The 56607-nt window shown below is 71.9% G+C and carries 54 protein-coding genes and 2 pseudogenes (1 of these 56 only partly in view); 19 read left to right on the forward strand and 37 right to left on the reverse strand.

Annotated elements, in window-relative coordinates; all coding sequences use genetic code 11:
• Window positions 1-2184, forward strand: a 2184-nt coding sequence (purL, locus tag P4R38_RS15450) for a phosphoribosylformylglycinamidine synthase (RefSeq protein ID WP_277192952.1), incomplete at its 5' end; no start/stop codon positions are given.
• A gap of 3 nt (window positions 2185-2187) precedes the next feature.
• Window positions 2188-3030, forward strand: a complete 843-nt coding sequence (locus P4R38_RS15455; RefSeq protein ID WP_277192953.1) for an Fpg/Nei family DNA glycosylase — start codon at window positions 2188-2190, stop codon at window positions 3028-3030.
• 8 nt (window positions 3031-3038) lie between these two features.
• On the opposite strand, the gene P4R38_RS15460 is transcribed toward P4R38_RS15455, so the two are convergent.
• Complete coding sequence (locus P4R38_RS15460) at window positions 3039-4589, reverse strand: SDR family NAD(P)-dependent oxidoreductase (protein ID WP_409201273.1); 1551 nt, start codon at window positions 4587-4589, stop codon at window positions 3039-3041.
• A gap of 171 nt (window positions 4590-4760) precedes the next feature.
• Between P4R38_RS15460 and P4R38_RS15465 the strand changes: the two genes are divergently transcribed.
• Window positions 4761-6086, forward strand: coding sequence for a family 4 glycosyl hydrolase (locus P4R38_RS15465; protein WP_277192954.1), 1326 nt, complete (start codon window positions 4761-4763; stop codon window positions 6084-6086).
• A gap of 153 nt (window positions 6087-6239) precedes the next feature.
• Here the strand turns inward: P4R38_RS15465 and P4R38_RS15470 are convergent, their stop codons facing one another.
• Window positions 6240-7127 carry a phosphoribosylaminoimidazolesuccinocarboxamide synthase gene (locus P4R38_RS15470; RefSeq protein ID WP_277192955.1) on the reverse strand — a complete coding sequence of 296 codons (888 nt, stop codon included), beginning with the start codon at window positions 7125-7127 and terminating at the stop codon, window positions 6240-6242.
• 80 nt (window positions 7128-7207) lie between these two features.
• Between P4R38_RS15470 and P4R38_RS15475 the strand changes: the two genes are divergently transcribed.
• On the forward strand, window positions 7208-8611 hold the full coding sequence (locus tag P4R38_RS15475; protein ID WP_277192956.1) for an MFS transporter: 1404 nt from the start codon (window positions 7208-7210) through the stop codon (window positions 8609-8611).
• On the opposite strand, the gene purD is transcribed toward P4R38_RS15475, so the two are convergent.
• Complete coding sequence (purD, locus tag P4R38_RS15480; protein ID WP_277192957.1) at window positions 8601-9869, reverse strand: phosphoribosylamine--glycine ligase; 1269 nt, start codon at window positions 9867-9869, stop codon at window positions 8601-8603. The genes P4R38_RS15475 and purD overlap by 11 nt on opposite strands.
• Before the next feature lie 437 nt (window positions 9870-10306).
• Here purD and P4R38_RS15485 point away from each other — a divergent pair, with 437 nt between their 5' ends.
• The 6 genes from P4R38_RS15485 to P4R38_RS15510 all read left to right on the forward strand — a co-directional run bounded on the left by P4R38_RS15485 (window position 10307) and on the right by P4R38_RS15510 (window position 16556).
• Window positions 10307-11350 (forward strand): helix-turn-helix transcriptional regulator, encoded by a 1044-nt coding sequence (locus P4R38_RS15485; protein WP_277192958.1) that lies wholly within the window; start codon window positions 10307-10309, stop codon window positions 11348-11350.
• 170 nt (window positions 11351-11520) lie between these two features.
• Window positions 11521-13740 carry a HelD family protein gene (locus P4R38_RS15490; protein ID WP_277192959.1) on the forward strand — a complete coding sequence of 740 codons (2220 nt, stop codon included), beginning with the start codon at window positions 11521-11523 and terminating at the stop codon, window positions 13738-13740.
• A 23-nt stretch (window positions 13741-13763) separates the two neighbouring features.
• Window positions 13764-14075, forward strand: a complete 312-nt coding sequence (locus tag P4R38_RS15495) for a chorismate mutase (protein ID WP_275238469.1) — start codon at window positions 13764-13766, stop codon at window positions 14073-14075.
• Window positions 14076-14145: 70 nt separating this feature from the next.
• Window positions 14146-14541, forward strand: coding sequence for a VOC family protein (locus P4R38_RS15500; RefSeq protein WP_277192960.1), 396 nt, complete (start codon window positions 14146-14148; stop codon window positions 14539-14541).
• Between the two features lie 39 nt (window positions 14542-14580).
• Window positions 14581-15366, forward strand: coding sequence for a helix-turn-helix domain-containing protein (locus P4R38_RS15505; RefSeq protein ID WP_277192961.1), 786 nt, complete (start codon window positions 14581-14583; stop codon window positions 15364-15366).
• Window positions 15367-15392: 26 nt separating this feature from the next.
• Window positions 15393-16556, forward strand: coding sequence for a winged helix-turn-helix domain-containing protein (locus P4R38_RS15510; RefSeq protein WP_277192962.1), 1164 nt, complete (start codon window positions 15393-15395; stop codon window positions 16554-16556).
• Window positions 16557-16620: 64 nt separating this feature from the next.
• On the opposite strand, the gene P4R38_RS15515 is transcribed toward P4R38_RS15510, so the two are convergent.
• From P4R38_RS15515 to P4R38_RS15545, 7 genes are all read right to left on the reverse strand, one after another.
• Complete coding sequence (locus P4R38_RS15515) at window positions 16621-17307, reverse strand: snapalysin family zinc-dependent metalloprotease (protein WP_277192963.1); 687 nt, start codon at window positions 17305-17307, stop codon at window positions 16621-16623.
• Between the two features lie 139 nt (window positions 17308-17446).
• A complete protein-coding gene (locus tag P4R38_RS15520) occupies window positions 17447-17644 on the reverse strand; it encodes a hypothetical protein (protein ID WP_277192964.1) in 198 nt (65 codons plus the stop codon).
• A 12-nt stretch (window positions 17645-17656) separates the two neighbouring features.
• Window positions 17657-19423 (reverse strand): lysine--tRNA ligase, encoded by a 1767-nt coding sequence (gene lysS / locus P4R38_RS15525; protein ID WP_277192965.1) that lies wholly within the window; start codon window positions 19421-19423, stop codon window positions 17657-17659.
• 126 nt (window positions 19424-19549) lie between these two features.
• Window positions 19550-19981 carry a DUF3592 domain-containing protein gene (locus P4R38_RS15530; protein ID WP_277192966.1) on the reverse strand — a complete coding sequence of 144 codons (432 nt, stop codon included), beginning with the start codon at window positions 19979-19981 and terminating at the stop codon, window positions 19550-19552.
• 76 nt (window positions 19982-20057) lie between these two features.
• Window positions 20058-20600 carry a dihydrofolate reductase family protein gene (locus P4R38_RS15535; RefSeq protein ID WP_277192967.1) on the reverse strand — a complete coding sequence of 181 codons (543 nt, stop codon included), beginning with the start codon at window positions 20598-20600 and terminating at the stop codon, window positions 20058-20060.
• Window positions 20601-20918: 318 nt separating this feature from the next.
• Window positions 20919-21401, reverse strand: a complete 483-nt coding sequence (locus P4R38_RS15540) for a DUF3592 domain-containing protein (RefSeq protein WP_277192968.1) — start codon at window positions 21399-21401, stop codon at window positions 20919-20921.
• Between the two features lie 4 nt (window positions 21402-21405).
• Window positions 21406-22695: an adenylosuccinate synthase gene (locus P4R38_RS15545; protein ID WP_277192969.1), complete on the reverse strand. Its 1290-nt coding sequence runs from the start codon at window positions 22693-22695 to the stop codon at window positions 21406-21408.
• 212 nt (window positions 22696-22907) lie between these two features.
• On the opposite strand from P4R38_RS15545, the gene P4R38_RS15550 reads away from it, so the two are divergent.
• Window positions 22908-23669, forward strand: a complete 762-nt coding sequence (locus P4R38_RS15550) for an aminoglycoside adenylyltransferase family protein (RefSeq protein ID WP_277192970.1) — start codon at window positions 22908-22910, stop codon at window positions 23667-23669.
• Here P4R38_RS15550 and P4R38_RS15555 read toward each other — a convergent pair.
• From P4R38_RS15555 to P4R38_RS15600, 11 genes and pseudogenes are all read right to left on the reverse strand, one after another.
• Window positions 23666-24667, reverse strand: a complete 1002-nt coding sequence (locus P4R38_RS15555; protein WP_277192971.1) for a helix-turn-helix domain-containing protein — start codon at window positions 24665-24667, stop codon at window positions 23666-23668. The genes P4R38_RS15550 and P4R38_RS15555 overlap by 4 nt on opposite strands.
• A gap of 235 nt (window positions 24668-24902) precedes the next feature.
• Window positions 24903-25307: a DUF3151 domain-containing protein gene (locus tag P4R38_RS15560; RefSeq protein WP_275238059.1), complete on the reverse strand. Its 405-nt coding sequence runs from the start codon at window positions 25305-25307 to the stop codon at window positions 24903-24905.
• Between the two features lie 7 nt (window positions 25308-25314).
• Window positions 25315-25560 (reverse strand): annotated as a pseudogene (locus P4R38_RS20130) (VOC family protein); the annotation flags it as partial.
• A gap of 215 nt (window positions 25561-25775) precedes the next feature.
• Window positions 25776-25988 (reverse strand): annotated as a pseudogene (locus tag P4R38_RS20135) (4a-hydroxytetrahydrobiopterin dehydratase); the annotation flags it as partial.
• Between the two features lie 95 nt (window positions 25989-26083).
• Window positions 26084-27109, reverse strand: a complete 1026-nt coding sequence (fbaA, locus tag P4R38_RS15570; protein ID WP_275238063.1) for a class II fructose-bisphosphate aldolase — start codon at window positions 27107-27109, stop codon at window positions 26084-26086.
• A gap of 108 nt (window positions 27110-27217) precedes the next feature.
• A complete protein-coding gene (locus P4R38_RS15575) occupies window positions 27218-28474 on the reverse strand; it encodes an RNA polymerase sigma factor (RefSeq protein ID WP_277192973.1) in 1257 nt (418 codons plus the stop codon).
• Window positions 28471-28899, reverse strand: coding sequence for a YciI family protein (locus tag P4R38_RS15580; protein WP_277192974.1), 429 nt, complete (start codon window positions 28897-28899; stop codon window positions 28471-28473). The genes P4R38_RS15575 and P4R38_RS15580 overlap by 4 nt, the downstream gene beginning before the upstream one ends.
• Window positions 28896-29261: a YciI family protein gene (locus P4R38_RS15585; protein ID WP_275238067.1), complete on the reverse strand. Its 366-nt coding sequence runs from the start codon at window positions 29259-29261 to the stop codon at window positions 28896-28898. The genes P4R38_RS15580 and P4R38_RS15585 overlap by 4 nt, the downstream gene beginning before the upstream one ends.
• A 39-nt stretch (window positions 29262-29300) precedes the next feature.
• On the reverse strand, window positions 29301-29963 hold the full coding sequence (locus P4R38_RS15590) for a TrmH family RNA methyltransferase (protein WP_277192975.1): 663 nt from the start codon (window positions 29961-29963) through the stop codon (window positions 29301-29303).
• 9 nt (window positions 29964-29972) lie between these two features.
• A complete protein-coding gene (locus tag P4R38_RS15595) occupies window positions 29973-30926 on the reverse strand; it encodes a helix-turn-helix transcriptional regulator (RefSeq protein WP_277192976.1) in 954 nt (317 codons plus the stop codon).
• A gap of 51 nt (window positions 30927-30977) precedes the next feature.
• The gene (locus P4R38_RS15600) at window positions 30978-31844 is read right to left on the reverse strand and encodes an ABC transporter substrate-binding protein (RefSeq protein ID WP_277192977.1); all 867 of its coding nucleotides are present in this window, start codon (window positions 31842-31844) and stop codon (window positions 30978-30980) included.
• Between the two features lie 85 nt (window positions 31845-31929).
• On the opposite strand from P4R38_RS15600, the gene P4R38_RS15605 reads away from it, so the two are divergent.
• Complete coding sequence (locus tag P4R38_RS15605) at window positions 31930-32619, forward strand: DedA family protein (protein WP_277193033.1); 690 nt, start codon at window positions 31930-31932, stop codon at window positions 32617-32619.
• A gap of 41 nt (window positions 32620-32660) precedes the next feature.
• Here the strand turns inward: P4R38_RS15605 and P4R38_RS15610 are convergent, their stop codons facing one another.
• The 8 genes from P4R38_RS15610 to P4R38_RS15645 all read right to left on the reverse strand — a co-directional run bounded on the left by P4R38_RS15610 (window position 32661) and on the right by P4R38_RS15645 (window position 40250).
• A complete protein-coding gene (locus P4R38_RS15610; RefSeq protein ID WP_277192978.1) occupies window positions 32661-33329 on the reverse strand; it encodes a response regulator transcription factor in 669 nt (222 codons plus the stop codon).
• Between the two features lie 16 nt (window positions 33330-33345).
• A complete protein-coding gene (gene macS, locus P4R38_RS15615; RefSeq protein WP_277192979.1) occupies window positions 33346-34482 on the reverse strand; it encodes a MacS family sensor histidine kinase in 1137 nt (378 codons plus the stop codon).
• 234 nt (window positions 34483-34716) lie between these two features.
• The gene (locus tag P4R38_RS15620) at window positions 34717-35469 is read right to left on the reverse strand and encodes a transglycosylase family protein (RefSeq protein WP_277192980.1); all 753 of its coding nucleotides are present in this window, start codon (window positions 35467-35469) and stop codon (window positions 34717-34719) included.
• 354 nt (window positions 35470-35823) lie between these two features.
• Window positions 35824-36690, reverse strand: a complete 867-nt coding sequence (locus tag P4R38_RS15625) for a LemA family protein (protein WP_277192981.1) — start codon at window positions 36688-36690, stop codon at window positions 35824-35826.
• Between the two features lie 106 nt (window positions 36691-36796).
• Entirely contained in the window at window positions 36797-37465 is a 669-nt protein-coding gene (locus tag P4R38_RS15630) for a sirohydrochlorin chelatase (RefSeq protein ID WP_277192982.1), read from the reverse strand.
• A 19-nt stretch (window positions 37466-37484) separates the two neighbouring features.
• Window positions 37485-38645, reverse strand: coding sequence for a uroporphyrinogen-III C-methyltransferase (gene cobA, locus P4R38_RS15635; RefSeq protein ID WP_277192983.1), 1161 nt, complete (start codon window positions 38643-38645; stop codon window positions 37485-37487).
• Window positions 38646-38853: 208 nt separating this feature from the next.
• Window positions 38854-39408, reverse strand: a complete 555-nt coding sequence (pyrE, locus tag P4R38_RS15640) for an orotate phosphoribosyltransferase (RefSeq protein WP_277192984.1) — start codon at window positions 39406-39408, stop codon at window positions 38854-38856.
• A gap of 71 nt (window positions 39409-39479) precedes the next feature.
• Complete coding sequence (locus tag P4R38_RS15645; RefSeq protein ID WP_277192985.1) at window positions 39480-40250, reverse strand: SDR family NAD(P)-dependent oxidoreductase; 771 nt, start codon at window positions 40248-40250, stop codon at window positions 39480-39482.
• A 128-nt stretch (window positions 40251-40378) separates the two neighbouring features.
• Between P4R38_RS15645 and P4R38_RS15650 the strand changes: the two genes are divergently transcribed.
• The gene (locus P4R38_RS15650) at window positions 40379-40801 is read left to right on the forward strand and encodes a hypothetical protein (RefSeq protein ID WP_277192986.1); all 423 of its coding nucleotides are present in this window, start codon (window positions 40379-40381) and stop codon (window positions 40799-40801) included.
• A gap of 13 nt (window positions 40802-40814) precedes the next feature.
• Here the strand turns inward: P4R38_RS15650 and P4R38_RS15655 are convergent, their stop codons facing one another.
• A complete protein-coding gene (locus P4R38_RS15655; protein WP_277192987.1) occupies window positions 40815-42458 on the reverse strand; it encodes a hypothetical protein in 1644 nt (547 codons plus the stop codon).
• A 55-nt stretch (window positions 42459-42513) separates the two neighbouring features.
• On the opposite strand from P4R38_RS15655, the gene P4R38_RS15660 reads away from it, so the two are divergent.
• Window positions 42514-43305 (forward strand): exodeoxyribonuclease III, encoded by a 792-nt coding sequence (locus P4R38_RS15660; RefSeq protein WP_277192988.1) that lies wholly within the window; start codon window positions 42514-42516, stop codon window positions 43303-43305.
• Between the two features lie 93 nt (window positions 43306-43398).
• Here the strand turns inward: P4R38_RS15660 and P4R38_RS15665 are convergent, their stop codons facing one another.
• The gene (locus P4R38_RS15665; RefSeq protein ID WP_277192989.1) at window positions 43399-44931 is read right to left on the reverse strand and encodes an AMP-binding protein; all 1533 of its coding nucleotides are present in this window, start codon (window positions 44929-44931) and stop codon (window positions 43399-43401) included.
• A gap of 134 nt (window positions 44932-45065) precedes the next feature.
• On the opposite strand from P4R38_RS15665, the gene P4R38_RS15670 reads away from it, so the two are divergent.
• The 4 genes from P4R38_RS15670 (at window position 45066) to P4R38_RS15685 (ending at window position 48337) form a co-directional block, all read left to right on the forward strand.
• Window positions 45066-45275 (forward strand): type II toxin-antitoxin system VapB family antitoxin, encoded by a 210-nt coding sequence (locus P4R38_RS15670; protein ID WP_275238083.1) that lies wholly within the window; start codon window positions 45066-45068, stop codon window positions 45273-45275.
• Complete coding sequence (gene vapC, locus P4R38_RS15675) at window positions 45272-45685, forward strand: type II toxin-antitoxin system VapC family toxin (protein WP_277192990.1); 414 nt, start codon at window positions 45272-45274, stop codon at window positions 45683-45685. Before P4R38_RS15670 ends, vapC begins: the two co-directional genes overlap by 4 nt.
• A 99-nt stretch (window positions 45686-45784) precedes the next feature.
• Complete coding sequence (locus tag P4R38_RS15680; RefSeq protein ID WP_277192991.1) at window positions 45785-46813, forward strand: hypothetical protein; 1029 nt, start codon at window positions 45785-45787, stop codon at window positions 46811-46813.
• A gap of 189 nt (window positions 46814-47002) precedes the next feature.
• Complete coding sequence (locus tag P4R38_RS15685; RefSeq protein ID WP_277192992.1) at window positions 47003-48337, forward strand: serine/threonine-protein kinase; 1335 nt, start codon at window positions 47003-47005, stop codon at window positions 48335-48337.
• A 24-nt stretch (window positions 48338-48361) separates the two neighbouring features.
• Here P4R38_RS15685 and pntB read toward each other — a convergent pair whose 3' ends face one another.
• The 3 genes from pntB to P4R38_RS15700 are packed head-to-tail and all read right to left on the reverse strand — an operon-like array spanning window position 48362 to window position 51834.
• Window positions 48362-49753: a Re/Si-specific NAD(P)(+) transhydrogenase subunit beta gene (gene pntB, locus P4R38_RS15690; protein WP_277192993.1), complete on the reverse strand. Its 1392-nt coding sequence runs from the start codon at window positions 49751-49753 to the stop codon at window positions 48362-48364.
• Window positions 49750-51303, reverse strand: coding sequence for a Re/Si-specific NAD(P)(+) transhydrogenase subunit alpha (locus P4R38_RS15695; protein WP_277192994.1), 1554 nt, complete (start codon window positions 51301-51303; stop codon window positions 49750-49752). The genes pntB and P4R38_RS15695 overlap by 4 nt, the downstream gene beginning before the upstream one ends.
• Before the next feature lie 36 nt (window positions 51304-51339).
• Complete coding sequence (locus P4R38_RS15700) at window positions 51340-51834, reverse strand: hypothetical protein (RefSeq protein WP_277192995.1); 495 nt, start codon at window positions 51832-51834, stop codon at window positions 51340-51342.
• A gap of 132 nt (window positions 51835-51966) precedes the next feature.
• Between P4R38_RS15700 and P4R38_RS15705 the strand changes: the two genes are divergently transcribed.
• Window positions 51967-53439, forward strand: a complete 1473-nt coding sequence (locus P4R38_RS15705; protein WP_277192996.1) for a flavin-containing monooxygenase — start codon at window positions 51967-51969, stop codon at window positions 53437-53439.
• Between the two features lie 84 nt (window positions 53440-53523).
• Here the strand turns inward: P4R38_RS15705 and P4R38_RS15710 are convergent, their stop codons facing one another.
• The 3 genes from P4R38_RS15710 to P4R38_RS15720 form a co-directional block, all read right to left on the reverse strand.
• On the reverse strand, window positions 53524-55245 hold the full coding sequence (locus P4R38_RS15710) for an MFS transporter (RefSeq protein WP_277192997.1): 1722 nt from the start codon (window positions 55243-55245) through the stop codon (window positions 53524-53526).
• On the reverse strand, window positions 55223-55951 hold the full coding sequence (locus P4R38_RS15715) for an LppX_LprAFG lipoprotein (protein ID WP_277192998.1): 729 nt from the start codon (window positions 55949-55951) through the stop codon (window positions 55223-55225). The genes P4R38_RS15710 and P4R38_RS15715 overlap by 23 nt, the downstream gene beginning before the upstream one ends.
• 167 nt (window positions 55952-56118) lie before the next feature.
• Window positions 56119-56607, reverse strand: partial view of a YdeI/OmpD-associated family protein gene (locus P4R38_RS15720; protein ID WP_277192999.1) — the 3' portion only. 180 nt of this gene lie beyond the right edge of the window; the window shows 489 of its 669 coding nt (coding positions 181-669); its start codon lies off the right edge, out of view — the gene reads right to left on this strand; its stop codon occupies window positions 56119-56121.

Raw genomic sequence — 56607 nt, forward strand, 5'->3', positions numbered from 1 at the left:
GGTGAGGCGCCGGGAGAGTCTCCCTCGACGTCACCCGGTTTCGACACGGGCTCGGCTGGCGCCTCGCCCGGCTCAACCAGCGATGCATCCGGCGGAGTCGTGGAGATGCCGATGGAGGTGCTGCTGGGGAAGCCGCCGCGGATGACGCGCGACGTCACCCGCGTCGACCGGTCCGCGGGCGAGCTCGACCTGGACGGCATCGACCTGCGGCAGGCTGCGTACGACGTGCTGCGTCACCCGACCGTCGCGAGCAAGCGGTTCCTGATCACCATCGGCGACCGGACGGTCGGCGGTCTCACCCACCGCGACCAGATGGTCGGCCCGTGGCAGGTTCCGGTCGCCGACGTCGCCGTGACGCTCTCGGATCTGCACGGCCTCGCCGGTCAGGCGATGGCCACCGGCGAACGGATGCCGCTGGCGTCGGTGGACGGCCCGGCGTCCGGTCGGATGGCCGTCGGCGAGGCCATCACCAACCTGCTCGCCGCCCCGATCACGCTGCGCGGCGTCAAGCTGTCGTGCAACTGGATGGCCGCGTGCGGAGAGCCCGGCGAGGACGCCGCGCTGTACGACACCGTCAGCGCCGTCGCGATGGAGCTGTGCCCGGCCCTCGGCATCAGCGTCCCGGTCGGCAAGGACTCCATGTCCATGCGCACCAAGTGGGAGGCCGACGGCGAGGCGAAGCAGGTGACCTCGCCCGTGTCGCTGGTGGTCACGGCGTTCGCGTCGCTGCCCGACGTCCGCCGCACCCTCACCCCGCAGCTGCGCGGTGGCGGTGGCGACCGGCCCGACACCTCACTCGTCCTGATCGACCTCGGCGCCGAGCACCACCGGCTCGGCGGGTCCGTACTGGCCCAGGTGGCAGGCGAGTTCGGCGGCCAGGTGCCCGACCTCGACGAGCCGGCCCATCTCGTACGCCTGGTCGACGCGGTCAACGCGCTGCGCGCCGACGGACTCGTCACCGCCTACCACGACCGCTCGGACGGCGGCCTGTGGGCGGCCGCATGCGAGATGGCGTTCGCCGGCGGGTGCGGCGTCGAGCTGCTCGGGCTGAGCTCGGTGGCGGAGCTGTTCGCCGAGGAGCTCGGAGCGCTCATCGAGGTCGCCGACGAGCACCTGGAACACGTCCTGGACCGCCTGGAGGCGGCCGGCCTCGGCTACGGGATCAGCAGCGTCGTCGGCGGCCCGGTCGCCGACCGTCGGGTGCGCGTGCAGATCGCCGGCGAGACCGTCATCGACGAGCCGCTGCGGGACCTGGCGCAGGCGTGGGACGAGGTGTCCTGGCGCATCAGCCGGCTGCGGGACAACCCCGAGGCCGCCGACCAGGAGCACGCGGCGTTCGGCGCCGACGAGCCCGGCCTGCACGTCGAGCCGAAGTACGAGCCCACCGACGACGTCGCCGTGCCGTACCTGAACCTCGGCGCCCGTCCGAAGGTCGCCGTCCTGCGCGAGCAGGGCGTGAACTCCCACGTCGAGACGGCGTACGCGTTCGACCGCGCCGGGTTCGACACCTACGACGTGCACATGACCGACCTGCAGCACGGCCGCACGTCACTGGCCGACTACACCGGGCTGGTCGCCTGCGGCGGGTTCTCGTACGGCGACACGCTCGGCGCCGGCGAGGGGTGGGCCCGGTCGGTGCTGTACGACGCCCGCCTGACCGACCAGTTCCACGAGTTCTTCCACCGCACAGGCACATTCGGCCTCGGCATCTGCAACGGCTGCCAGATGTTCGCTGCGCTCGCCGACCACATCCCGGGTGCCGAGGCGTGGCCGCGCTTCACCCGCAACGTGTCCGAGCAGTACGAGGCCCGGCTGTCCCAGGTGGAGGTGCTCGACAGCCCGTCGATCTTCTTCTCCGGCATGGCCGGCAGCCGGCTGCCGATCGCGGTCGCGCACGGTGAGGGCTTCGCGGACTTCTCCGCGCGTGGCGACCTTGCCGCGGTGCACCGGGCCGTGCGCTACGTCGACGGCCACGGGAAGGTCGCGGAGGCGTACCCGGCGAACCCCAACGGCTCTCCTGACGGCCTGACCGCGGTCACGACGCCGGACGGCCGCTTCACCGCGATGATGCCGCACCCCGAGCGGGTGCAGCGCAACGTCCAGATGTCGTGGACCAGCGGGCCGGTCGAGCAGGAGAGCCCCTGGCTTCGGATGTTCCGCAACGCCCGGGTGCACGTCGGCTGACCGATGCCCGAGGGACACGTCACGCACCGGATCGCCGGTGAGATCACGCGCTCGTTCGGAGGGCGGCCGGTGCGCTCGACGAGTCCGCAGGGCCGGTTCGCCGACGACGCAGCGCTGTTCGACGGGCGCGTCCTCGACCGGGCGGACGCCTGGGGCAAGCAGATGTTCGTCGCCTTCGAGGGTGTCGAACGGCAGGTCAACATCCACCTGGGGCTGATCGGCAAGTTCTCCTTCACCGCGGACGCCGAGCCGCCGGTGGTCGGTGAGGTGCGGTGGCGCTTGTCGACGGACGAGTCCCCGATGACCATGGACCTGCGCGGCGCGACCGTCGTGGCCGCCCGTACGCCGGAGGAGATCTCGGCGATCATCGCCCGGCTCGGGCCGGACCCGCTCCGTCCGGACTCCGACCCCGAGGTCGGCTGGACGCGAATCCGCAAGTCCGGCAAGGCGATCGGCGCGCTGATGATGGAGCAGACCATCTTCGCCGGCGTCGGCAACATCTACCGCGCCGAGGTGCTCTTCCGGCACCGCATCGACCCGTTCATGCAGGGTCGGTTCCTGCGGCGCCCGGAGTTCGAGTCGATGTGGGACGACCTCGTCGAGCTCATGCCGCTCGGCGTGCGGGACGGCCGGATCGACACCGTCCACACCGAGCACACCCCTGAGGTGATGGGGCGCCCGCCGCGGGTCGACAAGCACGGCGGCGAGGTCTACGTCTACCGGCGCGAGGGACTGCCCTGCCTGGCCTGCGGCACTCCCGTCTCACGCACCGAGCTCGCCGGTCGCAACCTGTTCTGGTGCCGCCACTGCCAGCCGCGCTCGCGCCGCCGCAAGGCGAGCACGTAGCGCCGCGCTCACCACGGGCTGGGTTCGTAGTCCTTCACGAAGCAGCCGTAGAGGTCCTCACCGAGCTCGCCCCGCACGATCGGGTCGTACACGCGGGCCGCGCCGTCCACCAGGTCCAGCGGCGCGTGCCACCCCTCGGCCGCGATGCGCAGCTTTTCCTCGTGCGGGCGCTCGTCGGTGATCCAGCCGGTGTCGACGGCGGTCATCAGGATCCGGTCGGTCTCGAACATCTCGCCCGCGGACGTGCGGGTGAGCATGTTGAGCGCCGCCTTCGCCATGTTGGTGTGCGGGTGTCCGGGACCCTTGTAACGACGGGAGAACTGGCCCTCCATCGCCGAGACGTTGACGACGTACGCCCGGCGCGCGCCTGCCTCGACCGCGGCGCGCAGCGAGGGCCGCAGCCGCGAGATCAGGATGAACGGCGCGGTCGAGTTGCACAGCTGGACCTCGAGCAGCTCCAGCGGGTCGACCTCCTGCACGCGCTGGGTCCAGGAGTTGTTGCGCTGGGTGTCGGGCAGCAGGCCGCCCGCGTCGACGGCGGTGCCGGCCAGGTGCGCCTCCAGACTGGCGTGACCCGCGCTGAGCGCGAGCGCCGTCATCGACGCCGCGTCCTGCGCGGCGAGGTGACGGGCCTGCGCCTCCTCGGCGCTCTCGTCCTCGTGGTGGGCGACTGCGTGCTGGCGGAACGTGCCGATCAGCGCGGCCGGGTGCGCCTCACTGATGCGGTCGAACGTCACGACGTCCGGAAGGGCGAGACCCGTTGGCAGCGGGGCTGATTCGAGCTCGACGAGACGGCTGTACGCGCCCGGCGACCGGCGTACGGTCTGAGCTGCGTTGTTGATGAGGATGTCGAGCGGACCCGCGGCGGCGACCTCGTCGGCGAGCGCGACCACCTGGGTCGGGTCGCGCAGGTCGATGCCGACGACCTTGAGGCGGTCGATCCAGTCGGCCGAGTCCTCCTGGGCCGCGAACCGGCGCACGGCGTCCCTGGGGAAGCGTGTCGTGATGGTGAGGTGGGCGCCGTCGCGCAGCAGCCGCAGCGCGATGTACATGCCGATCTTCGCGCGGCCGCCGGTGAGCAGCGCGCGGCGGCCGGTGAGATCGGTGCCCTGGTCGCGCTTGCCGTGCGACTTCTCGGCGCAGTCGGGGCACAGCCAGTGGTAGAACGCGTCGACCAGCGTGTAGTCGGCCTTGCAGATGTAGCAGCCCCGCGGGTTGAGGAGCTCCCCGGCGTACGCCTCGCGCGTGCGCGGCGCGAGCCGGATGCCGTGCGTCTCGTCGTCGATGCGCAGGGGCGAGCCGGTGGCGGTGGCCTCCAGGATCGCCTGGTCGTGCTCGAGCGCCGGCCGCTTGGCCTCACGGCGTCGGGCCTTGCGGATCTGCTTGTACATCCGCGCGGAGGCCCGCTTGACCGCCTGGATGTCCGGGTGGTCCGGCGGCAGGGTCGGCAGCTGCTCCAGCACCCGTAGGGCGGTCGCGAGGTCGTCGGGCGCGATGCCGTCGGTGATGGCGACGTCGGCGTCCGGCCGCGCTTCCGGAAGGGTGGTCTGTGCAGTCACGCCGGGATCGTAGATGCCAACGGCGCTCACGGCGAAAGACGGGCTTCCTGAGCATCTGCTGGAACCCCCGTCATGGTCCGGATCGGCCTGGGAGACTTTCGGTGATCACAAGAGAGAAGCAGAGGCCGGGCATCGCCCCGCTGACCTCGGCGGTGGACGACGAAGGCACGTATGAAGCTCTGCATCATCGGCGGCGGCAGCTTCCGCACCCCTGAGCTGTACCGCCGACTGCAGGAGTCGCCGCTGTCGGGCATCGTCACCGAGGTCGTCCTGCACGACCCGGACGTCAAGCGCCTGCTCGTGACGGACCTCGTGCTCTCTCAGCTGCGGGTGTCCGCGAACGGTCCGGCGGTGCGCACCACCACCAGCCTCGAGGACGCCGTGGTGGGTTCGTCGCTGATCGTGGTGACGATGCGCGTGGGCGACCTCGACGGTCGTACGGCCGACGAGCGCATCGCCCTCGACGCCGGGCTCCTCGGCCACGAGAGCATCGGCGCGGGGGGCATCGCCAGCGCGCTGCGTACGGTCCCGGTCGCCGTCCAGGTCGCCGCGACGATCGAGGCGCTCGCCCCGAACGCCTGGGTCGCCAACCTGACCAATCCGGTCGGCATCGTGACCGAGGCGATGCAGTCGGTGCTCGGCGACCGGGTGATCGGCGTGTGCAACGCGCCGTCCGAGCTCGGCCGCCGCGCCGCCCGCGCCCTCGGGATCCGCACGAACGAGTTCGAGTACGTCGGGCTCAACCACCTCGGCTGGCTGCGCACCTTGCCGCTGGGCCGCACCGACGTCCTGCCGGCGCTTCTCGCGGACTCCAGCCGGCTCGGTCGCACGGTCGAGGGACGCACGTTCGGCGTCGACTTCCTGCAGGACCTCGGCATGATCCCGAACGCCCAGCTCTTCCCCTTCTACTTCGCCCGTGAGTCCGTCGCCGCCCTGCGCGGCGCCATCGAGACGCGCGGTGAGTGGATGCAGTACCAGCAGCAGCGCTTCTACCAGCGCGTGTACGACAACCCGCGGCACGCGCTGCGGCAGTGGGAGCTCGTCCGCAACGAGATCGACACGTCGTACGCGCGCGAGGCCGACAAGGACGGCCGGGTGGTGCCGATGGGCGAGACCGCGATCGGGTACGCGGACGTCACCGTCGCACTGCTGTCGGCGCTGGTCACGGGCTCGCCGGCGCGCGTGGTGCTAGACGTCCGCAACGCCGGCACGCTGCCGTGGCTGCCCGACGACGCCGTCGTCGAGGTGCCCTGCACGGTCGACGGTCGTGGCCCGAGGACGGTACGCGTCGCGCCGCTGACCGGGCACGCCGCCGGGATGGTGCACCAGGTGAAGGCGGTCGAGCAGCTGACCATCCGCGCCGCGCGCGAGGGCTCCGAACGGTTGGCCCGCCAGGCGCTGGCGCTGCACCCGCTGGTCGACTCGGTCAGCGTTGCCCGCCGGCTGCTCGACGCCTACCGCGCGCGCATCCCGTCCCTGAACGCCGTCTTCGCCTGACCGACCCGCCGCCCGGCAAAAGCTGACGGCGAGCACACGCATACCTGTGACGACGACGAACTTTCGCCGGCCTCCCGGCAAAAAGTGGCAGCGAGCACACGCATACCTGTGCCGACGACCAGCTTTTGCCGCTGTGGCTCGGCGGCGGGTGGGTCAGAAGGTCTGACCGGTGAGTGCCTCGTAGGCCTCGATGTACTTGGCGCGCGTCCGCTCGACGACCTCGTCCGGCAGAGCGGGCGGCTCCTCGCCCGACCCCTTGTCCCAGCCGCTCGCGTCGGAGGTCAGCCAGTCACGGACGTACTGCTTGTCGTACGACGGCTGGGCGCGACCCGGCTCCCAGCCGGCCGCGGGCCAGAACCGCGACGAGTCGGGCGTCAGCACCTCGTCGGCGAGCACGACCGTGCCGTCGGCGCGGTAGCCGAACTCGACCTTGGTGTCGGCGATGAGGATGCCGCGCTCAGCGGCGATCTCGTTGCCGCGCGCCAGGATTCGGCAGGTCAGGTCGCTCAGCACCGCGGCCCGGTCCGCGCCGACGAGGGCGACGACGTCGTCGTAGGAGATGGGCTCGTCGTGCTGGCCGGCCGGTGCCTTGGACGACGGCGTGAAGATCGGCGCCGGCAGCCGGGACCCGTCGACCAGGCCACCCGGCAGGCTGAGCCCGGAGACGGTGCCACTCGCGCGGTACTCGTTCAGGCCGCCACCGGTGAGGTAGGCGCGAGCCACGCATTCGACCGGAGCCATGTCGAGACGCTCGACCAGCACGGCGCGGCGCGCGACCGCCTCGGGCACATCGGTGGAGACGACGTGGTGGGGCACGAGATCGGCGAGCCGGTCGAACCACCACAGTGACATCTGGGTGAGCACCGCGCCCTTGTCCGGGATCTCCGAGGTGAGCACGTGGTCGTACGCGGAGATGCGGTCCGAGGCGACCAGGAGCAGCTGGTCCTCGCGCGGGCGGCCGTCGGCGTCGAGGGGCGCGTACAGGTCGCGCACCTTCCCGGAGTAGACGTGGGCGTATCCAGGGAGCTCCAACGGCGTCATGGCGGGATTCTTCCAGCCCGTCCGGCGCCCCGGTCACCGCCCTTGACCTCAAGTCGGCTTGAGCATCCAGAGTGGCGCGGGTGACCGCCACCGAGACGCCGCCGTCCGCATCCGCCGCAGGTGAACCCGCCCGCCTGCTCTCGGCGACGTACCTGCCGTTCGCGGTGGGCGCGGTCTCGCTGGTCACCCTCGGTGCGTTCGCAAACCGCGCGACGGGCACCGTGCTCCCGGTCGTCGCCGAGGACCTGGACGGCCTCGCGCTGTTCGGCGCCGCGAGCGCCGCTCCCCTCATCACCTACGTCGTCTCGACCGCGGTCGCCGGCGCCCTGAGCGACCGGGGCGGTCCGACCCGGGTGCTTCGCATCGGCGCGGCAGTGTTCGCGGTGGGTCAGCTGCTCGCCGGACTGGCGCCGACGATGCTCGTCCTCGTCCTGGGACGGCTGCTGTCCGGCTTCGCCGAGGCGTTCCTGGACATCGGCCTCACCGTCCTGATGGCTCGGGCACTGCCGGAGTCGTTGCGGGCCAAGGTGTTCGCGACGTTCGCAGCCGCCTGGGTCCTCCCGTCTCTGGTCGGCCCGGCCCTCGCCGGCACCATCGCCGATCACGTCGGCTGGCGGGCGGTCTTCCTGCTCGCCGTGGCTCTGCTGGTGCCGGTGTTCGTCCTGCTGCTGCCGTCGATGCGCCGTACGCCCGTCGAACCACTCGGCGCCTGGTCCGGCCGGCAGCGCACGGTGGCGCGCAACGCGGCCGGCGCAGCGGTCCTGCTCGCCGTCCTGACCGCCGCCGGGTCCGCGTCGGGGACGCGCTGGGCTGCTGCGGCCGTGATCGGCATGGCCGCGGCGCTGGCCGGTCTCGTCCGGCTCGTGCGGCGGGTGCTCCCGGACGGCACGCTGACGGGGACGGCCGGCATCCCGGCGGTCACGGCGTCCCGCGGTCTGGCCGCCGCGGCGTTCAGCACGGCGGGCTCGTTCCTCCCGCTCATGCTGACCAAGAGTCAGGGTCTCCGCCCGGCGCTCGCCGGCATCACCCTGACCCTCACCGGGGTCTGCTGGGCGACCGGATCGGCCCTGCACAGTCTCGACGTCGTCCAGCGGCGGGTCAGCCCCACCACCCGGCTACGGATCGGGTTCGGTGCGATCACGACCGGCCTGGCCGGGCCTGCCCTGATCGCCGCCGACGTGCTCCCGCTCGTGCCGGGACTCGCGCTCTGGGCGCTGGCCGGTCTCGGCATGGGTGTCGCATCTCCGACACTGTCCACCCAGATGCTCGCGCTGTCCGAGCGCGGTGAGGAGGGCGCCAACAGCGCCGCGTCCAACATGGCCGCCTCGCTGGCGGGCGCCGTCGGCGCAGCGCTCGGTGGTGCTCTCGTCGCCACGCGGGCCGATCACCTCAGCGGTGGGGTCTTCACCGTGATCATCGCCGTCGCGATCGTGTTCGCAGCGCTCGGCCTCCGCCTCGCCCCGCTGACCGGCGTCAGACGGTGACCTCGCCCCGCTCGGCCTTCAGCGCGATGTCGCGGCGGTGGTGGGAGCCGCGCAGCTCGATGCGGTCGACCGCGGCGTACGCCCGTTCGCGCGCCTGGGCGAGGTCCTCGCCGAGGGCGACGACCGACAGGACCCGTCCGCCGTTCGACACGAGCACGCCGGCCTCGTCCGTCGCCGTGCCCGCGTGCAGCACGTCCGCGTCCGTGACCTGCTCCAGGCCGCTGATCGGGTCGCCGCTGCGCGGAGCCACAGGGTAGCCCTCGGACGCCACGACGACGGTGACCGCGGTGTCCGGACGCCACGCCAGCGGCGGATGGTCGACCAGGGCGCCCAGGGCCGCCGCGTGCAGCAGCCCGCCCAGCGGGGTCTTCAGCCGCGCCAGGACAACCTGCGTCTCCGGGTCACCGAAGCGCGCGTTGAACTCCACGACCCGCGGGCCGCGCGAGGTCAGAGCCAGGCCGACGTAGAGCACGCCGGTGAACGGCGTGCCACGACCGCGCAGCTCGTCCACGGTCGGCTGCGCCACCCGCCGGACGACGTCGTCGACGAACCCTTCGGGCAGCCACTCCAGTGGCGAGTACGCGCCCATACCACCGGTGTTCGGGCCCTCGTCGTCGTCGGCGACCCGCTTGAAGTCCTGCGCCGGAGCGAGCGGCACGACGGTGGTCCCGTCGGTGATACAGAAGACCGACACCTCCGGACCGTCGAGGAACTCCTCGACGACGAGGGAGGAGCCGGCGTCCAGACAGGCCTGCGCGTGCTCGATCGCCGCGTCGATGTCGTCCGTGACCACGACGCCCTTACCCGCTGCCAGCCCGTCGTCCTTCACGACGTACGGAGCGCCGGTCGCGTCCAGCGCGTTGGTCACCTCGTCGAGGGTCGCGCAGACGTACGAACGCGCGGTCGGCACGTCGGCGGCCGCCATGACGTCCTTCGCGAAGGCCTTCGAGCCCTCCAGCCTGGCCGCCTCGGCCGACGGTCCGAAGCACAGGATGCCGCGCTCGCGGACCATGTCGGCGACCCCGGCGACGAGCGGTGCCTCGGGGCCGACCACGACCAGGTCGGCACCGACCTCGGCGGCGAGATCGGCAACGCCGGCACCGTCGAGCAGGCCTGCGGGGAGCGGGCGGCAGTCGGCGACGAGCGCCATCCCGGGGTTGCCGGGTGCCGCGACGACCGCGTCCACCTCAGGGTCTGCGGAGAGCCCCCGCACGATCGCGTGCTCGCGGGCTCCGGTACCGATGACAAGGATCTTCACGGCCCCGAGCGTACGGACACCCCGAGCGACCTGCGACGCCGACGGGAGGACGAGGCGCGACCAGGACGACGCGCGTTGCGGCGACGATGCCCGCTCGGCGGAGCCTGCGACGCCGACGGGAGGACGAGGCGCGACCAGGACGACGCGCGTTGCGGCGACGATGCCCGCTCGGCGGAGCCTGCGACGCCGACGGGAGGAGGAGCCGCAACAAAGAAAGCAGGGACGGGCCCTCCCGGAAGTCAGGGGGGAGGTCTCCCGGGAGAGCCCGTCGTACGAGCAACAGGGGTCAGCCACGGGGGTCGGCGACACGTCCAAGATTGCTCGACCGGCCCTGAGGACCGGCAAGATCAAATATTGCACGACTTGGTGGGCGGGAGCCATCCAGGTGTGTCGGACTACAGTCAACGTCGGAAACCCGCCACGTGAAGGAGGTCACGGTGTCGCACCCGTGGACCGAGTCGGAGGACGCCCGTCCGGCCCAGCGGCGCGGCCTCGGGGAGCTGCTCGGCAGCGACCTCACGGCCAACCTCTACCTCGCGCTGCTGCGCCGCCCGACGTCCACCGAGGCCGACCTCGTGGACGCCCTCGACGCGCGGCCCGACGAGATCGCCGCCGCGCTGCGCAGACTGGAGTCGGGGCGGCTCGCGCGGCGCATCGACGACGAGCGCTGGGGTGTCTTCCCGCCCGAGCGGGCTCTCGCGTCGTACGCGTCCCGGCTGGAGGAGCGTGCCCGGGCGGTCCGGTCCACGATGACCGGTCTGACCCGGCTGCACGAGACCAGCCTGGCGGCGCACTCCCGGGCGGTGGACATCCCGATCGGCGTGAAGCTGCTGCGGACCCTCGATGAGATCCACCAGGCGATGAACCAGCTGTTCGCCGGCGCCCAGGACCACGTGGTCTCGATGCGCCGGGGCTCCCCCCGGGTGCTGTCGATGCTCGACGCGTCGATCGAGACGCACGAGGAACCGGTCTTCAACGGCGAGGGGCGCGAGCTGGGGCTGCGTGTGACGTTCGACTCCTCACTGCTCGGCCACCCGAACCTGCACGCCGCCGTGTCCGCGCGCCACCGGCTGGGCGACCAGATCCGCTTCTACAACCAGGTGCCGTTCACCGCGACGGTCTCCGACGACGGGGTGACGGTGGTCGACATCGACAACCCCGACGGCACGATCGTCGGCCTGCTGATCACCCATCCCGGGGTGAGCGCGTCGATCCGGCGCGCGATCGACACCACCTGGCAGATGGGCGTGCCGTGGCGCGGCAGCACCGAGGCCGCCGCGCTGCCCACCGGTGCGCTGGACGAGAAGGACCTCGACATCCTCACGCTGCTCACAGCCGGTGCCGCCGACACGACGATCGCCCGGCAGCTCGGCATCTCCCAGCGCACGGTCGAGCGTCGGGTCCGGCGGCTGCTGGAGCAGCTGAATGCCTCGTCGCGGTTCCAGGCGGGCGTCCAGGCGTGCAAGCGCGGGTGGATCTGAGGCTCGTGCGGCGCGGGTGGGAATGAGGTCGTTCGCCTCGACGTCACCGGATCGCCATCGGCAGGCCGCCTCCGCCCGCCGGGACGGCGAGCCCCGCCGCAGACGGACGAAGTAAACTCTCCCGTTCGTCCGTGTCTGCGGACGGCATCCGATCATGGGGGCATGGGAGCGTGACAGCACAGCGCACGGACGGTCCGGCCGTCCCACCGGAGGTCGCGGCCGAGGTCGCGTTCGAGCAGGCGCACGTCGACCGCGTGTACGCCGAGCTCGCCAAGGCCGGTGCCCGCGTCAGCCTGGTGGAGGCCGAGGGCCTCGCACGCGGGCGTACCGACCGTACGGGCGTGGCGCGTGACGAGGAGATCACCGGGCTGTTCGAGCGGGACGCGCTCATGTTCAGCGCCGGCCGCCGTCGCGCCTCGCTGGAGCAGCAGTACGAGGGTCTGGTCTTCGGCCGCCTCGACCTCGAGCACGGCTCCGACGACCGCGCCGACCGCGAGATCCGCTACATCGGACGTATCGGTGTGCGCGACGACGAGTACGAGCCGCTGGTCATCGATTGGCGGGCGCCCGCCGCGTCGGCGTTCTACCAGGCCACCCCCGTGGAGCCGATGGGTGTGCTGCGGCGCCGCGTCCTGCGCTGCCGCGATGCCGTGGTGCTGGGCGTCGAGGACGACCTGATGGTGCCCGAGGCGCCGGAGGACATGGTCATCGTCGGGGACGGCGCGCTGATGGCCGCGCTCACCCGCACCCGTGGCGCGCAGATGCGCGACATCGTGGCGACCATCCAGCGCCACCAGGACGAGGCGATCCGTGCCAGCGCCCGCGGCATCACCGAGATCACCGGCGGCCCCGGCACCGGCAAGACCGTCGTCGCCCTGCACCGCGCCGCGTACCTCCTCTACTCCGACCGGCGCCGCTACGAGGCGGGCGGCATCCTGGTCGTCGGCCCGTCCGCGGCGTACACCGCCTACATCGAGCGGGTGCTGCCCTCGCTCGGCGAGGACACCGTCACGCTGCGATCCCTCGGCGACGTCGTCGACGGGACTACCGCCGTCCGGCTCGACAGCCCGGACGCGGCCCGGGTCAAAGGCTCGCTGACCATCCGGCAGGTGCTCTCCCGCGCCGCACGGGACGTCGCGCCGGACGCCGCGAGCCGGCTGCGGACGATGGTCGCCGGCCACCCGGTCCGCATCGACCGCCAGCAGCTGCAGCAGATCCGCCGCCGCGTGCTGCGCAACCACCAGCACAACCTCGGCCACGACGCGGTCGTCGACGCGCTCGCCGAGGCCGCCTGGCAGCAGGTCCGCCCGCACGCCGCGACCCTGGAGAAGGCCGAGTTCGTCGACCGGTTCGAGGACCACCTGGAGGTCGAGGCGTTCGTCCGCGACTGGTGGCGGCCGATCGACGCGCGCGAGGTGCTGCTCTGGCTCGCGGACGCCGACCGGGCCGCGCGGTACGCCCAGGGCGTGCTGCCCGACGCCGACGTCCGGGTCCTGCAGGAGTCGATGGCGGAGGCGCTGCAGACCGGGCAGTGGAGCGTCGCGGACATCGCCATGATCGACGACGTCGCGGCCCGGCTGGGCCCGGTGCAGGAGCGCGAGCGCGAGGAGCGCGGCTTCTACCAGATCGAGGAGCTGGACGGCCTCGGCGTCTCCGAGCTCGAGGTCACCGGCTCGCGGCAGCAGTCGGCGGAGGTTGCGTACGAACGCAACCCCGCGGATGTGCGAGAACGGTTGCTGTACGGGCGGATCGGCAAGCCGGAGGAGTACGCCCACGTGCTGGTCGACGAGGCGCAGGACCTCTCCCCCATGCAGTGGCGGATGGTCGGACGTCGCGGCCGGTACGCGTCGTGGACGGTGGTCGGTGACGCCGCGCAGTCGTCGTGGCCGGTCGAGAGCGAGGCCGCCACGGCTCGCGAGGAGGCGTTCGGCAGCAAGCAGCGCCAGCGCTTCCACATGACCACGAACTACCGCAACGCCCGCGAGATCTTCGACTACGCCGCCGAGGTCATCCGTCGCGAGGTGCCGGACGCCGACATCCCGGATGCCGTGCGCGAGACGGGCGTCCACCCAGTCGTGTCGACCGTGTCCGCGACGAACGTCGCCGACGCGGCCATGGACGCGACCAAGGGACTGCTCGACGAGGTCGAGGGAGCCGTCGCGGTCGTCGCGCCAGCACGCTGGCGCGAGCGACTCGGGCACGTCCCGGACCTCGCCCCGGGCCGCGTGCTGCTGATCGACCCGATGTCGACCAAGGGCCTGGAGTACGACGCCACGGTCGTCGTCGACCCGGCCGAGATCACCCGCGAGTCGCCGGGCGGCATCCGGGTCCTGTACGTCGTGCTCACCCGGGCCGCGCACCGGATGACCGTGCTGGAGGTGGCGCCGTGAACGAGCCGACCGCCCACGACCACCTGGCCGCCGAGTCGCCGTCCCCGGAGTCGACGCACGAGGTGCTGGCGGCGTACCGGCAGTCGATCGACAACATCGACGCCGCCCTGGTGCACATGCTGGCCGAGCGGTTCAAGATCACCCAGGCCGTCGGGCGGTACAAGGCCTCGCACGACCTGCCGCCCGCCGACCCGGCGCGCGAGGACGAGCAGATCGCCCGGCTGCGCGCGCTGGCGGGCGCGGCGCAGCTGGACCCGGAGTTCAGCGAGAAGTTCCTGCGGTTCGTGATCGACGAGGTCATCCACCACCACGAGCGCATCCGCGACGACGCCTGAGCGGCGGCCGCCGGCCAGGCGTGCCGTTTCGTCCAAGCCGGGCGACGACGGCCGGGTGCATCGTGGAGTCATGGCAACCACGACACGTACCGACACCAACATCTGGCCGCTGCTGCCCGCCGCCGACGCGGTGGCGCTCCGCTCCTGGCTCGCCCGCATCGGCTTCGACGAGGGCGTGCTCGTCACGAACGACGACGGCAACGTCCAGCACAGCGAGATGCTGTGGCCCGAGGGCGGCCGCCTGATGGTCGCCACCGCGGACCCGACGAACGACCACCACCGCGGCGGCCCCGGCAGCGCGTCGATCTACGTGGTCGTGGGCGATCCGGACGGCGTGCACCGGCGCGCCCGGGATCTCGGCGCCGAGATCGCCCGGCCGCTGGAGGACACCGACTACGGCTCGCGCGGCTTCACCGTCCGCGACCCCGAGGGGAACAGCATCAGCTTCGGCACGTACTCCGGCTGATCCGGACGAGCGTCGGGAGTCACGCGTTACCGTCGAGGGGTGGACGAGTACGTCGAGTACGCGATCCCGGCGCCCCTGCGGCCGTACGTCGCGGCGATCTCCGGCTACCACCTGTCCGGGTACCGGTCGGGCACGCACGTCGGGCTGCCGTCGGCCTCTCTCACCTGCGTGTTCGACTTCGGCGACGGGCTGGACCTTTCCGGGATGAATCTGGCTGCGCCACAACGGTTCTCGACGACCACGGCCGGCCTGTACGCCGGCCCGGTGACCATCCATCACGACGGTCACCAGCACGGCGTCATGCTCATGCTGACGCCGCTCGGCCTGCGCGGGTTGTTCGGGACGCCGGCGGCCGAGCTCGCCGGGACGGTCGTCGAGCTCACCGACCTCCTCGGCCGCGACGGCGCCCGGCTCGCCGACCAGGTCCGCTCCGCGCCCGGCTGGACCGGTCTGGACGTCCTGGGCGATGCGTTGCTGCGCCGCCTGCCTGAGCACGGTCCGGACGACGTCGCCGCCCAGGTCTGGTCGCGGGTCCGCCGCGGCGGTGGCGCGGCGACCGTCACCGAGCTGGTGCGCGAGTCCGGGTGGTCCGAGCGGCACCTGCGCAACGCGACCCGGTCCGCGTACGGCGTCGGTCCGAAGATGCTCTCGCGGCTGCTGCGGTTCGAGCGGTCGGTCGAGCGAGTCCGGACCGGGACGCGACTGGCCGACGTGGCCGCCGTCTGCGGGTACGCCGACCAGGCCCACCTGGCACGCGACTGGCGCGAGCTGGCCGGCCGCTCGCCGTCCGCGTGGCTACGCACTGAGGAGTTCGTCCCGGCCTGACGGTGGACGCGGCTAGCGTTCGGCCCATGCGCAGCGCGGTGGTCATCAGTCCGGAGCAGGCACGGCGCATCTGGTTGCACGCCCAACGGCTCGACGAGCGCGCGCCGTTCGGCAGCGGTCCGGAGGCCACCCGGGCGGCGGTGGAGCACCTCGGCTACGTCCAGATCGACACGATCAACGTCATCGAGCGCTGCCATCACCACATCCTGTGGAGCCGCATCCCCGAGTACCGGAGGACCGACCTGCGCCACGTTCAGAGCGCCGACAAGTCCGTCTTCGAGTACTGGACGCACGCGCTCGCGTACATCCCGACGGAGCACTACCGCGACTTCCTGCCGGACATGCGGGCCCAGCGCACCGCCGGTGTCCCGAAGTGGATGAGCACCATCACCGAGGACGACGTCCGGCGCGTGCTGCGGGTGCTGCGCGTCGAGGGGCCGCTGACGATCCGCGACTTCAAGGACGACGTGCTCGTCGAGAAGACTCACCTGTGGGCGAGCCGCAAGCCGTCGAAGGCCGCGCTGGAGCTCGCGTTCGCGCGGGGTCAGGTCACCGTCAGCGCCCGCGACGGGATGGTCAAGACGTACGACCTGCCCGCCCGGCACTTCGGGTGGGAGCAGTCACCACGGCCGGCCACCGCCCGGCAGGTGCACACCTACCTGCTCGACCGGGCGCTGCGCGCGCAGGGTCTGATCAGCATCGACTCGGCCTGCTACGGGGAGCGCCCTCCCGTCAAGGCCGCCGTGCGAGCGCTGGTCGACGCGCGGGTCCGGCGTCGGCAGCTGGTGCCCGTCACCGTCGAGGGCCTGGAGAAGGTGCCGCACTGGGCCGAGCCCGCCGTCCTGGACGCGCCGCCCGAGCCGGCGGCCGACCTCGTCCACATCCTGTCGCCGTTCGACCCGCTGGTGATCCAGCGCAAGCGGCTCGCGGCGTACTTCGGGTACGACCACGTGTTCGAGGCGTACGTGCCGAAGGCGAAGCGGCTGTACGGCTACTTCGCGCTGCCGGTCCTCGTCGGGGACGAGGTGGTCGCGGTGCTCGACCTCAAGACCGCCCGGGAGCAGGGGCGGCTGCTGGTGCAGCAGTGGACCTGGGTCGGGCCGGGCGCGACGACCGCGCGCCAGGCGGCGTACCGCGCGGAGATCGAGGCCGAGCTGGAGCGGTTCGAGCGGTTCCAGCTGGCCCGCTGACCGACCGGCGCACGCGGACGGGCCCGGTCGCACCAGGTGCGACCGGGCCCGCAGACCGGCGGTGTCAGCCGACCTTGTTGAACGCCGCCTTCGTGACGCCGGCCGTGAAGCCGTTGCGCCACAGCGAGTTGACCTTCGACCGCTCGGTGGAGTTCGGGTAGACGTTGGTGCAGGACGGGCCGGGGCCACCACCGGACATCAGCTCCGAGCAGGGGCCTGAGTAGTGGTCCGGGAGGCCGAGCACGTGCCCGGTCTCGTGGGTGATGATCCGCAGCGTGTAGTACTGCCGGGCCTGGGTGTAGTCGATGAGGATGTACCCGCTGCCGTGCCCGTTGGTCGAGGCGTACGAGCCGCGGGAGTCGTTGCCCTCGTAGTAGCGCAGCGTCGCGCGGCTGGAGTCCTCCACCAGGCGCACGTTCGTCACGCTGCTGTTCCACACACTCGCGCCCTGCCGGATCAGGCTGCGGTAGGTCGGGGCGTTCGCCGTGGAGAAGTACACCGTCGTGGCGGCCAGCGTCGAGGAGGGCTTGCTCGCGCTCGCCGACCGCACGGCCTGCGCGAGCTGCTGACGCAGACGCGCGTTCTGGGCGTCATCGCGCGAGCCCGGGACGTACCCGGAGAACGAGCCCGAGCCATGGACGGATGCCGAACCCGGCGCGGCTGCGCCCGGTGCGGACGACCCGGCGACGGGGGCGACGGAGAGCAGGGCGCCGACGGCTGCAGCGGCGGAGGCTTTCAGGAACGTGGACATGTGGATCCCTTCCCAGTGCGAGGCCGCCGATCGGCGGTTGCCTCCGAAACCTAGGGACGGGTTGGCCCAGCGCTCCTGAGCTCTGGGTCAGGGAACGGCATGGCTGAGCCAAGCGAGACCAAAGATTCTCCGCTGCCGGCTATTTCACGGTGAACATCCGGTCATGGCTGCGTGTCGGACTGGTGTCGCGTCGTCGCCTCCACACGAGCATCCGTACGCCCGCGCCGAGGGCCGCGCCCCACAGCACCGCGAGGATCGTCACCGCGGACCAGCCACTCGGCACCGGGCCGTTGAGCGGGGCCGCCCAGTGCCGTCCGACCGGATCAGTGGGGTCCACCCATCACCGCGCTCAGGGGGTGAGGAGCTCGCGGACGCGCTCGGGTCCGACGGCGAGCAGCAGCGTCGGCAGCCGCGGACCGGTGTCCTTGCCGATCAGCAGGCCGTAGAGCAGCGTGAAGAACGACCGCTGCTCCTGGCCGAGCGCCGCCGCGGTCTCGGGGTCGGCCTTGCGGTCCGGGCGGAAGTCCGCCGGCTTGCCCTGCACGACCTTCGGCACGGCGTACACCTGGTGGGTCAGGCCGTCGAGCGTCCACGAGCCCTCGATCGGCGCGAGGTCGGAACCGTTGCCGTCCAACAGGATTCGCAGGCCGTCACGCTGCTTGTCCGACAGCGCGCCGAGCGTGGCGGAGTCGGGCTCGGTGCGGACGACCGTACGGTCCTCGGGCGTCATCTGCTGCTCGACCCAGGCGGTCGCGCGGTCCAGCCGCGGGCGCAGCTCGTCCAGGGACGTCACCGGGTCGGCCGGGTCGAGGGCGGACAGGATGCGCAGCGTCTGCTCCTCGTCCCCGGTCGTGATGTCGACGACGGAGACGATGGTGCGGTACGGCAGCGGGTGCGGCGTCAGCGGCAACGTCGCCTCCGCGGTGGAGGTCGCGCGGGTGTACGCGGCGATGTCGCCTGCCTGGGCCGACTCACCGGAAACCTTGCGCACCAACGAGTCCCACTCGTCGTACATACGCTGGATCTCCGCGTCGAGCGCGATGTCGAACGCCTGGTTCGGGCGCTTGCGGGCGTACAGCCAGCGCAGCAGCGGCGCCTCCATGAACTGCAGCGCCTCCACCGCAGTCGGCACGCCACCGCGCGAGGAGGACATCTTGGCCATGCCGCGGATGCCGACGAACGCGTACATCGGGCCGAGCGGACGCTCCCACCCGAAGATCGGCGCGAGCTCCTTGCCGACCACGAACGACGAGCCCGGCGACTGGTGGTCGACCCCGGACGGCTCGAAGGTGACCTTCTCGTACGCCCAGCGCATCGGCCAGTCGACCTTCCACACCAGCTTGCCGTTGCGGTGCTCGCGCAGCAGCACGGTCTCGGTGTGGCCGCACTGACAGGTGTAGGTCATCTCGGTGGATGCGTCGTCGTACGAGGTCACCGTGGTGAAGTCGGTGCCGCACGCCGAGCAGTACGGCTTGTACGGGTAGTAGCCGCCCGCGCCGCTCGACCCGTCGTCCTCCGCGGCAGCACCGGAGCCCTCGGCCGCCTCGGCGGCGGCGAGCTGGTCGTCCTCGCTGAGCTTCTGCTGCTGCTTCTGACCGGTCTGCTTCGGGAGCGTGCGGTACTGGCCCAGGACCTTGTCGATCTCGGACCGCTGCGACATCGCGAAGAGCACCTGCTCGACGTACGCGCCGGAGGTGTACTGCGCGGTCTGGCTGATGCCCCGGTAGGTGATGCCGAGCTGGGCCAGGCCGTCCTCGCACTGGGCGCGGAAATGGGCGGCCCACGAGTCGTACGGAGACCCGGCCGGCGGCGGTACGGACGTCAGCGGCTTGCCGATGTGCTGCGCCCACGACTTGTCGACGCCCGCGACGTTCGGGACCTTGCGGAAGCGGTCGAAGTCGTCCCAGCTGATGATGTGCTCGGCCTCGACGCCGCGGCGGCGCACCTCGTCGGCCACCAGGTGGGGCGTCATCACCTCACGCAGGTTGCCCAGGTGGACCGGGCCCGACGGGCTGATCCCGGAGGCGCACACGACCGTGGTGCCCCGCTCCTTCGCGACCGCGATGGCCTCGTCCGCGAGTCGGGCCACCCAGTCATCCAGCTGCTGCTCCGTCACGACCGGTCAGTCTAGGACCGGCGCCTGCCGCCCTCCGAATCGATCCCGCGGACGCCGGCCGAGCCCGCCCCGGTGGTCCGAACGAGAGCCATGGCTCACGTTCCGACCACCGGAGGAACCCAGGCCTCAGAAGGCGGCGAGGGCGAGGACCGCCTGCCCGAGCAGAGCGCCGGAGATCAGCAGCGAGGCTCCGTGCGCGAATGCCATCGCACGAGGGCGTTCCTCCTCGACGAAGAATCGCCGCTCCGGACGGCGCGGATCGACGTACGCGCGAACCCGGTCGCCCTCGGCCGGTGGCGGTGACCCGTCGTACCGCGCGCGTCCGGTGTAGAACTCCTCGAACGCCCGGTAGCGGTACGTGATCACCCATCGGTCCCTGGTCGGGAACTCGGCGCGATCGCGTCCGGGAGTGAACTCCACCGAGGTGACCGCCGCGGGCACCGGCTCCCAGCGCCGCGCCCGCACGGCGGCGACCACCAGGCGCGCCAGCCGATAGGCCGACCACAGCAGCACCGGCCCGACGAACACCATCACCCCTACCGCGAGACCCGGTCCCATCGCATCTCCCCCCTGAGTGCTCGGAGCCGGAGGCTAGCAGAGCAGGGCGCCGCGGGACCTGGCCGACATCGTCGCGTCAGGCGGGGCCGTAGCCGAGGTGGAGCACGCCGTTCTCGTACGTCTCCTGGTCGGTGAGCGTGAGCCTGGTCGGCTCCGTGACCGAGAAGAGCCGCTCACCTTTGCCGAGCGCGATCGGGTAGACGAACAGGTGCAGCTCGTCCAGCAGGCCGTCCTGCAGCAGCCCACGGACGAGCTGCCCGCTGCCGCTGACGTAGATCGTGCCGTCGATCTGGTCCTTGAGGGTTCGGATCGCGGCGGGGTCGTACGGGCCGAGGCGCTCGGTGTTCCCCCACTCCTGGGTGAGCTCGGTGCTGCCGACGACGTACTTGGTCGTGTCGTTGAAGAACGGCGCACCGGGGTCGTCCTCCACCGTGCGGTCTCGCCAGGCGGGGGCGAACATCTCGTACGTCGTGCGACCCAGCAGGATCGCGGTCGACCGGCCGGTGATCTGCGCCAGCGCCTCACCCATCTTCGGGTCGAAGCCGTAGTCGAACGTCCAGCTCAGGTCCTCGAAGACCCCGTCGACGGCGATGAACTCGTGCGCGGCGATGGTTCCCATGGCGTTCCCTTCGGAGGCGTCCCGGCTCGGCGGTCGGTGCGAGCCCGCCGCTCAGGACTGTACGAAGCCGGGCGGCTCCGTTGGGCCGAATGGCCGAGATCGCCCCGACTGAGCCCACCGCCCTCCGCTGGTTGAGCCGGCCCGGAGCGCGAGCGGAGGGCCGAGTCGAAACCCGGTGATGCGCGGGGAGACTCGGCCTCTGCGGTGACAGTGGTCTCGATACGGGCATCACTTCGTTCGCCCTACTCGACCGGCGGGAGTGTGCCGGTCGCCGGCTCGACCGGCGGGAGTGGGCCGGTCGCCGGCTCGACCGGCGGGTCAGAGACGGCCGATGTGGGTGAAAGCCAGGATCGAACGAACGATGAGCGCCACGCCCACCAGGATCGCGAGGGAGTACCCGACCACGACCAGGCCGGGTCGCTCGACCTCCAGGAACGCCGACCGTGACGGGCGGTGCGGGTCGACGCTCACGGTGAGGACGTCACCGTCCACCGGCGGCGGCGTGGTGCGCCACGGCGACGTGCCCTCGTGCTCGGTGTCGCCGACGCCGTACGTGTAGTGGACCGTCCACGCGTCGTTCGAGACGAGGAGCCCGGCATGGACGACCCCGCCGCGTACCTGCGAGGACTCACGGCCCTGCTTCATCGACACGCCGGTCACGAACGCCGGCGTCTGCTCCCAGGCGCGTCGCCGCCGCAGCAGCTGGACCATGCCGAAGAGCTTCCAGCCGAAGCGCAGCAGGAGGAACAGACCCGCGGCCACCAGGAACGGCGCCACCATGATGATCGGGTCGCCGTACACGAGGTCAGTCCTTGAGCAGGTCGTGCCGGACGATGACCTCGTCCCGGCCCGGACCGACGCCGATCACCGAGATGCGCGCGCCGATCTGCTGCTCGACGAACTCGACGTACGCCTGGCAGGTTGCCGGGAGCTCGTCCCAGGAGCGGCACTTGCTGATGTCCTCCCACCAGCCCGGCAGCTCCTCGTAGATCGGCTTCGCGTGGTGGAAGTCGGTCTGGTTGACCGGCATCTCGTCGTGGCGGACGCCGTCGACGTCGTACGCGACGCACACCGGCACCTTCTCCAGGCCGGTGAGGATGTCGAGCTTGGTGAGGACGAAGTCCGTGACGCCGTTGACGCGGGTGGCGTACCGGCCGACGACCGTGTCGAGCCAGCCGGTGCGACGCGGGCGGCCGGTGGTGACACCGAACTCGGCGCCCGTCTTGCGCAGGAACTCGCCCTTGTCGTCGTGCAGCTCGGTCGGGAACGGCCCCTCGCCGACGCGGGTCGCGTACGCCTTGAGGATCGCGATGACGCGGTCGACGCGGGTCGGCGGGACGCCCGAACCGGTGCACGCGCCGGCGGAGACGGCGTTGGAGGAGGTGACGTAGGGGTAGGTGCCGTGGTCGACGTCCAGCAGGGTCGCCTGGCCCGCCTCGAAGAGCACGTTCTTGCCCGCGTCCAGTGCCTGCGACAGCTCCAGCGAGGTGTCGGCGACCATCGGCCTCAGCCGCGGCGCGTACGACAGCAGCTCCTCGACGATCTCGTCGACCTCGATCGCGCGCCGGTTGTAGATCTTGAGCAGCATCTGGTTCTTGACGTCGAGCGCGGCCTCGACCTTCTGCCGCAGGATCGACTCGTCGTACAGGTCCTGGACCCGGATGCCGACGCGGTTCATCTTGTCGGCGTACGCCGGGCCGATGCCGCGGCCGGTCGTGCCGATGCGGCGCTTGCCGAGGAAGCGCTCGGTGACCTTGTCGAGGGTCGTGTGGTAGCTGGTGATGACGTGGGCGTTCGCACTGATCCGGAGGCGGGAGGTGTCGACACCGCGCTTGTCGAGGCCCTCCAGCTCCTCGAACAGCACGCCGATGTCGACCACGACGCCGTTGCCGATGACGGGCACGACGTTCGGGCTGAGGATGCCGGACGGGAGCAGGTGCAGGGCGTACTTCTCGCCCTCGATCACCACGGTGTGGCCCGCGTTGTTGCCGCCGTTGAACTTCACGACGTAGTCGACGCGGTCGCCGAGCAGGTCGGTGGCCTTGCCCTTGCCCTCGTCACCCCACTGGGCTCCCACGAGCACGATGCCTGGCATTGCCTCCGCCTTCTGGTCGGTGTCGTCGTCCCGCCCGGGCTGGTCCGAAGACCCGTCGCGCGAGCGTCCACAGGCTACCCGGGCGCCCGCCGTTCTTCGCCGAGTGCGCGTGTCGTGCGGGTTTCGGGCCCTGGAACCCGCAGGACACGCGCACTCGGCCGGCGAAAAAACGGGGTGGTGCGGCCGGGCGTCGGCGCGGCAGCCTGGCGGCCATGGAACCCGCGGTCAGCCAGGTCCTCGCCCACTGCGACGAGCACGACCCCGGTGGCGTGCTCGGTGTCCATCTCTACGGGTCGGCGGTCGCCGGCGGCCTGCGCCCGGACAGCGACGTGGACCTGCTGCTCCTCACCGAGCGAGCCCTGACCGCGTCCGAGCGGTCCGCGCTCACTCAGGTCCTGCTGGACCACTCCGGCCGACGGGCACGCCGCACGCCGGGCCGGCCGGTCGAGCTGACCTGCATCGTACGGAGCTCGGTCGCGCCCTGGGCGTACCCGCCGATGTCCGACTACCAGTACGGCGAGTGGCTGCGCGACGAGGCGCTCGCCGGTGACCCGCTCGGTCCGAAGCCGTCGCCGGACCTCGCGGTGCTGCTGACGCAGGCCCGCGCGGACTCGGTCGCCCTGCGCGGCGCCGCGCTGAGCGACGTGACCGCCGACGTGCCGCCGGCCGACCTGCGCCGGGCGGTCCTGGACAGCCTCGACCCGCTGCTCGCCGACCTGGACGGCGACGAGCGCAACGTCCTGCTCACGCTGGCCCGGATGGTCGTCACCCTGGAGTCGGGACGGATCGTGGCGAAGGACGTCGCCGCCGCGGAGATCGGCGCCACGCTCACCGAGGCCGACCGGGGGACGCTCGACCTGGCCCGCCGGGCGTACCTCGGCGAGGCGCACGACGACTGGACCCACCGTCGTACGGACGCCCGGGTGACGGCCGCCGCGCTCGCGGCCCGGATCCGTGCGCAGACGAAAGGCTAGGCGCCGAAAGCAGATTCGTCGCTCTCGTGGGCTGCCCGCCGCTCGGCGCGGCGCGCTCGTTGGCCCGTCGCCAGCGACATCGCCAGCTGGAAGCGGGTCTCGACGCCGTGCTCCTCCATCAGCCCGGCGATGCGCCGCCGCACCGTCCGCAGCGACACGCCCATGACGCGGGCGATCGCCTCGTCCTTCAGGCCCTGCCGCATCAGGTCGACCAGGGCCGTCGCGTCGTGTCCCTCGCCGGCCGCCAGCGGGGTGGCCGCCGACCACAGCCGGTCGAACAGCTCGACGAACGCGGACACCACCATCGGGTCGCGCAGCACGACGTAGTCGCCGTCCGCCCGGCCCCACTCGGTCGTCCCGAGCGCGACGTCCTCGCCGAAGCAGGCGAACGACGACGGGAGCGACGACGCGACCCGCTGCTGCTCGCCGGCCAGCGCCCACTCCCCCATCGCCGTCGAGGCCTCGACCAGCTCGGGGACGTACAGCCCGCGCTGCTCCCGGCCGGTCTCGAGCAGCTGGCGGACCACGGGGTACGCGTCGGGCGAGGGCGGCGCCGTCGTGTGCGCCACCCGGATCACTCCGACCGCGCTCGCCGCGAGGTGCTCGTGGACGGAGACGACGGCGCCGGCGTCCACGCGTTCGCGCGCCGGCTGCTTGGCGTCGGACGCGGACTGGCCCAGCCGGTGGTCGGCGGCGAGCTGGTCGATCGCGTCCCGGACCCGGGCGAGGTCCTGCCGGCGGGTCGCGAGCCGGGCCTCCTCGGCGTTGAGCACGCGTTCGAGCGCGGCTCGCGGGTGGTCGGCGTGCAGCTCACCGGTCTCGCTCGTGCGGACGAGCCGCCGGGCGCGCAGCTGCTCCAGCGCGTGCTCGGCCTCGTAGTCGGTCCAGCCCAGGCGGGCGACGTGCGCCGCGAGGGTGAGCCCGGGCGTCCGCAGCACGTGCCGGTACAGCTCCTCACCCTCGGCGCCGATTCCCAGTACCAGCAGTCGTCCGGTCACGCCGCCACCGTACGTCCCGCACGCCGCCTGGTCCGTACGCGCGCGCCCGGTGGACCGCCGGCCCCTCTCTGGTCGAGTGCGCGTGTCCTGCGTGATTCCGACCCGGAAACCAGCAGGACACGCGCGCTCGGCCGAACGCCCGACGCAAGACACGCGCACTCGGCCGAACGCCGCGGGACCGGGTCCACGACGAACGGCCCGCCGCAGAGGCGAGCCGTTCGTCGAAGAGGTGCGTTCAGAGACCGAGCTCGCGCGCGCCGGTCGTGGAGGAGTCGCGCAGGAAGTCGGCACACCGGCGCTGCTCGTCCGTCTCGCCGATCTCGCCGGCGGCCTTCGACAGGGTGGCGAGCGCCCGCAGGAAGCCGCGGTTCGGCTCGTGCTCCCACGGCACCGGCCCCTGGCCGCGCCAGCCCGACCGGCGCAGCGCGTCCAGCCCGCGGTGGTAGCCGGTGCGAGCAAACGCGTACGCCTCGATCGTCAGGTCGTCACCGAGCGCGTCCTCGGCCAGCTGCGCCCAGGCCAGCGAGGACGTCGGGTACGCCGCCGCGACCTCGCGCGGGTCGATGCCGTCGGCGAGGCGCGCGGCAGCAGGGTCCTCGGGCAGGTGCGTCTCGGGGATCCCGAGCAGGTTGTCCGTCATGCGGCCATCATCGCCCGGCCGGTGTGCAGATGCAGGACCGGTTCCCGTCGGCGTCCTCGATCACCCAGAACGAGGGGGCAGCCCCGTCGCTGACCAGCCGGCCGCCGGCGTCGAGCACCGCCTTGAGGCGACGCTCGCCCTCGTCGTGCGGCACCCACACGTCCAAGTGCCAGCGCTGCTCGAACGACTGCTCGGCAGCGCATACTCGGGGTCCTCCTCCGTCGGGTCCTGCCACCACACGGTCGGGACCTGGCCGGAGGGGTCGACGGGCTCGCCGTCCTTGACCTCGCCGCCGAACAGGGCCGCGTAGAACGGAGCGTTCTGCTCGCTCCTGGTGGTGTCGAGGCCGAGCTCGAGCTGGGTGAGCCCGGCGACGTCCGCCTCCGCGCCCAGGTCGGCGGCGAACCCACTGATCCGCCGGGCCAGGTCGACGTCGCGGCTGGTGATGCCACCCACGTCGTGGCTGGAGAGCGTCACCAGGACCTCGGGGTACGTCAGCGAGACGTCGGGATGGTGCCCGGCGGCCTCGGCGGCCTCCCCGATCTTGTCAACGAGCGCCAGCCCGGTGGCGAAGTCGCCGGTCCGGAACCGCGCCTTGATCCGGCCGAGGATGGGCCGCCAGTCGTCGATGCCTGCCTCGAGCACCTGCGCCGCGGTGAGCTTCTGCTTCTCGTCAGTCATGTCTCGGATCGTATGACCGAGGGCCGACGCCGCGCCCGAGCCCGAGCAGCCGTACGGGCCCGCCCCCAGAGGAGGCGGGCCCGTACGCGAAGTGGTCAGGCCTTGGTGCCGGCCGAGCCGAGGTGCTGGCAGGCCTCGACGACGCGGGCCGCCATGCCGGCCTCGGCCTCCTTGCCCCAGGCGCGCGGGTCGTACTGCTTCTTGTTGCCGACCTCGCCGTCGATCTTCAGCACGCCCTCGTAGTTGGCGAGCATGAAGCCGGCGACCGGGCGGGTGAAGGCGTACTGGGTGTCGGTGTCGATGTTCATCTTCACGACGCCGTACGAGACGGCCTCCTTGATCTCCTCCTCGGAGGAGCCGGAGCCGCCGTGGAAGACGAGGTGGAACGGCTTGTCGTCGGCCGTCGTGAACTCGGTGTGCACCGCGTCCTGAGCGGCCTTGAGGACCTCGGGGCGCAGCTTGACGTTGCCCGGCTTGTAGACGCCGTGCACGTTGCCGAACGTCAGAGCGGTCATGTAGTAACCGTTCTCGCCGGTGCCGAGCGCCTTTGCGGTGGCGATGGCGTCCTCGGGCGTGGAGTACAGCTTGTCGTTGATCTCGTGGGCGACGCCGTCCTCCTCGCCGCCGACCACACCGACCTCGATCTCCAGGATCACCTTGGCCGCGGCGCACTTGGCCAGCAGCTCCTCGGCGATCGTGAGGTTCTCGTCCAGCGGCACCGCGGAGCCGTCCCACATGTGCGACTGGAAGTACGGCAGCCCGCCGCCCTTGACCCGCTCGGTCGAGGCCTCCAGCAGCGGACGCACGAACCCGTCCAGCTTGTCCTTCGGGCAGTGGTCGGTGTGCAGCGCGATCTGCACGTCGTACTTCTTGGCGACCTGCTCGGCGAAGGCCGACATCGCCAGCGCGCCGGTGACCATGTCCTTGACGGTCGGGCCGGAGAAGTACTCCGCGCCGCCGGTCGAGACCTGGATGATGCCGTCGCTGCCGGCCTCGGCGAAACCGCGGATCGCGGCGTTGAGCGTCTGGCTGCTGCTGACGTTGATGGCCGGGTAGGCGAAGCCGCCCTTCTTGGCCCGGTCCAGCATGTCCGCGTAGCCCTCAGGGGTCGCGATGGGCATGGTCACTCCCTCGTGATCTCGCTCGGCCGGGGTCGTCCGCCGGCCAGGTTCCCGACAGTCTTCCACGGGCCGGGTACGCGCCGGCCCGGGTCTCGCCGTACGACCGGGTCACCGACGATCGGGCAGCGACGCCCGGCGCGCGCCCAGGCTCGCGCGCTCGGCGTCGTTGGCGCAGCGCTCGATCGCGAGCCCGTACGCCGCCCGCGCGCCGGCCACGTCGCCGACGCGCTCGAGCAGCGCGGCCCGCACGGCCGGGAGCCGGTGGCTGTGCGACAGCTGCGCATCCAGTCCTTCTGCGGCTGCCAGTCCTGCGCGTGGCCCGTACGCCTCCGCCACCGCGACCGCGCGCGCCAGGGAAGCCGTCGGGCTGGGCGCGAGCGCGATCAGGTCGTCGTAGTGAGCGACGACCCGTACCCATGCGGTCTCGTCGGCCGAGGACGCGGTCGCGTGCTCGGCCGCGATCCGGGCTTGCACGGCGTACTGGGCGGCGCGGACCGGGATCGGCCCGACCAGCGCTGTCGACGACAGCAGCGCCACGCCCTCGGCGATCTCGTCGTGGTGCCAGCGGGAGCGGTCCTGGTCCGGCAGCAGCACGATCTGCCCGGCGTCGTCGACCCGCGCGGACCGCCGCGAGTGCTGCAGCACCATGAGGGCGAGCAGCGCGACCAGCACCGGCTCCTGCGGCCGGAGGCGCAGCACGACCCGCACCAGGCGGACGGCCCCTTCCGCGAGGGTGACCCGGACGGCATCCGGACCCGAGCCGGGCGCGTACCCGGCTGTGAAGGCGAGGTAAGCAGTCTGCGCGACGCCGTCCAGCCGCTCGGGCAGCACCTCCGCCGACGGTACGGCGAACGGGATGCCGGCCGTCACGATCTTCTTCTTGGCGCGGGTGATCCGGGCGGCCATCGTCGGCTCGGGCACCAGGAACAGCCGCGCGATGTCCGCAGTGCTCACGCCGAGGACCAGTCGGAGGGCCAGCGCACTCGCCGCCGCCGGGTCGAGCGCCGGGTGAGTGCACATCAGGACGAGGCGCAGCAGGTCGTCCTCGACGACGTCGCCAGGGTCCGCGCGGACGACGGCGTCCCGCCCGGCCTCCTCGACGACCAGCAGCGGCATCTTGCGGTGGGCCATCGACTCCGCGCGCAACCGGTCGAGCACCCGCCGCCGCGCCGCGGTGTGGAGCCACGCCACCGGGTTGTCGGGCACCCCGTCGCGACCCCACCGCCGGGCGGCCGTCTCGACGGCGTCGGCGAGCGCGTCCTCGACCAGGTCCAGCCGGCGGAAGCGCGCGAGGAGCAGGGACGTCAGCCGTCCCCACTCCTCGAGCACCACGTCGGCCAGCGCCTCCGCCGGGTTCTCCTTCACACCCCTTCGTAGCCCTCCACGCCCACGACCGCGCGGATCTCCACGGTGTACGCCTTGGGCAGCAGCTTCGCGGCCGCGATGGCGGTGTCGAGGTCGGGCAGCTCGACGTCGTAGTAGCCGCTCAGCTGCTCGACGAGCTCCACGAACGGCCCGTCGGTGACGACGTCCGACCGGTCGCCGTCGCGTCGGATCGTCGTGGCCAGGTCCGCGTCGCACAACGCCGCACTGCTGGTACGCCGCCCGTGGGCGTCGACGTACCGCTCGAAGGCGTGGTGGGCCTCGAAGTACTCCTGCTTCACGGCGTCGCTCGCCTGCGCCCACTCGCCCGGGTCGCAGGCGATCAGCACCACGTACCGCCGGTGCTCTCGAGGCGGCCCTCCGGCCGAGGTCGCAGGAATCCCCGGGGCGGCATCGTCGAGCGTCATGCGCCCGGCCGGTCCTCGGGCTTCACCACGCGACGCACCTCGATGCCGTCGCCGAGCCCGGCGATGATCTGGCAGCAGTCCAGCAGGTCGTCCAGGTCGTCGGACTCGACCTGGTAGAAGCCGCCGACCTGCTCGGTCACCTCCGCGAACGGCCCGTCGGTCACCGCGCCGCCACCGCGCGGGATGCGCTTGCCCTCGGACGTCGCGTGCAGCTCGGCGCCGCCGGTGATCTTGTGGCCGCGCTTGGACAGCTCGGCGCTGAACCGGTTGTAGTCGTCGTACCCCGCCTTGCGCTGCTCGGCGTCCATGGTGGTCCACCAGCGGTCGGCGTCTCCGACGATGAGAACGACGTACTCGGTCATGGCTGCTCCTTCATAGAAGTCCGGGCCGCAGGCGCGACCTCACTCCGATGACGAGCGACCCGACGCCTGATCGACAGCCTGCCCGAAAACATGTCGCCGCACCCACGCATGCATCGCGACGGCCGCCGCGGCTCCCGCGTTGATCGACCGGGTCGAGCCGAACTGCTCGATGTGCAGGACGACCTCGCACGCGGCTCGCATGTCGTCGCTCAGGCCCGGACCCTCCTGGCCGAAGACGAGCACGCAGCCGCGCGGGAGGTCGTACGTCTCCAGCGGCAGCGAGCCGGGCAGGTTGTCGATGCCGATCAGGGGCAGCCTCGCCGAGCCGGCCCAGGTCACGAGGTCCTCGACGGTGGGGTGGTGGTGCTCGTGCTGGTAGCGGTCGGTGACCATCGCGCCGCGTCGGTTCCAACGCCGCTTGCCGACGATGTGGAAGGCGCGGGCGTTGAACGCGTTCGCCGTGCGGATGACGGAGCCGATGTTGAAGTCGTGGCCCCAGTTCTCGACGGCCACGTGGAAGTCGTGCCGGGTCGTGTCGAGGTCGGCCACGATCGCCTCGTGCGACCAGTAGCGGTAGCGGTCCACCACGTTGCGCCGGTCGCCCTCGCGCAGCAGCTCCTCGTCGTACGTCGGGTCCGGGCTGCCGTCGGCCAGCGTCGGCCACGGCCCCGGCCAGGGACCCACACCGACGTCGTCGCTCACGCGGGCACCCTAGGACGTCCCGGCGACGCGGGTCATCCGGTCGGCCATCCGCCGGATCGCCTCCCGCAGCTCCGGCGGGTCGAGCACCACGAAGTCCACGCCGAACCGCGGCAGGTGGGCCGCCATCACGTCGAGGTCCTCGGCGCCGACCTCGAGCAGGCAGGAGTGCTCGTCGATGGGTTCGACCGTGCCCACCGTCGGCGGCACCATGCGTTGCATCGTGTCCGCGTCCACGGCCATCCGGAGCCGGGCGTTGAACTGGTACCCGCCGTGCGCCATCGCCCGCCGGATGAACTCCTCCGCGTCCGGCGACTCGCGCGGGCGGAACCGCCAGGTACCGGTGACGACGGTCGACATCCGGTCCAGGCGGAAGGTCCGCCAGTCCTCCCGGTCCAGGTCGTACGCCATGAGGTACCACCGGCGTCCCGTCGCGGCCAGCCGGTACGGCTCCACGCGCCGCTCGCTGCGCTCACCGGTCCGCGACTCGTAGTCGAACGTGACGCGGACGTGCTCGCGGATGCCCTGCGCGAGCGCGAGCAGGGCCACGGAGTCGACGCTCACCGGGCTCGACTCCAGCGTGATCGTGGACTGCTGGACGGCGGCGACCTGCGCGCGCAGCCGGGCCGGGAGCACCTGGTCCAGCTTGGCCATGGTCCGCACGGCCGCCTCCCCGACGCCTGCCACCGTGCCACCGGCCGCCAGCCGCAGGCAGACCGCGACGGCGACCGCCTCCTCGCTGTCCAGCAGCAGCGGCGGGAGGGCCTTGCCGGCACCGAGCTGGTACCCGCCGCCGATGCCCTGCGACGCCTGCACCGGGTAGCCGAGCTCGCGCAGCCGCCCCACGTCCCGGCGCACGCTGCGGGTGGTCACGCCCAGCCGCTCGGCGAGCTCGGGACCGGTCCACACCGGGCGTGACTGCAGCAGCCCGAGCAGCTGGAGGACCCGCGCCGTCGTATCGCTCATGGACCCATCGTGCCTGGCATTGCGGACAGCATCTGTCCGGGATCGACGGCGTCAGGACAGGCGGGGCAGCGGAGTCTTCCGCGGGGTCATCCACTGGTCGGCGAGCCGGGTGAGCGTGCCGTCCGCGCGCATCCGGGCCAGCGCCGCGGACACGCACGGCGTGAGGGCCGACCCCTTGGCGAGCACCGCGCCGAGCTGCTCGTCGCCCTGGGCGGGCAGCTCGCCGAGAACCTTGCCGTCGTCGAGCGCCGCCGTGGACAGGTACGCCGCGGTGGGCTGATCAGCGACGATGCCCTCGATCTCGTGCCGGGCGAGCGCCGCACTCGCCTCGCGCATGCTCGCGAACGCGGTCGCCGCCGTCGTCGGCCGGATCTGCGCCCCGATCGCCGCGTACGACGTGGAGTCGGTCACGGCGCCGAGCCGCGCGGTCCGCAGGTTGGCCACGCGGGAGGCGTTCGCGATCGGGCTGCCCGACCAGGTGACGACGGCCTGCCGCACGCCGTAGTACGGATCGGAGAAGTCCACCGTCGTCTGCCGCTGGGGCGTGATCGCCGCCTCCATCAGGGCCAGGTCGTAGCTCTTGGCACCCGGCCGGACCGCGTCGGGGAACGGCCGGCGGACCCAGCGGACGTCGCTCGGGTCGTACCCGAGGAGCTGGGCGACGTGATAGCCCACGCCGCCCTCGTACCCCTGGCCGTTGCTCGGATCGTTGTCGATGAACCACGGCGCGTACGCGGGGTCCTCGACGGCGATCGTGAGGGCGCCGCTCTGGACGGTGCGCAGGACGCCCTTGTCGCACCCCTTCAGAGTGACCTGCCCGGCCGAGCTCGAGGTGGGTTCGGACCCGGCCGACGTCGAGCACGCCCCCAGCCCCAGCACGACGGCAACCGCGGCGGCCGCGGCCCGCAGACCCCTCACGGGACGACCCTGGCCGTCGTCGTCCGAACCGCGGCCCACCGTCTCATCCTGCTCACATCGGCAACCTCTACCCTTGGGGACCGTGATGCATGCGCTCGGGCCCGGCTGGATGGACCCCAACTACCTGCTCGGCCAGTTCGGCGGAGCGTTCTTCTGGATCTCGATGCTCATCGTGTTCATCGAGTGCGGGGTCCTCTTCCCGATCCTGCCCGGTGACTCGCTGCTCTTCGCGATCGGCCTCTTCACCGCGACCTCGGCCAAGACCGGCTTCGACGTCCCGCTGTGGCAGTCGCTGCCGCTGCTGATGATCGCCGCGTTCGCCGGCAATGTCGCCGGGTACGAGATCGGACGCCTGATCGGCCCGAGCCTGTACGAGCGCGACGGGCGCATCCTCAAGCGCAAGTACTTCGACCAGACCTCGGCCTTCTTCGACAAGCACGGCAACAAGGCCCTGGTCATCGGCCGGTTCGTGCCCATCGTGCGCACGTTCGTGACGCTGGTCGCCGGTGTCAGCCGGATGGACCGTCGCCGCTTCTTCGTCTGGAGCGCCGTCGGGGCCGTGCTGTGGGTCGCCCTCGTGGTGCTGGCGGGTTACGTGCTCGGCAAGTCCTTCCCGGGCCTCGGCGACAAGATCGACGTGATGATCCTGCTGGTGGTGCTCGTCTCCGTGCTGCCGATGGTGTGGGAGTACGTCAAGCACCGCAGGCAGGCCAACGCCCTGGCCGACGAGGTCGTGGACTCGTTCGACCCGGTCGACGACGGACGCCGGCACTGATCTGACGCGAGACCGGCCCGGCTGAGCCGACCCGGCCGGGTTCAGTCCTCGTCGATGCCCTGCTCGATGGCGTAGCGGGCGAGCTCGACCCGGTTGGCCAGCTGCAGCTTGCGCAGCGTCGACTGCACGTGGTTCTCGACGGTGCGGTGGCTCAGGTGCAGCCGGGTGCCGATCTGCCGGGCGGTCAGGCCCTTGGCGACCAGTCGCAGCACCTCGGTCTCCCGATCGGTCAGCTGCGGGAGGTCCTGCCCGTCGTCGGGATCGGGCCCGGACGACATCCGGCGGTACTCGCCCAGCACGAGCGCCGCGAGCCCCGGCGTGAACACCGCCTGACCGGCCGCGGTGGCCGTGACCGCGTCGACGAGCTCGGCGGCGGAGGCGGACTTCACCAGGTAGCCGGACGCGCCTGCCTTCACGGCCTCGAGCACGTCGTCGCGCTCGGAGGAGGCGGACAGGACCAGGACGCGGGCGTGCGGCGCCGCGTCCAGCACGGCCGCGGTCGCCTGTGCCCCGTTGCCGTCCGTGAGCTGCATGTCCATCAGCACGACGTCCGGACCGGTCGCGGCGGCCCGGCTCGCCGCCGACCGGACGCCGTCGGCGGTCGCCACCACCTCGAAGCCGGCACCGGCCAGGTCCCGGCTCACGCCGTCGCGCCACATCGGGTGGTCGTCGACGACCATCACCGTGACCTGCGACTCGTCCTCGCCCACACTGCTCCCTCGTCCGTCATCGTCGCGCGAGCGGGACGCGCAGCTCCCACTCGGTGCCCTCGCCGGGCGCCGTCTCGAGCACGGCCTCGCCGCCGAGCTCTTCGACCCGGCCCCGGATCGACTTGCTGACGCCCATCCTGCCCGCTGTCTCGGCCGCTCTCAGCCGACCCGGCTCGATCCCGACGCCGTCGTCCCGCACGGTGACGACGACCGCGTCGTCCAGCTCCTCCACGAGCACGAACGCCCGAGCCTGCGGTCCCGCGTGCCGCTCGACGTTCGCGAGCGCCGTACGGACGGCGCCCTCCAGCCCTTCGGCGACGCGCCGCGGGACGACGACCGCCGAGGCCGGTGCGGCCAGGTCGACGCCCGGGGGGACGACCGTCCGCAGCCGGCGCCGCAGGTCGACCGAGCCGCCGTCGCCCGTCACCGGCGCCGACTGCTCCGACAGCAGCACCCGGAGCGCCTGCTCCTGCTCTCCCGCGAGTGCGGCCAGCTCGCCGAGCTCGCCGCTCGCGCCGGCACCGCGCCGACGCATCAGCGCGAGCACCTGCAGGACGCCGTCGTGCACCTCGCGCGCAAGCCGTTCCCGCTCGTCGGTCGCGGCGCGGATGCGGATCGCCTCCGCCAGCTGGGCGTTGGCCCGCCGGGCGGCGGCGCTGGCGACGCCCATCGTCAGTCCGGCCGTGACGAGCACCGGCACCGTGGAGTCGATGAGCACCCGGTTCAGGTCGTTCGTCGCATCGAGGCTGAGCAGGCCGAGCAGCAGCCCGCTGGCGACACCGGCCCACGGGCCGAGCAGGACGGCGGTGGACAGCGCCGCGTTCGTCACCCACAACGTCGTCGGAAGGGGCTGGTGGGAGCTCCAGAACGCCTCGTCGCTCACCAGGCGGCTCGCGTACATCAGGGCGATCGCGACGACGTGGTCGCCGATCACGACCTGGGTACGCCACCGGCCGGAGGTGAGGGCGAGCGCGGCCACCGCGGACCACACCACCAGGACGGCGATGAGGGTCCAGCTGAGCGCCGGCCGGGTGTGCTGGTCGTCGGAGGAGATCTGGGTCGCCACGGCGTACGCGACGGTCGCTGCCCGGAACGCCCCGGCCGCGCGCCAGAGCGGACGTGAGGGGTCCTGCGCCGGGGACTCGGCTGTCATGCGGGCCATCATGGCGGGCCGGAGGTGCTGCGGCAGCCGGGAGCACGGCGAAGGGGCCGGGCGTCCCCCGACACCCAGCCCCTCTCACCCGACCCCTCGGCTGTTACTGCTACTGCCTAGACGCGATGGCCCCCGGGTGAGGTTGCTTCCCGACCCGAGAAATCTTCAGCAATTTCTCAGGGGACGGCGAAAGCCCCGGAAGCCGAGGCTTCCGGGGCTTTCAACCGTGCTGGATCACGCAGGCAGGTTCAGGGTCTGACCCACGAAGATCATGTTGGGGTTGCTCACAGTCTTGCTGTTCGCGGCCCACAGCTGACGCCAGCTGGAGACGTCGTACTTATCAGCCAGCTTGGCCAGGGTGTCACCGGACTTGACGGTGATGGTCTGGCCGCTGTGCTTCACAGCCGGGGCGGTGTGCACGTGGTGGCGCTTCACGGTGTGCTTCGGCGCGACGTGGGTGCGCACGACCTTGCGGTCGGCCTTCTTGGCGACCGGACGGTCGGCCTTCGGCGCGACGTGGGTACGGACGGCCTTCTTCGGCGCGACGTGGGTGCGCTCGACCTTGCGCTCGGTCTTCTTGGCGACCGGACGGTCGGCCTTGACGACCTTGCGCTCGATGCTGCGCGACGCACGCTGGGTGTCGCTGCCCGCGGAGGCGGCGCCACCGTTCGCACGGGTGAGGCCCGCACGCTTGGAGCAGACCGGCCACGCGCCCGGGCCCTGGCCCTGGAGGACGCGCTGAGCGACGCGAATCTGCTCGGAACGGCTGGCGTTCTGCGCCGAGCCGCTACCGCCGTAGGCGCGCCAGGTGGAGGGGGTGAACTGCAGGCCGCCGGAGAAACCGTTGCCGGTGTTGATGCCCCAGTTGCCGGTGGACTCGCACTGCGCGACGCGGTCCCACACGTTGGTGTCAGCGTGGGCCTGGCCAGTCGTGCCGACCGTGACCGCGGCAGCAGCCGCAGCGCCGGTGGCAACCAGAGTGGTCACTCGTGCCTTGCGATTGTTAAGCAAAAGTCTTCCCTTCGTGTTGCCGCCTCGCAGCGCACAGCGACAGGCACACCCGATGGGGGTGTCTGCCACGGTTGTTGTGCTCCGCCCCTCGCCGGCTCCGGAAGTTCCGGTTCTGCGCTCACAGGAGGGATTCAGGCGAAGTGAGCGCGCCAACTGTTCGAGCTCAGGTCAGGATGACCAGTTCGAACATGACCGCGAGGTCAGAGGGATTAGCGGTCGAGGGCACCAGATCGTTACCGCCCAGTCGCCGTTTGTGATCCCTTTCACATGAAGGGAGGACCCCAGATCAGCCCGGATGCGATATAGCAATCCCCGCGCTGACCTGGGGTTTCACCGCTGCGGAGGCGGTCCCGCCGGGGGCTGCCCACCGCCCGGGAAATTTCCTCCCGGCGGGGTGTAACCCGGCCCCTGGGACCCCGGCTGAGGGGGTCCGGACTGCCCGTACGGGGGCGGTCCGTCCTGGGGCGACTGAGGCGTCTGGGGCTGCTGGGGCTGCTGGTACGGACCCGACGGAGCCTGGCCGGGCTGGCCGGTGGCCGTCGGAGCCGCCGCCTGACCGAACTCGACCGAGCTCGGCTGGACCGGCGATCCCGGGTCGGCACCGACGGGAGCACCCGGCCCGCCGGCGCCCGAGCCGGCTCCGAAGCTGACGTTCGGCGCGTTGCGCGCCGGCGCGTCGACCTCGAAGTACTCCTCCTTACCGATCTTCCCGAAGCCCGCGATGATGTTCGTCGGCACCGTCTCGACCTTGGTGTTGAGCTCGCGGACATTGGCGTTGTAGTAGCGCCGGCCGGCCGCGATGCGGTCCTCGGTGGAGGAGAGCTCGCCCTGCAGGGCCATGAAGTTCTGGTTGGCCTTCAGGTCGGGGTACGCCTCGGCGACGGCCATCAGGCGGCCGAGGGCCTGGGTGAGGACGTTCTCGTTCTGCGCGGCCGTCGCAGGGGTACTGGCGCCGCCGACCGCCGCCGCCCGGGCCCGGATGACCTCCTCGAGGGTGCCCCGCTCGTGGGTCGCGTACCCCTTCACGGTCTCGACGAGGTTCGGGATCAGGTCGTGCCGCCGCTTGAGCTCGACGTCGATCTGGTGCCACGCCTCCTGCACGAGGTTCCGCAGCTTGATCAGGCCGTTGTAGGCGAAGACCGCCCACAAGGCCAGCAGCACCAGCACGATGACGATGCCGATCAGGACCCACACCATGGGAGTTACCAGCTTTCTCGCAGACACGCGGACTGGCGCCGAGCCTAGCCAAGGACGCCACCGGCGTACCGGTCGTCCACACCCCCGAGCGCCGCGGACCCTGCGGTCAGCCCGCCGCGCGGGCGAGGACCTGCTCGACGACGAGCGGGTCGGCGCCCAGCGGCGCGGTCACCAGGTCCGCCCCGGCACGCTGCAGCTGGGTGTGGAAGTGGCCGCGGCCGAGCAGGTACGCAGCGATCGCGACCCGGCGACCCGGTGCCTGGACGCGGGCCTGCGCCACCGCCGTGGGTACGTCGGGCTGCGCCGCCGACCCGTACGCGACGCGGACCGGACCGCCCCAGACCGCTCGGAGCAGGCTCGCCATCTCCTGCGCGTCGTCGGCGGCCTCGGACCGGGACGACCCCGCCGCCGCGAGAACCACCTGGTCCTCCTGGGTCGCACCCGCCTCGACGAGCCGGTGGCGCAGGACCCGGGCCAGCCGCTCCCCCGGGCCGAGCGCCGGCGCAGCGGTCGTTCCCGGGTACGCCTCGACGACCTGGGCGATGTCGACCCGCACGTGGTAGCCGGTGCTGAGCAGCAGCGGAACGATGAGCGGCGCCTCGCCCTCGGCGTACACCCGCCCGACCACGTCGGCCGGCTCCGGCTGCTGCACGTCGACGTAGGCGAGCTCGACCCGTCCGTCGTACCCGGCCCGTACCGCAGCGTGCAGGTCGACGACCGTGCGCTGCCCGTCGGGATCGGCGGTGCCGTGGGCGCACAGGACGAGGGGTCTCATCGGTGGGTCCGCTCCGGCCTCAGGCCTCGTCCAGCACGGTCGCCACGTCGCCGATCACGATCACGGACGGGTTGGCCACGCCGGCGGCGGTGACCCGCTCGGCGATGTCCGCGAGCGTGCCCCGCACCACGCGTTGCCTCGGCGTCCAGGCCCGGTGGACCACGGCCGCGGCGGTCTGCGGGTCGCGGCCGTCGCGCAGGAGCCGCGACGTCAGCTCGTGCAGCCGGCTCATGCCCATCAGGACCAGGATCGTGCCCGGCCACTGAGCCAGGACCGACGTCTCCAGCTCGTCGTGGCCGGAGACGACGAGGAACCCGGTCGCCGTGCCCCGGTGGGTCACCGGGATGTTCGCCGCGGCCGGTGCCGCGAGCGCACTCGTGACGCCCGGGACGACATCCACCTCGACACCCGCCTCCCGGCACGCCAGCAGCTCCTCACCGCCACGCCCGAGGACGAACGGGTCGCCGCCCTTAAGCCGGACGACGTACTGCCCGCGCTGGGCCCGCTCGACGAGAATGCGGTTGATCTCCGGCTGCGGGATCGGATGGTGGTATGGGGTCTTCCCGACGTCCACGACCTCGACCTCGTGGGCGAGCTCGCGCAGGACGTCCGTCGGCGCGAGGCGATCGGTGACCACCACGTCGGCGCGGGCGAGCTCGCGGCGGGCGCGCAGCGTGAGCAGGTCCGGGCTGCCGGGGCCGCCACCGACGAGGACGACCCTGCCCTCGCCCGCTCGACGCGGCGGCAGGGCGACCTCGCCCTCCTGGAGAGCGGTCACCAGCCGGCTGCGTACCTGCTGGGCCAGATCGGGCCGCGGGCCGTCGACCGCCACGGCGTACCCGTCGACGTCCACCGACTCGACGGCACGGGCGTCGACGCCCTCGCACCAGATGCGGTCGGCGGCACACCACTCGCGGACGGCTGCGTCGCGGGCGGCGTCGGCGTCCTGGATCGAGACCAGCCAGACGTCCGTGAGGTCGGCTCGTACGACGTCGCGCCGCTCCCACGTCACGGTGGAGTGCTGCTCGGCCAGGTCTCGCAGGCCCTCGCAGGCGTGCGCGGTGACGACCCGTACGCGCGCACCCTCGTCCAGCAGCTCACGGCAGCGCCGCTCGGCGCCCGGGCCGCCGCCCAGCAGCAGGACCGGTCGACCGGTCAGGTCCAGACGGTGCAGGCTCATCGCCTCACCTCCTACGACAGTGGCGGGGCGCCGCCCTCCGGTGGCGGCAGGGCCCGGCGCACCTTCATCCGCGTCATGGTCGCATCTGAGCCCGACTCGCGGACGCCGCCGACCGGATGGCGGGCACGTCCACCCCCACCGGCGAAAGCTGGCCACCCGCACACCCATACCTGTGCTGGCCACCAACTTCTGCCGGGGAGGGCAGATCTCAGCGCAGACCCAGGTCGTCCAGGCCGTACACGAACAGGTACGCGGGCACGTCCTGCTCGACACGCTCCTTGGCGCCGGTGTCGCGGTCGGCGATCACGGCCACCGCGACGACCTCGGCACCGGCCTCGCGGCAGGCGGCGACGGCCTCGAGCGCCGAACCGCCCGTGGTGGAGGTGTCCTCGACGACCAGCACGCGGCGGCCCTTGATGGACGGACCCTCGATGCGCTGCTGCAGCCCGTGGGCCTTGCCCCGCTTCCGGACGACGAACGCGTCGAGCGAGCGGCTGTCGGCGGACGCGGCGTGCAGCATCGCGGTGGCGACGGGGTCGGCGCCCATGGTCAGCCCGCCGACGGCGTCGTACGAGAGGTCCTTGGTCAGCTCGAGCATCACCCGGCCGACGAGCGGAGCCGCGGCGCCGGACAGGGTGACCCGGCGCAGGTCGACGTAGTAGTCGCCCTCCTTGCCGGAGGACAGCGTCACCTTGCCGTGGACCACGGCCTGGTCGCGGATGATCTGCAGGAGCGCGGCGCGGTCGTTACCCGTATCAGTCACGGACCCCGAGCCTAACGGCCTGCCGGGGCGTGGCCGGCGCCTGCCGGTCCGGCCGCCCCCAGCGGTCGAGCTCAGGTGCCGGGACGGTGCCGGCGGCGGAACGCTCTGCTGCGCGCGACGCCGCGCGGCAGGACGTCCAGCAGACCCACGGCCGCCTTGTACTGCACCCCGGGCACCGACACGACCCGTCCTCGGTCGACGTCGTCGAGGCACTGCCGGACGACGGTGTCCGCGTCCAGCCAGAGCGCATCGGGCAGACCCTGCCCGCGGATGCCCGCCCGCTCGTGGAACTCGGTGCGGGTGAGCCCCGGGCACAGCGCCGTCACGGTGACGCCGCTGCCCGCGAGCTCGGCCGCGAGCGACTCCGAGAACGTGGTCACGTAGCTCTTGGCGGCGGCGTACGTGCCGGTCGCGAGGAAGCCCGCGACCGACGACACGTTGACGATCGCGCCGTGGCCGCGCCGGCGCATCGCCCTCGCCGCGGCATGGCTGAGGACCAGCGGCGCGCGCACCAGCACGGCCAGCAGGTGCTCCTCGTCCACGACGTCGTTCTCCAGGAACGGGCTGCCGAGCGAGTAGCCGGCGTTGTTGACCAGCAGGTCGATCGGACGAGCCGGGTCGGCGAGGCGATCGGCGACGTCCTGCACGTCGAGGCGCTCGGACAGGTCGGCGGTGACGACCTCGACGGCCACGCCGTGACCGTCCTCCAGCCGCGTCCGCAGGTCGGTGAGCCGGGCCTCGTCGCGCGCGACGACCACCAGATCGTGACCGCGCGCGGCCAGCTGCTCGGCGAACGACTTCCCGATGCCGGCGCTCGCGCCGGTGACCAGAGCGGTAGCCATACCCCGGAGTCTAGGAGCGCCGCGCGCTGTCGCCCGTGGGTTCGCGCGTGGCTGGAGATGATCGACGGGATCCGTCTCGCGTCCCGCTCCGTCGGAGCACCTGATTCGACCGACGACGAGGAGAGATCATGCGACGAGTCCCAGCCACCGTGGCCGCTGCGGTTCTGACGATCGCGGGCCTGACCGCGTGCAGCACCAACAGCTCCTCGGGGTGCTCGTACCGACCGGCAGCCGCCACGTCGACCACCGGCAGCTCCTCCCTGTACGACAGCGACTCGACCACCACCGACCCCCACGGCAGCTCGTACGGCTCCGATCCCTACGGCAGCTCGGGCTACCCGAGCGACGACAGCACGAGCTCCCTGCTGGACGAGGTCGACGAGCAGGACACCACCGTCGGCGACTGTGACGACGACCGCGACACCTACCACCACTCGACGTACTACGACAGCCGTCGCAGCCGGGTGAAGTCCAGCGGTTCGGGCTCGCGGGTCCGCTCGAACAGTGGCAGCCACGGCGGTGGCTCCCGCGGCTCGGTCGGACACCGCTGAGGCGCCGGGCGTCCTAGCCCAGCCGGGCGTCGTCGTACAGGTGGCGTCTGGCGAGCACCGACCCGACAGCCGTCACGACGAACCCCACGTACGCGGGCAGCAGGTGGCCCGGGTCCACGTACCCGACGGCGACGTGGACGATGAGGGTCGGGACGAACCCGGCCAGCATCGACAACGTCACCGCCCACCACACCCACCGGCGTCCGGGAGCCCAGCAGCAGATCGACAGCAGGCTGAGCCCCACGCCCGCCGACAGCAGCGCACCGCCGAATCCGGCGCGGTCGTGTGCGGCGAACCCCTGCAGCGCCGGGTTCAACGCGTGCAGGTGGAAGGCGTCGTGCCCGATGTACACGAGGTCGGTCGGGACGTAGACGTAGGTCAGGCCGGTGACCGAGATGAACAGCCCGGCGACGATCAGCCCGACCGACATCGACACCACGAGCAGCTGACCGGTGAGTCCTCGACGGGCGACCTCGGGCGGCGGCCGCCTCGGTTCGCTCCACCGTCGCGGCTCGCGCGACCGGGTCGCCAGCAGGAACATCGGCGTCAGGACCGCCGCGAGACCGGCGTGCAGCGGCTCGAAGTAGCCCGTGCCGAGGAAGTACAGCAGGGTGGGGAAACCGAGGACGGCGCTCCACCACAGCGCCCGTTCGGCCGCGCGGATCCCCTGGCGCAGCCCGCAGTAGGACAAGGCGACGTACAGGATGCCGAGACAGACCATCGTGCCGGCCAGGGTGATGCGGTCGTGCTGGAGGAACGGCACGAAGCGCGGCACGAGGCCGTCGAGCTGCTCGCGGGTCATGCCGAGGTGGTCCTCGTCGTACCAGAGCAGCCCCGGGCCCACCGCCACCGCGGCCGCCCCGACGCCGCCGGCGAGCATCCCGACGCCGAGACCGACACCCCAGGCCCACATCGGCCACGACCAGGGCGCCGTGCGCAGGACCTCCCGTGCCGTCGGCGCAGGCTCCGCGACGGGCGCAGGCAGGAGGGACCGGACGAGGTGGTTCGGGAGGCCGGGCCCGCCGTCGACCAGCGCCCTGCTGTGCAGCAGCACCGCGTCGGCGCCGGCCGCGGCGAGCGCACGCCCGACCTCGGCGTCGCCGGAGTCGGTGACCGCGACCACCACCTCGTGCCCTGCGCGGTGCTGCGCGACGTCGTCGGGATCGTCGGTACGGACGACCACCCCACGCTGCTGGAGCGCAGTGTCGATCAGCCGGTCACCCTCCACGTAGCCCGCGACCGTCGGCGGGGAACCCACGGCGTCGCGCACCTCTGCGCTGCGACCCGGCGTACAGCGCAGCAGCACCGGTGCAGCGGACGCGGCGATCTCCCGTCGCAGCTCCCGGGCCTCCTGCGGCGAGAGCGGGCCGATCTCGACGACGGCGGCTCCGATCTCGGGCATCGCCCGCAGGACGGGCCTGCCCACCTCGGCCCCCGCCGAGACGCCGACCGGACCGACCAGGTCGTGCCCGAGCAGCGAGCCCCGCTGCTCGGGGTACTCCTCGGTCCCCGCCATCGTCCGCGCCAGCAGCCGACCGCCGGGAACCGAGCAGACCGCAGCCAGCAGGCCCAACGCCCATCGTTGCGAACGCCGTACGCCGACCAGCGCGCCCGCGGGCGCCCGCAGCGGCCCGTACGTCCAGTCCGGCATGGCCATCACCCCCTCTTCTGGCGGGTCAGGGTACGTCGGAGGAGCCGCCTAGGGTGTCCGGGTGCGCATCGCGACCTGGAACGTCAACTCCGTCCGCTCCCGCATCGACCGCGTCATGGGCGTTCTGCAGCGACACGACCTGGACGTGCTCCTGCTGCAGGAGACCAAGGCGCGGGACGACCAGTTCCCGGCGCTCGCGCTGGAGGGGTCGGGCTACGAGTTCGTCAACCACGGGCTGAACCAGTGGAACGGCGTCGGCATCATCTCCCGCGTCGGCCTGGAGGACGTCCAGAAGGGCTTCTCCGACATGCCGTCGTACGGGGACCCGGCCGTCGCCGAGGCCCGCGCGCTCGGCGCGACCTGCGGCGGCGTCCGCGTCTGGTCGCTGTACGTGCCGAACGGCCGCGAGCTCGGGCACGACCACTACCACTACAAGCTCGACTGGCTGGCCCGGCTGCGGGACACCGCCGAGGGGTGGCTGATCGAGGACCGGCAGGCGCAGATCGTGCTCGCCGGCGACTGGAACATCGCGCCGACCGACGACGACGTGTGGAGCGTCGAGTACTACGCGGACAAGACCCACACCAGCGAGCCGGAGCGGAAGGCGTTCGAGGCGGTCGTGGACGCGGGCTACACCGACCTGGTCCGCCCGTACACCCCCGGCCCCGGCGTCTACACGTACTGGGACTACACGCAGCTGGCGTTCCCGAAGAAGCGCGGGATGCGGATCGACTTCCTGCTCGGCTCGCCCGCGGTGCAGGAGCGGATGAAGGGCGCGTCCATCGACCGCGAGGAGCGCAAGGGCAAGGGCGCCTCCGACCACGCCCCTGTCATCATCGACCTCACCGACTGATCCCGCCCCGGATCGAACTGCGTTTGGTGTTCCTGACGCAGTTCAAACCGCGTCAGGAACACCGAACGCAGTTAAGTAGCGCCCAGCGGGTGGTCAGTTGACCTGGCGGTCGTGGCCCTCCCAGTAGGGCTGACGCAGCTTGAACTTCTGGAGCTTGCCGGTCGCCGTCCGGGCGAGCTCGTCGCGGAACTCGATCTTCTTCGGGCACTTGTACCCGGCCAGCGACTCGCGGGCGTGCGCGATCAGCTCCTCCTCGGTGACCTCGCCCTCGCGCACGACCAACGCCGTCACGAGCTCGCCCCACTTCTCGTCCGGGACGCCGATGACCGCCGCCTCGCGGACCGCCGGGTGAGAGATCAGCACGTCCTCGACCTCGATGGAGGAGACGTTCTCGCCGCCGGAGATGATCACGTCCTTCTTGCGGTCGGCGATGGTGAGGTACCCGTCCTCGATCGAGCCGCCGTCGCCGGTGTGGAACCAGTTGCCCTCCTGCGCCTGCGCGGTCGCCTCGGGGTTCTCCCAGTACGCGGCGAGGTTGTGGTTGGACTGCGCCAGCACCTCACCGGACTCGTCGATCTTCACCCGAACTCCGACGGCAGGGGCTCCCGCCCGGCCGAGCAGACGGGCCTGCTCGGCCGGCTCGACGTCGTCCCACTCCGCCCGCATCCGGGACATCGTGAGCAGCGGTGCGGTCTCGGTGAGCCCGTAGATCTGGATGAACTCCCAGCCGAGCTCCTCACGCACCCGCTCGATCGTGCGGGTCGGCGGCGGTGCTCCGGCGACGATGATCCGCACCCGGTCACGGCCGGGGACCTCGCCGTCCCAGTCCTTCGCGCCGTCCAGCGCCGCCTGCACCACCGCCGGGGCAGCGCACAGGTAGGTGACCCCGTGCTTCTCGACGCGACGCAGGATCTCGGCGCCGTCGACCTTGCGCAGCACGATGTGCTCGGCGCCCACGGCGGTCGCGGCGAACGGCATGCCCCACCCGTTCGCGTGGAACATCGGCAGCGTGTGCAGGTAGACGTCGCGGTCGGAAACGCTTGCCTGCCAACCGAACACGGCCGCGTTCAGCCACAGGTTGCGATGCGTCATCTGCACTCCCTTGGGACGAGCCGTCGTCCCCGAGGTGTAGTTGATCGTCGCGGTCGCGGACTCGTCGCCCTCCCAGTCGGTCGGCTCGCCGTCGCCGCCCCAGAGCTCGTCGTCGTCCTGACCGAGGACGTACGACCGCTTGCTCGGGACCTCGTCGATCAGGTGCTTCAGCTCGGGGTCGACCATCAGCACCTCGGCGCCGCTGTGCTCGACGATGTACTTCACCTCGGGCACCGACAGGCGGAAGTTGATCGGGACGAGGACGCGTCCCCACCCGCTCACGCCGAAGAACGACGTCAGCAGCCGGGCGCTGTTGTGCGACACGACCGCGACCCGGCCGCCGACGGGTACGCCCATCGCCTCGAGGTTCGCCGCCTGGGCCCGCGCCAGCCGGCCGAGCTCGGCGTACGTGATCCGCCCGTCCGTGCCGAACGGCGCGGCCGGCTGGTCGGGCTCGTCGACGACCGCGGTCCGCTCGCCGTACACCGTGACGGCGCGGTCGAGGAAGTCACGAACGGTGAGCGGGTACTCCACGAGGCACCTCCGGGCTCGGCATGATCTGGCTCACCCCTTTCTACGCTGCCGCAGGCGCCGCTGTCCCGCAGAACGACGAGCCCCTCAGACCACCGGGCGAGCCGCGATACACCACACAGGTGTATCGTTGGTGTATGACGCGCACCAACATCGACATCGACGACGAGCTGGTCGCCGAGGTGATCCGCCGGTACGACCTCTCGTCCAAGCGCGAGGCCGTCGACCTGGCGCTGCGTCGCCTCGTCGGTCCGAGGATCACGCCCGACCTGGTGGACAGGGTGATCGGCGTGGGCTGGGAAGGCGACCTCGACGAGATGCGCACTGCCAAGGTCGAGGAGTGGTGACCGAGCTCGTCGACAGCTCGGTCTGGATCGAGATGATCCGCAACACCCGTTCACCGGCGGCCGTGTACCTCGAGGACCGGCTCAAGCGAGCGCCCGGCGCGGTCAGGACGACCGAGCCGATCGTGATGGAGCTGTACGCGGGGCCTGCCCGCGAGGAGTCGCTCTCCGCCGTCCAGGCGCTGGTCGACGCCGTTGCGCTGGTGCGCATCGCTCCCGCTGTCGACTTCACCTCCGCCGCAGCACTTTTCCGCGCAGCACGTCGAGGCGGCTGCACTGTCCGCACGATGAACGACTGCTTGATCGCTGCCGTCGCGATCCGCACCGGCACCACTCTCGTCCATCGTGACGCGGACTTCGACGTCATCGCCTCGATCTCGTCGCTGCGGACCCGCTCGTTCGTCGACCCCTGACGGTGGCGTCGCGATCGGCCGGAACCCGCGCCGCCGATCGCGTCGTCGGAACCCCTGTGCGCGACCAGCGCAGCACGATCCGACGGAAAGGCTTCTCCTATGCTCTCGACTCGCACGGTTGCTCTCGCCACCGCCGCCACCCTGACCGTCGGCGTCGCCGCGACCGCCACCGCGACGTCCGCGTCGGCCGAGGACTCGATGTGCCGGACCACCACGGGCAGCAGCGACTTCTACCCCGGCGACTCGGCCAGCACCACGTACGACAGCACGTTCCACAACAGCGTCGCCATCCCGAAGGGCCTCCTGGACGGCCGCTACGTGCCGCAGGGCCTGGCGTACTGGAACAACTGGAACGGCACCACCGAGGACCTGCTGCTGATCTCGGCGTACCACGACGGCGACGGCAACTCCGTGCCCGACGGCGACAGCGCCATCTGGGGCGTCGCGCTCAGCGGCCCGCACCGCGGCAGCAGCGTCGGCCACGTCAACATCCCCAAGACCCACGCAGGCGGCATCGTCGTGGTCGGCGGCCACGTCTACGTCGGCGGTGAGGGCGGCGTGAAGTTCTGGTCGGCCGGCACGATCCGCGGCAAGCTCGCGGGCGCCAACAGCTCGGGCACCGTCGCGCCGAAGGGCACGCAGGACATCGCGGGTCAGGGCTCCTTCCTCGGCCTCGGCGGTGGCCAGGGCACCACGATGTGGACGGGCGACTTCTCCGAGACCAGCCACCAGAGCATGTGGCAGTACCAGCCGAACACCAGCACGGGCCGACTGACCTACACCGGCAAGAAGCGCACCGTGCCCGCCAAGACGCAGGGCATGGCCGTCGTCGGTGACAAGTACGTGTTCGGCACCTCCTACGGGCGCAACGACCGCAGCAACGTCTGGGTCCGCCCCTCCTCCGCCACCGGCGACATCACCGACGGCTCGTCGTTCTGCATGCGGGCGCCGTCGATGATCGAGGGTCTGGCCTACGGCAACTCCGACGGGAACAAGCACGTCTGGGCGCTGTACGAGAGCGGTTCCTACACGTACAACAAGGGCGTCGACGACCCGCGCAACCCGATCAAGAACATCCACTGGGCCGGCGGTTCGGCACTCGCGGGCCTCTACGGCCAGGCGGACTGACGCCGGCTGCTCGCCGAGAGGCTCACATCGCCGCGAGAGGCTCACTCGTCCCAGCCGTACGAGTGAGCCTCTCGGCGCGTCCTGCGCCTGTCGGCAGGGCGCCGAATCTGCCGCGGCCGCCCATGAGAGCCTCCGACGCCGCGTAGCCTGGCTCGTCGTGATCAGGGGTGCACACGCGGTGGAGGCTCGGTGCTGGTGACGGACCGCTCGGGGCAGATGTTCGGTCCGTACCGTCTGCTCGGTCTGCTCGGACGCGGTGGCATGGGCGAGGTCTACCGGGCGCACGACACCGAGAAGGACCGCGTCGTCGCGGTCAAGCTGCTGCCCCCGCACCTGGCCCAGGACCCGGAGTACCAGGCCCGCTTCCGGCGTGAGGCGCACGCGGCGGCGCGGGTGCAGAGCCCGTACATCGTGCCGATCCACACCTTCGGCGCCATCGACGACGTGCTGTTCATCGAGATGGCGTACGTCGACGGGCAGGACCTCGGCACCCTCGTCCGCACGCGCGGGCCGCTGCACCCCGCGTACGCCGTCGCGGTGGTGTCGCAGATCGCCGCGGCTCTCGACGCCGCCCACGCCTCCGGCCTCGTCCACCGCGACGTCAAGCCCGGCAACATCCTGCTGACCGGCGACCACGCGTACCTGTCCGACTTCGGCATCGCCAGCACCGACAACGACACCCGGATGACCGGGGCCGGCCTCGCCCTCGGGTCGGTCGCCTACATGGCGCCCGAGCGGTTCGACACCACGCGCCCGGTGACCGGCTCGGTCGACGTCTACGCGTTGGGCTGCGTTCTCCACGAGTCGCTCACGGGTCGGCCACCCTTCTCCACGGCATCCCAGCCCGCGCTGATCCGGTCGCACCTGCACAGCCCGCCACCGTCGGTCTCCGGCGCGCGGCCGGACCTGCCGCCCGCCCTCGACCGGGTGCTCGGGACGTGCCTCGCCAAGCAGCCGGAGGCCCGCTTCCCCACGGCGCGAGCGTTCGCCGACGCCGCCCGCTCGGCCCTGCGCGGGGCCGCTGCGCCGAGACCCGCACCGCCGTCCTCGGCTGCGCCCGGTGCACCGCGCAGGAGGCGGTGGGTTCCCGTGTCCGCGGCCGCCGCCGTCGCTCTCGTGGTGGCCGGTGCGATCGGTGTGCCGCTGCTGATGGACGACGACCGGGCGCCGACGACCGCAGCGGGCACACCGAGCTCGGTCGTGAGATCACCTGCTGCCACGAGCGACTCCCCGACGCAGCCGAGCCCGTCGAGCACCGAGCCGTCCGGAGCGACCGGCCGCTCCGGACGACCGTCGGTGGCCCAGCTCACCGTGGCCGCGCAGGCCAACGTCCGCAACACGGGCATGGCGGCGGTGTACCCGGCCGACTTCGCCCCGTGCGTCGGCAAGGGTCTGCACGACTCGCGCATCCCCGACGCACCGCTGTGGGCCTACGTCGACAACCCCTCGCAGGACCCGCCCGGCTACAGCAGTGTGGCGTTCGGGGTGGCCACCTCCTGCGCCAAGATCCCCAGCATCGGCTGACGACCGGCGGGCGCGCTCGTCGGCTCAGATCGACCGCAGGATGTCCTCGACCCGCTCCTTCGCGTCGCCGAACAGCATCTGGCTGTTGTCCTTGAAGAACAGCGGGTTCTGGACACCGGCGTAACCGGTGGCCATCGACCGCTTGAAGACGACGACGTCCTTGGCCTCCCACACCCGCAGGACCGGCATCCCCGCGATGGGCGAGCTGGGCTCCTCGGCCGCCGAGGGGTTCACCGTGTCGTTGGCGCCGATGACCAGGACGACGTCCGTACGGGCCAGGTCGCCGTTGATCTCGTCCATCCCGAGCACGATGTCGTACGGCACCTTCGCCTCGGCGAGCAGGACGTTCATGTGACCGGGTAGCCGGCCGGCCACCGGGTGGATGCCGAACCGGACGTCGACGCCCTTGGCCCGCAGCCGTGAGGTCAGCTCGGCGACGGGGTACTGCGCCTGGGCGACCGCCATGCCGTAGCCGGGCGTGATGACGACCGACCTCGCCTGCGCGAGCAGGGCGGCGACGTCGGAGGCGTTGGCCTCGCGGTGCGCGCCGTAGTCACGCTCCTCGCCCGACACGCCGCCGTCCGACCCGAACCCGCCCGCGATGACGGACACGAACGACCGGTTCATCGCCTTGCACATGATGTAGCTGAGGATCGCGCCGGAGGAGCCGACGAGCGCGCCGGTCACGATCAGCAGGTCGTTGCCCAGCATGAACCCAGCCGCGGCGGCCGCCCAGCCCGAGTAGCTGTTCAGCATCGACACCACGACCGGCATGTCGCCGCCCCCGATGGAGGCGACCAGGTGCCAGCCGAAGGCGAGCGCGACGATCGTCATGAGCACCAACGGGATCCACGACTCGGCGGCCGTGAACCACACGAGCAGCAACGCCGACACGACCAGCGCGCCGAGGTTGAGCAGGTGGCGGTGCGGCAGCATCAGCGGCCGGGAAGGGATGCGCGCGGACAGCTTGAGGAAGGCCACCACCGAGCCGGTGAACGTCACCGCCCCGATGAAGACGCCGAGGAACACCTCGACCAGGTGGATGTTCGCCTCCGAGCCGGTGAGGCCGCCCGAGGTGTTGAACGAGTTGTAGCCCACCAGGACCGCCGCGAGGCCGACGAAGCTGTGCAGCATCGCGACCAGCTCGGGCATCGCGGTCATCTCGACGACCCGGGCACGCCACAGGCCGATCGCCGCGCCGACCGCCATCGCGCACAGGATCAGCGTCAGGGTCAGGCCGGGGTCGGACGCGCGGTCGGCGGCGAACCAGATCGTCGCCCCGAGCGCGATCACCATGCCGACGATGCCGAACGCGTTGCCCTGGCGCGCAGACTCGTGCTTGGACAGCCCGGCGAGCGAGAGGACGAAGAGGACGGCGGCGACGATGTACGCGGCCTGCACGAGGTTGTCGGTCATCGCGCGTCCTCTCGGACGAACATCTTCAGCATCCGGCCGGTGACCGCGAAGCCTCCGAAGATGTTGATGCTCGCCACGACGGTGGCGCCGAGCGCGAGCACCCGGACCAGCAAGTTGTCGCTGCCGACCTGCAGCAGCGCGCCGACCAGGATGATGCCGCTGATCGCGTTCGTCTCGGCCATGAGCGGGGTGTGCAGGGCGTGCGCGACGTTGGAGATCACGTAGAAGCCGACGATCACGGCGAGCGCGAACACGGTGAAGTGGCCCAGGAAAGAGGCGGGCGAGAAGGCGGCCACGAGCGCGAACAGCGCTGCGGCCAGGGCCATTCCGGCGTAACGGCGTCGTGGGTCCGGTGGCTTCGGCGGCGCAGCCGGCACCGGTGCCGCCACCGCCGGGGCGGCCTGCGCCGGTGCTGCCGACACCTGGACGGGAGGCGGTGGCCAGGTCACCTCGCCGCGGTGGGTGACGGTGATCCCACGTTGGACGACGTCGTCCAGGTCGAGCCGCAGCTGCCCGTTCTTCTCCGGGGTCAGCAGCGTCATCAGGTTGACGATGTTCGTGCCGTACAGCTGGGACGCCTGGGTCGGCAGCCGGCCGGGCAGGTCGGTGTAGCCGACGATCCGGACGCCGTTCGGGCTGACGACGATCTCGTCGGCCTCGGACAGCTCGCAGTTGCCGCCGTTCGCGGCGGCCATGTCGACGATCACCGAACCGGGCCGCATCGCCGCCACCGTCTCCGCGGTGACGAGTCGTGGCGCGGCCCGGCCCGGGATCAGCGCCGTCGTGATGACGATGTCGGCGTCCGCGCACTCGCGGGCGTACATCTGCATCGCGAGCCGCTCGAGGTCGCCGGACATCACGGTGGCGTACCCGTCGGCCGAGGGCGTCTCCTGCGCGTCCGGAAGGTCGAGGCGGACGAACTCGGCGCCCATCGACTCCACCTGCTCGGCCACCTCGGGCCGTACGTCGAAGGCGCGGACCACGGCGCCGAGACTGGACGCCGTACCGATCGCCGCGAGGCCGGCGACACCGGCACCGATGACGAAAACCTTTGCAGGGGGCACCTTTCCGGCTGCGGTGACCTGGCCGGTGAAGAGGGAGCCGAACTGGTGCGCCGCCTCGACGATCGCGCGGTAGCCGCCCAGGTTGGCCATCGAGGAGAGCACGTCCAGGGACTGCGCCCGGGAGATCCGTGGCACCGCGTCCATCGCCAGCGCCGTGACGCCACGGCCCGCGAGCTGCTGGAGCAGCACCGGGCTCAGCGCCGGGCTGAGCAGCGACACGAACGTCGTCCCCGACCGCATCACCCCGACCTCGGCGTCCGTGGGCTGGTTGACCTTGAGCACGATGTCGCAGTCCCACACCTCGACGGTGCTGACCACGCCGGCTCCCGCCTCCGCGTACGCCGCATCCGGGTACGCCGATCTCACACCGGCGCCGGCCTCGACCAGCACGCCGTACCCCAGGCCGATGAGCTGTCGCACGGTCGTCGGGGTTGCCGCGACGCGCGTCTCGCCCTCCTTGAACTCCTTCGGAACGCCGATCCGCAACGTGTGTTCCTCTCAGGTCGTGGTGGTCCGCCCGTGTCAGGCGGTGACGTACGCGCCGGATGCCTGCAGCATGCCCAACAGCTCTCGGGCGTACCTGCTCTCGCGGGCATCCTTGAGGTCGTTGTCCATGATCCGGTTGATCCGCTCCTGGCTGACGACGACGTCCAGCGACCCGAACGGCCCCTCGAGCCGCAGGTCCGAGCCGGACAGCGTGAACGCCCCGAGGGGACTCGCCCGCAGCTGCTGGCACGGCACCACCCAGGCCGGTGCGGTGTCGCCGTCGTACGTCAGGCCAAGCCGACCCTCCCACAGCGCGAGGACACCGAAGCGGGCGCCGAGACTCGTCAGCTGCCCGCCGGCGTGGGTACGGACCTGCCAGCGTCCGCTCGGTGGGGCCGACCGCGGCAGCGCCGACGCGCCGAGGGCCCGGACGGGGGTGGTCGACCGACTCGCGAGCACGATCACCGTCATGACGACGCCCACCAGGAGCACGGGCACCAGCAGCATCGTGGCCACCATCACGGTGAACATCTCGCGCTCCTGGGTCCGGGGCCTGTGGGTGCGCCGATCGTACGGCGGCCACCTGCGGGCAGGGTCGGAAACGACGCGCGACCCTCGAACGGGTCCGAGGGCCGGACGCCGAAGCACCTAATCTTGCTGTGCATGAGCCTCCCCGTGGACCACGACACCGTCATCGTCGGCGGCGGGTTCTCGGGGATCGCGATGGCCATCGCGCTCAAGGCCGCCGGCCGGGACGACCTGGTCGTGCTGGAGAAGGCCGAGGAGGTCGGCGGCACCTGGCGGGAGAACCGCTACCCCGGCTGCGAGTGCGACGTCCCGGCCCATCTGTACTCGTACTCGTTCGAGCTCAACCCGTACTGGTCGCAGACGTACGCGCCGTCGGACGAGATCCAGGACTACCTGCTCTACTGCGTCGAGAAGTACGACGTCCGCCGGCACATCGAGTTCGACGCCACCGTGCAGGACGCGGCGTACGACGAGGAGAGCTCCACCTGGACGGTCACGGTGACCAGCTCTTGGGGCACGCTGCGGACCCTGCGCGCCCGATCGCTCGTGCTGGCTGTCGGCGCCCTGCACGAGCCCAGCATCCCGGACATCCCGGGCATGGAGTCGTTCGCCGGCGAGATGATGCACACCGCGACGTGGGACCCGGGCACCACCGTGGAGCGCAAGCACGTGTCGGTCATCGGCACCGGCTCCAGCGGGGTGCAGATCATCCCCTCGCTCGCGGAGGACGCGGTCCACCTGACGGTCTTCCAGCGCACGCCCGCCTGGGTGATGCCGCGGACGAACCGGCAGTACGCCGACCGGCTGATCGACACCTTCGAGCAGCACCCGACGGCGCTGGCGGCGCACCGTGCCCGGCTCAAGGCGACGAGCGACCTGCGCGAGCGCGGCCTGACGAGTGCGCCGCGACTGCTGAAGGCGGCGTCCCGGCTGGCGCTGGAGAACCTGCACTCCGCGGTGAAGTCGCCGCAGCTGCGCGCGGTCCTCACACCCGACTACCCGATGGGCTGCAAGCGCATCCTGCTGTCCAGCGACTACTACCCGGCGCTCGCGCGACCCGACGTGACGGTCGAGACCGACCCGATCGAGCGCATCGAGCGGGACGCCGTCGTCACCACGTCCGGTCGGCGCCACCACACGACCGTCCTGGTGCTGGCGACCGGGTTCGACCCCGTGGGGTCCTACCGCTACCTCGGCATCAAGGGCGCCGACGGTCACCTGCTCAGCGCCGACTGGGACGACGGCGCGACGACGTACCTGGGCGTGACCGTGCCCCACTTCCCGAACCTGTTCCTACTGCTCGGCCCCAACTCGCTGCTCGGCCACACCTCGGACCTGCAGATCATGGAGGCCCAGGTCGGGCTGGTCATGCGGCTGCTCGCCGAGCGCGACCGCCGGCACACCCGGTCGGTGGCCGTACGCCCGCAGGTGGTGCCGGGGTTCGTGGCCGAGCTGGACCGGCGCAGCGAGCGGACGGTCTACCTGTCCGGCTGCTCGAGCTGGTACCTGGACCGGGGTGGGCGCAACCGGACGCTGTGGCCGGGTTCGGTCGGCGAGTACGAACGCCGTACGACCCGCCCCGAGATGGTCGACTACCTCTTCACCTGATCGCCTGCACCCCCTCCGGCAAAAGCTGGTCGCCCGCACATGCATGGCTGTGCCGGCCACCAGCTTTTGCCGGGTGCGGGACGGTCAGGCGGTGGTCGCGGACTCGTGGACGGGCTCGGTGTCGAGCACGTCCTCGTCGGTGAGGTCGTGGTGAGCGACCTTCCGCCGGCCGAGCAGCAGCGCCACGGCGGCCGCGACGAGCGCCGCCAGCGCCGCGCCGACGAACACCGTCTGCACCTGGACGACGCCGGCCGCCCGGACCTGATCCCCGGTCGGGTCCGGCAGCGCCTGGATGCGAGCGTAGAACCGGTGCAGCCCGATCGCCGTGAGCAGGCCGAGACCGACCACCATGCCGATCATCCGGGCGACCACGACCAGCGCGGACGCGACGCCGTGATGGGTCGGCGGCGCGTCGGCGAGCGCGGCGTCGTTGACCGGCGCGATCGCCAGACCGATGCCGAGCCCGACGACGACCAGGACGACCGTGGACGCGACCTCGTCGAGCGAACCCTGACCCCAGCGGGACATCAGGCCGAGCCCGACCGCCGTGAGCGCGAGACCGGGAGCGGCGACCAGGCCGGGGCCGTACCGGCGCAGCAGCCAGCCGCCGAGCAGCGCACCGACCGGCACCGCGAGCAGGAACCGGACGAGCACGAGCGCCGCCTCCGTCTGGTCCGCCGTTCCGGTGAGCCGTGCGAGCACCGGGATGTCGACCACGATGGCGACCAGGGCCGTACCGACCAGCAGCGAGACGACCAGGCTGGGCAGCACCCGCCCGCGGATCACGCCGTGTGCGACGAGCGGGTCCGCTGCGGTGCGGTGCCGGACGACGTACAGCGCGGCGGCGACCGCTGCAGCGGGCAGCAACCACCAGCCGAGCGGACCGACGACCTGCTTCTCCGGGTTGGCCGACGCGAACGTCAGCACCAGCGACCCGAGGGCCACGCTGATGAGCGCCGCCCCGATCAGGTCCGCGCGGCGCAGCACCGGCCACCACAGCGGCGCCGACAGGACGAGCGTCGCGGCGAGCGCGATGACGCCCCACAGCCCGATCTGAGTGAACAGCCGCGAGGTGTGGCCCGGGTACGGCACGAACGGCTCGCCGTACGTGACGTCCGAGACCAGCCGGTCGGGCGCCCAGAGCGCGAGGCCGAGCAGAACGATGGTGGCGAGCCCGGCGACGACCGAACCCAGGACCCACCACCGGCGACGACCGGTGATCACGGGGGTCCGCTCGCCGCGGCCGCCGATGATCCGGATCAGCACCGCGAGGAGGATGCCTGCCGCCGCGTTGATCCAGAAGATGGCGCGCCAGTCCCAGACCGCGAGGATCAGTGCCCCGGCGAGCGGGCCGAGCACGCTGCCGATCTCCTGCACCGCACCGACCACCCCCAGTGGCGTGCCGCGCCTCCCGGGCGGCCACAGGTCGGCGACCAGCGCGAGCGTGGCGGGCACGAGCCCACCCCCGCCGATGCCCTGCAGGACCCGGCCGGTGACCAGGACCGGCAGCTCGACGGCGAGCGCCGTCACCGCGGAGCCCAGGACGAACAGCGCGAGGCATGCGACGAGCACCCGTTGCCGTGCCACGAGGTCAGCGAGCCGACCGATCAGCGGCAGCACCGCGATGTACCCCAGCAGGAAGCCGGAGATGATCGGGGTCGCCTTCTGCAGGGCGTCGATCCCGAGACCGACGCCGGACATCATGTCCTCGAGCGCGAGGACCACGACGTAGGTGTCGGCGGCCGCGAGCGCGACCGCCACCGACGCCGTGGCGAGCAGCGCCTCAGGCCGGCGGCTTGATGTCAACCGTCTTGCCGTACTGGTCGAGCCGCAGCGTGTAGGCGGATGTCGCGTCGTTGTAGAACTGGCCGGTCAGCGTCATCGACCGCACCTCGTTCTTGTCCGTCACGGCGTACGACGCCTTGTACTGCACGGACGGGTCGCCGATGGTGAGGACGCCGGTGACGTCCTGGCCGGTGAGCTTGCCGTTGATGATCCGAACCACGTCGCTGCCGTCGCGCTTCGTCGCGCCGTACGTGGGGTCCTGGGTCTTCGGCAGCAGGGTCGAGAGGCCCTTGTCCTTGGAGAACAGCACGGCCGGGTCCGGGGCGCCGTAGTCGGAGGGCTTGATCGTGCGGACGTCTGGCCAGATCGGCAGCTTCGCCCAGACCTTGCCCTGCACGGCCGTCACCGGGACGTCGGCGTGGATACCGGCGAGCTGGGCCTTCAGGGAGCCCTTGAACGCCGGCGCGTGCGTGCCGTCACCCTCGCCGCCGAGGACGCCGTTCGCGTTCGACGGGATGCCGGTGGAGCTGAGCTTGAGGTGCATCGAGGCCGCCTGGTCCATCACCTGCTTGGCCTGCGCGAGGCGCTGCTGCGGGGTGGCCTGGGCGCCGCTGGACCCGTCGTCCTGGCTCTTCTTGGCGTCCGCACCACTGCTGCAGGCAGCGAGCGCGAGGACGGTCAGGGCGGCGGCGGCCGTGCGGGTGGCGCGGGGCGTCCGCAGGTGCATCGTCGAACCTCTCTGTCGTGGACACGCGAGCGGCCGGTCGTCGGCTGCCCCGGTGCAGGAGCAGGATGACAGGCTGATCGCGCGTTCGACGTCCGGGTCCGGCGATTGGTTCCCACCTCGTCGAGTCGATCTCTCGACACGGCGGCGGGGAGCGCGCAGGCCTGCGGTCATGGCTGCTCGGCGACCAGACCGAGACTCTCCCGGGCCCGGCGCGCCCAGCCCGGCTCGCCGCCGTACCGCTGGCTCTTGATCAGCCGGCCGGCGGCGCAGTCCTCGATGAGGGTGGTCAGCCGGCGCTCGCGGGTCGCCTCCTGCTTGGCGCCGACGACCCAGCCCTGCACGTTCTTGCGGTAGCCGGGCGTCGCGTACGCCCAGAACGCCGCCGCCTCCGGGACGGCGAGGATCCGCTCCTCGTACGCCGCGGGCCAGTCGATGCTCTCCTGCTCGTAGCTGTAGATGCGCTGGCGGTCCGGCCGGCGGGCCTCGTACGCCGCGAGCCCGGCCGGGCGCATCCGGCCCTCGGAGATGAGCCGCTCCACCGTGGCGAGGTTGACCGCGCTCCAGGTGCTCGTCCGCTTCCGAGGGGTCCACCGCTGACGGACGGAGTCGTCATCGATGCGATGGAAGACGCTGTCGATCCAGCCGAAGCACAGCGC

This window comes from Luteipulveratus flavus, from assembly GCF_029439465.1.
Classification (GTDB): domain Bacteria; phylum Actinomycetota; class Actinomycetes; order Actinomycetales; family Dermatophilaceae; genus Luteipulveratus; species Luteipulveratus flavus.

What these genes read in the sequence shown, in the direction of transcription:
- P4R38_RS15455 (WP_277192953.1), top strand. Translation starts at nt 2,188, where the DNA reads ATGCCCGAGGGACACGTCACGCACCGGATCGCCGGTGAGATCACGCGC.
- P4R38_RS15465 (WP_277192954.1), top strand. Translation starts at nt 4,761, where the DNA reads ATGAAGCTCTGCATCATCGGCGGCGGCAGCTTCCGCACCCCTGAGCTG.
- P4R38_RS15470 (WP_277192955.1), bottom strand. Translation starts at nt 7,127, where the DNA reads ATGACGCCGTTGGAGCTCCCTGGATACGCCCACGTCTACTCCGGGAAG.
- P4R38_RS15500 (WP_277192960.1), top strand. Translation starts at nt 14,146, where the DNA reads ATGGCAACCACGACACGTACCGACACCAACATCTGGCCGCTGCTGCCC.
- P4R38_RS15510 (WP_277192962.1), top strand. Translation starts at nt 15,393, where the DNA reads ATGCGCAGCGCGGTGGTCATCAGTCCGGAGCAGGCACGGCGCATCTGG.
- P4R38_RS15515 (WP_277192963.1), bottom strand. Translation starts at nt 17,307, where the DNA reads ATGTCCACGTTCCTGAAAGCCTCCGCCGCTGCAGCCGTCGGCGCCCTG.
- P4R38_RS15530 (WP_277192966.1), bottom strand. Translation starts at nt 19,981, where the DNA reads ATGGGACCGGGTCTCGCGGTAGGGGTGATGGTGTTCGTCGGGCCGGTG.
- P4R38_RS15535 (WP_277192967.1), bottom strand. Translation starts at nt 20,600, where the DNA reads ATGGGAACCATCGCCGCGCACGAGTTCATCGCCGTCGACGGGGTCTTC.
- P4R38_RS15545 (WP_277192969.1), bottom strand. Translation starts at nt 22,695, where the DNA reads ATGCCAGGCATCGTGCTCGTGGGAGCCCAGTGGGGTGACGAGGGCAAG.
- P4R38_RS15550 (WP_277192970.1), top strand. Translation starts at nt 22,908, where the DNA reads ATGGAACCCGCGGTCAGCCAGGTCCTCGCCCACTGCGACGAGCACGAC.
- P4R38_RS15560 (WP_275238059.1), bottom strand. Translation starts at nt 25,307, where the DNA reads ATGACGGACAACCTGCTCGGGATCCCCGAGACGCACCTGCCCGAGGAC.
- fbaA (WP_275238063.1), bottom strand. Translation starts at nt 27,109, where the DNA reads ATGCCCATCGCGACCCCTGAGGGCTACGCGGACATGCTGGACCGGGCC.
- P4R38_RS15580 (WP_277192974.1), bottom strand. Translation starts at nt 28,899, where the DNA reads ATGACGCTCGACGATGCCGCCCCGGGGATTCCTGCGACCTCGGCCGGA.
- P4R38_RS15585 (WP_275238067.1), bottom strand. Translation starts at nt 29,261, where the DNA reads ATGACCGAGTACGTCGTTCTCATCGTCGGAGACGCCGACCGCTGGTGG.
- P4R38_RS15595 (WP_277192976.1), bottom strand. Translation starts at nt 30,926, where the DNA reads ATGAGCGATACGACGGCGCGGGTCCTCCAGCTGCTCGGGCTGCTGCAG.
- P4R38_RS15605 (WP_277193033.1), top strand. Translation starts at nt 31,930, where the DNA reads ATGCATGCGCTCGGGCCCGGCTGGATGGACCCCAACTACCTGCTCGGC.
- macS (WP_277192979.1), bottom strand. Translation starts at nt 34,482, where the DNA reads ATGACAGCCGAGTCCCCGGCGCAGGACCCCTCACGTCCGCTCTGGCGC.
- P4R38_RS15625 (WP_277192981.1), bottom strand. Translation starts at nt 36,690, where the DNA reads ATGGTGTGGGTCCTGATCGGCATCGTCATCGTGCTGGTGCTGCTGGCC.
- P4R38_RS15630 (WP_277192982.1), bottom strand. Translation starts at nt 37,465, where the DNA reads ATGAGACCCCTCGTCCTGTGCGCCCACGGCACCGCCGATCCCGACGGG.
- cobA (WP_277192983.1), bottom strand. Translation starts at nt 38,645, where the DNA reads ATGAGCCTGCACCGTCTGGACCTGACCGGTCGACCGGTCCTGCTGCTG.
- P4R38_RS15645 (WP_277192985.1), bottom strand. Translation starts at nt 40,250, where the DNA reads ATGGCTACCGCTCTGGTCACCGGCGCGAGCGCCGGCATCGGGAAGTCG.
- P4R38_RS15650 (WP_277192986.1), top strand. Translation starts at nt 40,379, where the DNA reads ATGCGACGAGTCCCAGCCACCGTGGCCGCTGCGGTTCTGACGATCGCG.
- P4R38_RS15655 (WP_277192987.1), bottom strand. Translation starts at nt 42,458, where the DNA reads ATGGCCATGCCGGACTGGACGTACGGGCCGCTGCGGGCGCCCGCGGGC.
- P4R38_RS15670 (WP_275238083.1), top strand. Translation starts at nt 45,066, where the DNA reads ATGACGCGCACCAACATCGACATCGACGACGAGCTGGTCGCCGAGGTG.
- P4R38_RS15680 (WP_277192991.1), top strand. Translation starts at nt 45,785, where the DNA reads ATGCTCTCGACTCGCACGGTTGCTCTCGCCACCGCCGCCACCCTGACC.
- pntB (WP_277192993.1), bottom strand. Translation starts at nt 49,753, where the DNA reads ATGACCGACAACCTCGTGCAGGCCGCGTACATCGTCGCCGCCGTCCTC.
- P4R38_RS15700 (WP_277192995.1), bottom strand. Translation starts at nt 51,834, where the DNA reads ATGTTCACCGTGATGGTGGCCACGATGCTGCTGGTGCCCGTGCTCCTG.
- P4R38_RS15705 (WP_277192996.1), top strand. Translation starts at nt 51,967, where the DNA reads ATGAGCCTCCCCGTGGACCACGACACCGTCATCGTCGGCGGCGGGTTC.
- P4R38_RS15715 (WP_277192998.1), bottom strand. Translation starts at nt 55,951, where the DNA reads ATGCACCTGCGGACGCCCCGCGCCACCCGCACGGCCGCCGCCGCCCTG.